Raw genomic sequence first — 56,763 nt, 5'->3', positions numbered from 1 at the left:
GGCCGAATCGACGCTGACCTGGAGGGTCAGCCGAGACCGATCCATTCGGCGCAAGCGCTCGAGTCGTGTTCCGCGAAACAGCATTCCGTTGGTGAGCAGTGTCGTCGGGAGTCGGTCGGTGCACGAGTTCACTAGATCATCGAGGTCGTTCAGAAGGAACGGCTCGCCTCCCGTGAGGATGAGTTCGCTGACGTCCGCGTCGGCGGCCTCACTCGCGATTTGCTGGAGCCGGTCGGCGCCGATCGCCCGCCGTGCCGCTTTCGGGGACGAGCGAACGCAACAGTAGTCGCAGGCGAGGTTGCAGTCGAAGTTCGTGTACACCCACACCCGCGCCCCGGGTCGTTGAGCAGGGTCGAGCTGTGCGAGCGGGTCGGGAGCTCGCCCGTGACGAACGGTCACGGTCAATTGCGCGGCAACTGCGATCTCATTGCCGGTCGCGGCACACCACGCCTCAACGAGGTCAAGGGCGGCAACACGGTGCGCGTGCCCGAATCCGACAGTCACCGTTCCGCCGGTCGGTACGCGCCCGATGCCTTCAATGAGGTCGAGCACGACGCCCATCGCGGTGTGTTCGGCAGTCGATGGACTCACGAGTGAGCTCGTGGTCACCATCTCGGGGCAATTCTCTGCTCGCTAACGGCTGCGACGAGGGACGCGTAGCCCTCGAGTCTCGGAGGTACCCAGGCCTGCAGGCCTTCCATCTCCATGATCGGTCGATGCTGGGGATTCTTCCAATCCATGGCGAGCAGATTGGCAACCCATGGATCCGCACGCTCGATCGCGAGCGATGGCATCGCTGTGAAGGTGCAGTGGCTGTATTCGGGCGACGTCCAGAACGATTCGAATGCCCCGGGCAGCAACTCGCCCCGCCCGATGGCATTCCACGTGTTGATGCCGATCGCGGCGGCATCTGCTCGATCGTCGAGTACTGCGCGCAGAGCATCGAGTTCACTTCGACCAGTGTCACCGTGTTTTCCCACGTCGCTGTCGATCCGGGTGATCCTGATGTCTCCCTCGCTGAGGCCGGCCTCGCGGAGGAAGTGAACCGGAAGGATCGCCGCCTGGGCCGAATCACGCGATCCCAGAACAAGGCGGCGGCCCTGAAGGCTCTGCAGCGACGTGAATCCGCTCCCCGTTCGGGCCACGAACACCGTCTTGAAGTTGAGATCCGTGTCCCGCGATGCGAGTGCACGGCAGGCGTCGTCGGTCTGGGCGACGGTGCGCACCCAGGCGAGATTTGTGTTCCAAGCCAGATCGAGAGTCCCGGAGATGAGAGCATCAACTTGTCTGCCGTAGTTGGAGAACAACACGAAGTCGATCGGTGTCGTCGTCTCGGCGAAGTAGTCTCGCAACCCTTCCCAGATCGGTATGACGTTGGGCGAGTAGGCAACGGAGCCGATGACGAGTGGCGTGGTCATGCTGCGGCCCCGGCCTGCTCAGCCTGTGGGGCCCCGGAAGCAGCCTTCGGTACATCGAAGAGGGGTCTGCCGGTGATCGCCCGCCCGTAGAACTCGTAGAGCACGTCGGATGTCGGGGCCATCACGTGTCCCGCTCGCGCGTCGCGGAAGTAGCGGTCGATCTGCAGGTGCTCAGAGAACGCCGCGCCGCCGCACACGCGCATCGCGACATCCGTGACACGTAGTGCAGCATCGTTTGACGAGGCCTTACTGCCGAGTACGAAAAGTGGGGTGTCTTCTTCGGGAGCGGCGACCTTTCCCGCGGCCACGTCGAGGTAGGCGCTCGCATTGGCGAGGTCAATCGACATTTTCGCGAGCTGTGCCCGGATGGTCGGCAATGATGACAGGCTCTCATCGAGGTGCTCGAGCCGCGCTCCCATCGTGTGCCGCACCGCGGCATCGACCGCAGCACGGCTGAGACCGATCGACACGGCAGAGTTGCCCAGGTTGAACCACGGAAGAACATGACCCATCATCAGATCGAACCCCCCGCCCGCCGCGCCCAAGCGGAAGCCTTCAGTCGTGTCGACGTCAACGGTCATCGGACTCGAGGAGTTCCCACGGAATCCCATGCCCTTCCATGGGCGATCGATCGAAAGGCCGGTCGTACCGGCGGGGATCGCGAAGAGGTCCACACCCTCCGCATCCGGTGTGCCCGTGGAGAGAACGTAGACGTCCGCGTGGCCGGCCGACGTGACCCAGCTCTTCTTCGCGAAAATCTGGATGCCTCCTGGCCTCGTTGTTGCTCGCGAAACGGGCGCCCAAAAGTGGGAGCGCGAACCCGCTTCGGAGAATGCCAGCGAGGCGAGCGTGCGGCCGCTCGCGAGATTCTCGAGCAGTCCCGGCATCCCAGTGGGCGGCGCCGCAGCGACCGGCATCGCGGCGCTCACGTGCATGAGGTAGATCATCGCGGTCGACCCGCATGCTCCGGCGAGGGCGCCGGCCACCAGCACAAGCTCCCGCGGTCCTCCGCCCAGCCCGCCGACCTCGGTCGGAAGCGTTAGTCCGAGCAGTCCCGATGACCGCAGCGCGGCGACCGCTTCCTCGGGAAAACGGCCCGCAGCATCCACGTCATGCGCATGCTTGCGGGCGATCTCCACAACGGGATCCAGTAGTTCGACAACGTCGATCACGGTCTGCCTTTCGTCGGTTCGTGCGGCTGGGCTGGGGGAGGTGGTGAGAACGAAAGTGCGAGAAGTCCGATGCCGATGCCGCCGGCCACCGCCATCGCCGAGGCGTCACCGCCGAGTGGCCGGACCGATAGGGCGAGCCCCACGAGTTGGACAAGGGATGCTCCCGTGAGCAGCGCGCCTGCGATCAAGCGCAACAGCCTTCGCCGGATGATGCCGCCCACGATCGAGAGAATGCCACCGGCCATGAGGACACTTGCGCCGACAGGTCCGATGTTCACGAAACGAAACTGTGTGGGGAGTGTGGTGCCGAACACGAAACCCGCAAAAAGGATCGCGGCAATACCGATCACGACCGCCCCGCGGTCGTAGGTACTCACTGTGCCGTTCACGACACCCACAACATGAGCCGCGAGGGACGTCCGGAAGACGCCGACCACGACCGGCGCAGGAGCCCGTCGACTCCGTAGCAACGCCCGGCTGCAGTTGCGAAGAGCGCTAAGTGCGCGAGCGCCATCAGATAGTACGACCAGTGCCACTCATGGGGGGCGAACAGAACCGAAAGTGTGATTGCCAGTGTTTGGCCGATACCGACGACGGCCCAGAACCTGGTCGCGAGGCCGATGAGTAGGAAGGCACCCAGCCCGCCCTCGATAAGGAGCGTGAACCATCCAAAGACAACGATGTTCGGCAGCACAACCACGTCGACGAAGGTTGAATATGGTGCAAAAACCGGATGGGAAACCGCCTGGCTGGCCCAGAAGTACAAGCCGTCGTTGTTCGCCCGGCCAAAGTCCGGTGGCACCTTCCACGCAACATTTTGGATCCACATGAGTGCGACGCCGCAGCGGAGCGCAGCGATCATAATCCTCGTGGAGCGTGCCACCACCGGGGCGTCGACCAGTGGGTTTGCCGCTGTGGACATGGATTCCTCTCGACGGGATCATTCAAGCCACATCGCGCGTCGAGCACAACGATCGATACATTACGAGACTCTGACAGATGGGGGGAGGGGGTAGCCAGGTCCGCCGTCAGTACGACACGAACCTTAGGCAAGCGACCTGACCCGTGGGACCTGCGCACGGACATTGGCAGGGATTCCGTCGACCGGTCCGCCACCCGGCCGACGCCCCGGACATTGAGGCGCATCTCACGACCGCAGTGGCCTATATCCCCACAGAGCGGTGCCTCTCTCATGGTTGCCCTTGTGCTCGGTAAACACGGTGATCCCGTGTTCAGTGTGACCGCATTAGCGTCCTTCGCTGGGCATCAAGTCGACCGCGAACGCCTCCGACGATCCGCGATCGCAGGGACCTTCCGCGACGGAAAACGGCATTCCGCATGAGTGGTCGCGCCGCACATCGGCCCATTCCGCACCAGTTGATACAGCGACCGATGTATAGTCATCGGATGCTGACTATTGCTACTCGTATTGACGTGATGAACCGGCTTGGTCGCGCAATGGCGGACCCTACGCGTTCTCGCATCCTTGTGACCCTCTTGGATGGCCCGAGCTACCCGGCCCTGCTCTCACGTGACCTTGGACTCAGCCGCTCAAACGTGTCCAACCACCTCACGTGCCTGCGAGACTGCGGCATCGTCGTGGCAGAACCTGAGGGGCGACAGACTCGTTACGAAATCGCAGACCCACACCTTGGCCGTGCGCTTACCGCGCTGGTCGACGTGACGCTGGCCGTTAGGGAGAACGCACCCTGCGTCGACCCGGCCTGCTCGATCGCCGGCTGCTGTGAGGAGACCCGATGATCATCTCGATGACCGATGCCCGCCGGGCAGTCCTCCACCGCCGGGTACGGTTCATTGTCGCCTTCACGATCACCTACAACGTGATCGAAGCTGTCGTAGCAATCTGGGCCGGCGCGCTGGCGTCATCCGCGGCACTGATCGGATTCGGCCTCGATTCGATCGTAGAAGTGGGCTCGGCTCTAGCCATTGCGTGGCAGTTCACCCGGAAAGACCCGGAGCGCTGGGAGAAGGCGACAGTCCGCGTGATCGGGATTGCGTTCTTTGCCTTAGCCGCGTATGTGATCACGGACTCCGTACTCGCGCTCACCGGGGCGCAAGACGTGGACCACAGCCCGCTCGGTATTGGCATTGCGACCCTCAGCCTGCTGGTCATGCCAATGCTGGCCTGGTTCGAATTCGGGACCGGCCGCGAACTCGGCTCAAAAAGCGTAATGGCCGATGCCAAGCAACTCATGCTGTGCATTTATCTCTCTGGAACCGTCCTCATCGGCCTGCTGCTCAACAGCCTCTTCGGCTGGGCCTGGGCCGATTCCGCTGCGGCTCTCATCGTCGCTGTGCTCGCGATCCGCGAAGGCATCGAAGCATGGCGCGGTGACGTCGAGTCACCATTCGAAGTTTTCAGCGACATGGTTGAGGATGACGTCGACAAGCCACTCGATGAGAGAACCGGCGACCCACGCGGCTAGGCCGGTAGTGGGAGACCGTCAGCCGAATAGGAGGCACCAACCTGTGGGCACCCGTACCGCGGAGTCCGTCAATTTCGAGTGCTCAGTGTGCGGCGCTGTGCAGCCCTACATCGTGGAGTTGCCCGACAAATACGTCGGTCAAGCCACAGTGACCACCCGCTACTTCGCGCGTCCCTGGCATCAAGACTTTGGCAGCGGGGCAATCGCCGTGAAGGCTGCCGCAAGCCGGACCAGTTCGAGGCGAGGTAGGAAACGACGTTCCCAGCCGTGCCTGACTGGGTTTTCACGGAAGGTGACCGCTTTCATTCGCCCGGGGGTTCGCGGCTCGAGGTGTGCGGTGGTTGCCGACCAGAGGTGTTCACCATATATTCGCCGGGCGTCGACGCCTGGATCTCATGGCGTGCAATGCGCCCGCCCGCTCGTGTCTGTCGATTTGCCCTCAAGATTCGCGCCGGGATGCCGGCTAGACGAGGGGCGTACACTCAGCATCAAGGCAGAACGGTGCCGTTTTGGGTCGGTCGGTCAGCCGGTTCGCAGCACTGGGGGAGGCGGTCGCTCGAGCGATGAGCGTCACCGGCGGCTGGATGGATCACACATTTGATCGCTGAGATTGACAACTGGAAGGTGGGACATATGATCGTCGACCCGAACGAAATCGTTCAGGAGGACGAACCTGGTCCTGCTGTCGCTGCCCCACTGGACCGCTGGCGTTCCCTGCCGGCGCGGGTGCGAGTGGACGAGCAGAGCACGTCTGTGTCGGCTTCGGACGCACCTGATCCCGAGGGTGGTAGGAACCCGGACAACGACTGGCTCCTCCGCGGCGTCTGAACCAGCGTGTACATCCGATCCGCGGGCAGGTGCTGGTTCGCTTCCTCTTGAGGACTGTGTGAGCGCCTGCCGGACACCCAGCGGAGTGGGTACGATATCGCGAATGATGGCAAGGCATCCCGAACCGCAGGTGTTCCGCTAGCGCTTGATGCCGATCGTTTCGGAGGGCACAGATGACGTGCTGTCCGCTTTTCGGGTGGGGACCCACTCACGCCGTGCGACGTCAGGCCTGGTCGCACCGAGTGGCGGGCGTTTCAGCCCGCGATATCGTTTAGCGACTGAACTAAATGACATGACAGTGAATGCGTTGTTTGGTGCGACCAGCAAGACCGGTCGTCGCGTGGTGGCGCGCGCTCTTGCCGCGGGAAACGAGGTCCGGGCTCTCGTTCGTGATCCGGGCAGGCTCGCAATGACGTCGCCGACTCTGACGGATATCCGTGGTGACGTGTTGGATTCGACTGCTGTGGATCAAGCGGTGTCGGGCTCAGATGCAGTGCTCAGCCTGTTCGGGCAGGTAAAGGGTTCACCGCCGACGCTTCAGGCCGAGGGCACCCAGATCATCGTGGACGCCATGCGGCGGCACGACGTCAAACGGATCGTCAGCCTATCCGGCGGCGGCCTATCCCCTCCTCTGGACCGACCTGGTCCCGCAGATCGCGCGATCAGGTTCGTGCTGAAGACCTTGTCTGGGCCTGTACTTGCCGACGCAGAGGAGCACCTTCGGGTGCTCAAAGCAGCCGGGCTGGAGTGGACAGTCGTGCGTGGTCCACGGTTGTCCGAGAGGCCAGGCACCGGCACCTACCGTGTGGGCTGGGTGGGCGTTGATGCCAGCACCAACATCAGTCGAGATGATCTCGCGGACTTCATCCTCACCCAGGTGGAGGATCGCACCTTCATTGGGCAAATGCCGTTCATCAGCGCATGACACCGACAGCGCCCATGCTCACGTCTGATCGGTCGATCCAGGTGGGGGAGGTGTTGGCGGCGGTCGTCCGTTTGTCGCGGTTGCTTGCGAGCCCGCGATCGACGCCGTTTGGCAGCACGGTTCTCACTCGCACCCAACTGGACGTTCTCTTCCTCCTCGCTCACGAGCCGGACGCCGTCGCTCCGGGCCAGCTCGCCGCTCCTCTGCAGGTGACCCGGGGTGCCGTCACGCAGCTCGTGGACCAACTGCGTGAGCATGACCTAGTGGAGCAGTTCGCTTCTGACCAGGACGGACGGGTGCGGCTCCTCAGGCTCACCGATGATGCGCGCTCCCAGGTCGAGGCGTTCGAGTCCCGCGCCATTCAACGCTCCGCGCCATGGTTTGACACGCTTACTGACGATGCGCTGACCGACCTTGCAAGACTGCTCGTGCAGGTGAAGGGCGGATCGCGATCTTCGTGACCGGCGCGACCGGGTCGGTCAGCTTGGTCGAGGAGGAACACCTGCTCCGGTTCGGGCAAATCGTGATTGTGGGCATCCGCGATCCGTCCGTTCCGACCGGATCCCATACCCGGCGGAGACCCGATAGTGCTACTTTCGACGCCGACCCCCCGCAATCTGAGGACGTTTGAGAGAGAGCGGACCGGTTGTCCTGATGCGACCCGCCGGCGATCACCGACGTGCCGCTGACCCTGTTCGGGGCGATCCAGGGGCCACCGCACGGGATCGGGCAGATCGCCGAAACGACCCTCCGTCAGCTCGCCTTCGACAACACGCAGGTGTGTGGCTGATCGCGCAGAGTAAGAAATCGCGCCACTCACCGAACCCGCAGTGCGCCGGTCCCGAATCGCTCAAACTCCTGGAAAAGGGGTGGTTGCGTTAGTTGAAGGCCCAGAGGGGCAGGGTCCCGATGACAAGACCAAGCATCATGAGCGTGAATGCCCAGAGAAGCGACGCTGGGACGGCTCCGGTTCCAAGCCTATTCGTGATTCGGGCCAGGAGCGTTCGGGTTGGTTGGCGCGAGAGCAGGCCAATGACTAAGAGCAGGAGACAGGGTATGCAGTAGATGACCGTATACCCAACGAGCACCAGGAGCGCTTCACCCGTGCGGGCTTGTGCGTCGAGGAGCCTCTCGATAGCGATGAAGTAGGGGAACGCGTTGGGCAGATCGGCGGCGGTGAGCAGTGCGCCAAAAGGGAATGCAGTCCATGGGGTGAACCAGGCGGGCAATTCGATGGGCTTTCGAGGTCGGGTTCGGAAGCGTCGAACGCCAGCGATGACCACCGCGACTCCCGCTGCCCCGAAGGCGACGTAGCGCAGCGCCAGCACAATGCCTCCTACAGCGCCTGCGGCAGCACTAGCACCGAGAAACAGCGCTGCACCAGCCGTGAACACGGTTGTGGCCGCGCCGAGAATGGTCACCAAAGCCGTTAGCCCGGACCGATTGGGTGCGGCGAGCAGGATAAGTGCGACGGCGACAATGGTCGCCGGATTGAACGCGTCGAGGGCCGCCAAGCCGGCAATCGCGCCGAGTAGCGCCCCATTCATTGTTGTGACGCACCAATGGGTCGAGGGATCAGGGCGTCGAGGAGCGTGTCGAGTTGTGCCGAGGTGGGGGCAGGCTCTATGCCGGCGATCATGTTGGCGGCGAGTCCGTCACCGACTAGGCGGATCACCCGCGCGCGCGTGGCGTCGCCCGTTTCCTTCTGGATCATCGCCTCCCACCGAGAGCCGGCTTCCTGTGCGGCGACAGCGACGTCATCACCCGGCGACTCAACCGCACGGTGCGCGATCACTAATGCTCGGAACAGAGCCACGTCGTCACCCGTCGGGACAGAAAGCCTGAGCCAGACCTCCGCAGCCCGGCCATCGATGGATGCCGCACGCATCGCTGCGTCGAGCTCCTCCAACGCTCCTATGGCCAAGCCCTGCACGAGCGCGGCGCGGGAGGGAAAGTAGTGGATGAGACCGCCTTTTGAGACCCCAGCAGCACTCGCGGTGTTGTTCAAAGACGGCACAATACCGCGCTCGAGAGTGAGGTTTCGGGCTGCGTTAAGAATAAGTGTCCGACGATCCATGGAGTTACCCTACATGAGAACCGACCGGTCGGTCTGACAGCGGATTCTGGCCGACAGGGGGGAGTCTACCGGCGCAGCCATAAACCCTGATCTCCTCCGACAACCGCGTTTTCGTGGCTATCGCGGCCCTTTCGGCCCTCGTCGGCCTCCGTCCGTCGCTCATTCCTAAGCGCACCGTCTTCAGCCCCGCCGCAGCGCGACGATGGGGAAAACGGGTGGGCGGCCGTTCCCCAGTCACCGACAACCCGTGGGCAGCGGTGGGTCGGCTCAGCGAGCAGGTGTGGGTGGTTTCCCGTTCCGCAGCCGAGATCGATCCCGGAGGGTGGACGCGTAAGAGGAGTGAAGGTTCATCATCATGGGATGCACATGCCGGGAGTTCAGTCCCACATTCACAGATGGGGCCGGGACCATCAAGACAGAGAGTATGGGCCTTATGAACGCGGGTGTCGGACACATGTCGCTCACGGCTCGTCACTCCGAATCAGGCTCAAAACTGAATCACTGGGTGTGAACGACCGAGGAGTTGTTAGGGCGCCTGACCAGCCCGTACAGAATCCCGTTCTTCTCCTTCTCGCTACGAAGTCGCAACCTGTGACCGGTACCATCCTCGAAGCCGAACGAGAGGAATCGTGATGATCACTGGTCGATTGCACACTCGCAGCCGAGACGATATCCGGGTGGTTGCCCTGTCGAAACGTGAATGGAGGATCAGCGATGGTCGGATTGCGACAGACGACGGTCTTTCGCTCATCGGTTTCATCGATGAGAACCACGGCGTCTACGAGGTTATGGAGTTCGTCGATCCCGTCGAATATGCCCGCTTCGGGAATCTGGAACGTGCAATCATGCATTTCGTCACTTCGCGTCCGGGATAGGCGCAGTGACGCACAGAGGCTGACTTCTTCTTCGTCGAGGCTGGCTGGCGGTCTGGGAAGACTGTCGTAAGATCACGGTCGACCTGGTCCGCACTATCCAACGCACACCACGGGGCTTCGTCGTGCAGAACAATGAGACGAAGTTGATCGGCAGCTTCGACTCGATCCCGAGCGCACTGGCACGGCTGCACGAAGTGGCCCGAAGGATTGACGGCTGGTCCGTGAGCGAGCCGTCCTGACCCCGGTGATCCCGCCCTGGCGCTGGCTACAGCGACTGCGGGTGTAAAGCCCGTCGGCGGTGAACAGCCGGCAAACTACGGCGGGTCCAGTTGGGTCGAAGGTTGCCGGCAACAGAGATTGACCGGTTGTTTTGTGCGGACCAGCAGCTACGGTCGCTCGTCGTGCCGCAACTATAACGATCGGAATCACAAACATTCACAACGCCGGTTCGTCGAGGATTATCTGCACGAGCGTCGTGATCAGAATCGGCAGGCTCGTCAGAAGGATGTATATGAGAAAGCCCGCATTGATACGGAGCTCTCAACGGTGGGACAATAATGCTTGTGAATCTTGACGATGAATTGCAGGCTGTCGACAAAATAGTGGATCGACTCACGGAACGATTCCCCAATCTGCCGCGATCGAGCGTTGAAAGAGCTGTCCGTGAGGAGCACGAGACGTTCTCCGGTCGCCCGATCCGTGACTTTGTTCCCGTGCTCGTCGAACACGGGGTCAAGGAGCGCTTGCGTAAGCAGTAGACAGCGGTTCAAATAATTTGTGTGCGCAACGACCAGTGACGCACTTGACCCCTAGCGGTCATCCCGAATATTGAACACCGGGAAGTCGGCTGCAATGGCCTCAAAGGCGGCGACCGGCCCCCACGGATCGATAGGGATGTGTGGTCGGGCGCCGGGTGCTTGCGCCAGGTAGGCCTTGAGAATTGGCGCCCGCGCATCCGCCGGAACCTCTCTGAGGATCACTGAACGCCTTCGCCCCGCGTGGATGATGGCTTTTCCACCTGCGGCCCGCACATTGCGAACCCACCGCGAGCCCTGTCCCAGCATCGATACCGCGTACTCACCGTCCTCGTAGCGGGCAACCACAAGCGGCAGGGTCAGCAGGGTCCCCGACTTCGGATTGACAGTCTCGAGAGTCACGGCGCCGTGGCCGACGATACCGAGGGAAAACACGATCGCACTGATCCGGTTCAGAAAACGGGCCCACCGGTTCGGGCGCCCACCCGCGTACATGCGCCGCAGCGACGCATCACGAATCATAATTCATCGCCCCGGGTATTGAAGCGGGTGACAGGCACGAATTCGGGCATAAGCGATAAGCCTCTCCGGTCTTCAGACCGACGCCAGCGCTGCGGGTGCGTCACCTGGGCGAGTCGACAGTACCACTGCGACTGTGCACAACCATGGCCCGGAGACAGCCGAGACGACGCGCTGAAGGTAACGGAATGCCGTCGCCTGCAAAGCAGCGCTTGTGATTCGCGGCTCAAACGCAGCGGTTTTGCTACCCGTGGAGACCGAGCGTGTCGGGTGCTTCGTTGGACGCGGTCCCGGCCCTCACCTGCCTGGCGTCGATCTCGTCTCTCCAGGTGGACGCCGCGAGAGTGCGTTTCGTGGGTAAGTTCAGATCACAATCTGTTGCGTTGACGTAATGCGCAAGAAAACAGCGGCCTAGAACACGTACTCGGAATCACACTCGTACTCTACGAATGAAACCTCCTCTGGCGAGGTCAGCTCGCTGGAGGCCGTGAGAGTCTGCCTGCGACCGTGGAGATAGGCGACCGATTCCGAGGCGTTCGGGTGTCCAGACGTGGATTCTTCCGGAACGCTGATGAGTTCGCTGCCTGGGTCGAGTCCATATGCACGACCATCTCGTGGCCGTCGTTGCTGACCGCAGGTAGTGCGTGGCTTGAGGCCGTCAGGCGCTGTGACGCCTAGAAGTTGACGACGGCATCCGGTTTCCCATACCGTGCGAGGCGCACGTGCCGCTGACCGCGAAGTTACGTGTGGGGGTGGCGTTGCTGCCGGGTGTCATCGTGCTGGTGAGGTTTGTGGCCCTGCGGGGGCGACGGCGATGACAGGGCGGTATTCGAGCCTCCACCTGACTACCCGCGGCACGACACTGCCGGAAAACCTGTCGAATCTATTCGAATTGCTGGGTGCCCTAGGGTCGAGGCATGGAACTCTCGGTAACGCCCACGCTTACTGGATCGCTCGTGACCCTTGAGCCCATCTCCCTCAATCACGTGGCTGAGCTCAGATTAGCGGCCGGTGAGAGTGACCTCTGGCGTTCGTGGTACACCGCGGTGCCGCACCCCGACGCGATGGCTGAAGAGGTTGAACGCCGACTCGGTCTCCAATCTGTGGGACACATGCTGCCCTGGGCGATCCGACTTGTGTCCACAAGGCAGGTAGTCGGAATGACGTCATTCATGAACCCGAGCGACACTGGGTTGCGGCTGGAAATCGGTTCGACTTGGCTGGCCACAAGCGTTCAGGGAACAGGGGCGAACCGGGAGGCCAAGCTGATGCAGCTCACCTATGCCTTCGACGTCCTGCACTGCATCGCAGTGGAGTTTCGCACTCACTGGCACAACCGCCAATCGAGGAAGGCGATAGCTGCATTGGGTGCGAAGGAAGATGGGGTGCTTCGCAATCACTCCATTGGCCCGGACGGTGCGCTACGAGACACTGTTGTCTTTTCAATTATTGCGAGTGAGTGGCCCGCCGTGCGCGTGGGACTCCAACACACACTGGATGCAGGACGAGGACATCAGGCAGGGCCGACAGCACGACAGTCACAGTCCGAAGGTGTTGAACCGGTGGCGAAGGGGTAAACAAACAATCGAGAAGTCGTCGCCACTGGGGACACACGTCGGAACTTCTGAATCCGCGAGCTGAGAGCAGTTCGAAGCCGGCGCGGTCCGGCGGATCAGCGCGAGTACTGCGACCTGCCGCCGCGAACCCGTGTCCTCTCAAGCGCCGACTAGTGTCCCGGCCCAGGGGAGGTCCAGTGTTGAATCACGCTTGAACGGGGGTGCAATGCGCAATTCAGAGAGTTCTTCGGGATCGACGGCGTATTCACAGCGCCCTGTTCACTCGCGTTACCACCGGCGATAGGTCCGGCGGATTCCATCGATGACTGGAGTGAAGACTGTGAACAGAATCAGAATCAGGTCCGGCGCCCTCGCGGCCCTCGCCATCAGTGCTCTTTTCGTGACGGGCGGTCTCGTGACGTCCGCATCAGCCGGTGCATCTGCAGCGACGCAGTCGACGGATGTCGATAGGTGGGTCGTCCCCGAGACCCGACAGGGGGGCGAATACTGGACGGCCGAGCGAATGAGGGCCGCAACTCCGGGCGACGTGCTGGTCGGCGACAACGTCGCATCCGCAGGCCGAAGTGACGTCGAGGTGGGGCAAGAAAAGAAGGTGGCAAAGCAATCCCGTAATCCGAAAGTCACACCGACGGCGACTCAGCAAACACCCGTCGACCACATCGGCAAGGTGTTCTTCACGCTTGGCGGGAGCGACTACGTGTGCTCGGGCAACGCAATCTCCGCGCCCAACGAGAGCACAGTTGCGACAGCCGGCCACTGCGTGAACGAGGGCCCGGGGGCATTCGCATCTCGCCTGGTCTTCGTTCCGGCCTACGAGAACGGTGCTGCACCTTTCGGACAGTGGAACGCGACGGAACTCTACGCTCCGACCCAGTGGACGTCGGGCGGCGACATCACCTATGACACTGGATTCGCGATCGTTTCTTCTCCTACGGGGGCAACCCTGAGCGACACGGTCGGTGCATCGGGCGTGGCCTTCAATGAGGGCCGAGGGCTCACATACTCCGCCTTCGGCTACCCCGCCGCAGCACCGTTCACCGGAAACACCCTGCAGTCCTGCTCCGGCGTGGCTACGGACGACCCGTATGCCCAGTCGGAATCGCAGGGCATCCCCTGCGACATGACTGGAGGATCATCCGGTGGCCCGTGGTTCATCGGCAGCGGTTCAGCCGGCTATCAGAACTCGGTCAACAGTTTCGGCTACAACAACGTCTCGAACACCATGTTCGGGCCGTACTGGGGATCCGTCATTGAGAGTGTCTATGACGCCGCGGCCGCCTGAACCTGACCCGACCCACGAATCTGAGGCCGCGCCCGTCGCCCACCAAAGTCTCACGGCGAACCCGTCGGACGCCGAGTGGGACGACGACCGGATGTGCGCGGCTCGACTGCGAGCGATTCGTCTCAATCCAGATGGCACGCGGGTTCCAGAAGACGCACCGGCGCAATCGAAACCGCCGAACACGCAGTAGAAGCACCTGCGGGGCGGGGACCGCCGGATACCTCGGTATGCGGCGGTTCGCCCTTGCCGTCGACGCTGGATGCGGTCGGCACAAGTACGACCTCACCTGGGTAGCAGTTCTGGTTCAGCGTTCTCCCATGGATGCGCGATCAGGAAGGGGATGAGGCCGTACCCCATCAATGCCATGAGAAGCAGGGGCCACGCACCGACGTGCGGTTCGGTGCTGGTGCTGGAGGTGATGACGGATCCGGCAACTAGCAGCCAGGATCCGCACGCCAGCCCGGCCGCGAACCCGCTCCACAGAAAAATCTTGCGGCGCCCGGCGGCCACGCCCTTGTGGAGTGCGAAGGATGCGACGAGGGCTGAACCGAAGCACACGGAGGCAAAGAGAACGATCGCGAACCCTGTCGGCCAGGTCGAACTGACCCCATCACTGTCCCACTGACGTGGCAGTTCGGTTGGAAGCTCCGCACGCCAGTGAAGCCAGGTCGTGACGACCACGACGAGAGGGGCGCACAGCGTGACGGCAGCGATGACATCACGCGCGCGTGCTTGGCCGAAGCTGTGTGCATCCATAGCTAGCTTCCTTCAATCAGGTGACAGATCTCCAGCTGTGACAGTCCCAATTTTCGAGCATCGGTCAGGAACTGTTCGGCGAGTTCGGTCAACCGCACGAAACCGGGTTCGATGTCCTGGCGGACCCAGGACGCAGAATCGGCACCACATGGTCGACGTTGGTGAGTCCTGGGGGAGTCGCAGTTGGATCCCTCCGCGGGGTTCCTCCCGCCCACTACCGTCCGTGGCCAGCGTCTCCCTGACCGTCTGTGGATGTGTTTGCGTCCAGAAGCGCGCTCTTGCGCCGTCCCCATCGGATAAAGAACGCCAGAGCCACGATCATCCCAGCCATGAGGAAAACCTGAACGACCACCCATACGTTCCACCATGCCAAGGAAACGAATTCCATTCCGACCACCCCTCGACTCGTGGGCATTCGATTGCCCTATCTAGCGCGAGCCTACGACCCGGTGGCTGTTCAGGGCAACGCTGTGCCGGTTGCAAGCTACGGCAAGCGTGTCCCAGGCCGTTCGTATCGTGGAAGCCGAGATTTGATGCCGGGGTTCAGGTCGCCAACGGCATGGAGAATCTGCCGGCAGCTCTCTGGGTCTCGCACCTCGACGCCGCGAGACGCGAGTTTCACTATTTGGTCTTCGAGCGACAGGCACTTCTTGATGTACTCAGTTACGAGCCTCCTGGCCTATTGAAAATCAGCCCGAGCCGTGAGGCGAGCGGGCTGGTCGTGATGAGTTCGCCGTACCACAGCCAGCCCGCAGCGACTTTGAAACGGATCGGCGCAGCTCGTCCCTTCAGAGTCGTGATCCCGAAGCCTCGACGGTTCCCAGTGCCCGGACGATTTTCTTGGAGCAACCTTTGGCGCGCTGGTGCAACGGTCGAGGGAAGTCACATTTCGGGATTGACAATCAGGAAGTCGCCGAGCTTCGTCCACCCGACCGGGATGATGTCGTCGGCGACCACGACTCTGGCGCTGCCCGTCCCTGAGCTGCCAACCCACAAGTGAGTTGCATTGACATCTGATGCGCAGCTTGATGCTGCGCCCTCCGACGGGTTGAAGATCACGAGACAGTAGCCGGGTGCCCCGGAGGCCGGATCGATGTGCTTCGTGAGGAAGTAGCTGACGCCAGCGAGTTCGCCGACGAAACGGCTGGATTCGGGATCGCTCGTCGCATCTTCGACCCCGGATGGGAGCACGTCATCCGGGCCGCTCTCAGCAGCCAAGAAGCTTCGGATCTCAGAGATCGAATCATCGGCTGCGCATCCGGTAAGGACCAGAGCCGCCATGCAGATCAGTGCGCCCGCCCGAACCCTTAGACGAACCATGCCCACGCTCCAGTCCTGTTGCGTGTCCCGACGGTACCGTGTCGCGGCGCCAAAGATGATGACATCCACGGCCGGTTCTTGGCCCGCGCGGGCCGGAGCCGCGTTCGGAGAACGAACGGTTTCTGGGACGGCTGAGGAGCTCCGACGGTGGAGCGTGCGCGTGGAGCTCTACGGTTCAGTCGCGTAGTGGTGATCCGACGACGTTGAAGCGAAACCCGCCAAAAGCGCCGGACAGAAGCGGCCGTGCGGTCGCTATGGATGCTTGGACCTCGGGCAAGGCGAGCGAAGCTTGATGCGCTTCGGCGCTGTCCCATAGTTCCACGACGAACACCGTGTCGAGGTCGTCGTCGCTGACCCCTACCTCATACGCCAGGCAGCCGATCTGTTTGAGGGTGTCGCTGCGCTGGGTCAGATGAGCAACCAGCTCATCACGTTTACCGGGGACGACACCGAGTGTTCCCGCGTTTGCGAAAGTCATGGCACAACCCTACCCAGCGCCCGAGCATGCCGATGCTCTGTCTTTTGGCAACCCCTATGGGAAGGCTGAGACAGCAGTCCCGCGGTGGCACCAACTATGCGCGGTGCTCTCCAGCTGGCAACGCTCGCGGGCCGCGGGCGCGGGCACCGTCAGTGGTTGGACAATAGGGCTTGACCGATGATTCGGGCTCCGTCGGGAAATGCGCCTGGGCTCGGCCCGGAGTAGTTGAGCCTGATGAAGGGGCCGGTGGCCTCGGCCGGGAACCAACTCGAGCCGGCCGCGATCAGGACCCCGCTGGCTTCACAGTCTGCGACCAGCCGCTCGAGGTTCGTCCCATCCGGCAGGCGCGCCCACAAATTGAGACCACCAGCCGGAACCGTGGTTATGTGGGCGTCGGGTGCATGCTCGCGCAGACTCGTCAGTAACAGATCTCGCCGGGCCCGCAGTTGCGGGCGAAGGTTGCGGAGGTGGGTCTGCCAACCGGGCTGGGTGACGACGTCGAGTACTGCGGCTTGGAGGAGTCCGCTGACGTACATCGATTCGGCGCTGCGGTCGGCGAGAATGCGTTTCCTGGCGGGACCGCGGGCAATTATTGCCGCCACGCGAAGGGACGGCGAAACGCTCTTCGTGAGGGATCGCACATAGACGACATGGCCGGTGTCATCCCGCGCGGCGACAGGATGCGGGTCGGTATCGATGCCGAAGTCATGGGCCCAATCGTCCTCGACCAAGAAGGCGCCGTGCGCCCGAACGACGTCGAGGATTTGCGTCGTGGTGGACTCTGACCACTGTGCGCCAGTCGGGTTCGCATAGGTGGGCTGCGCATAGAAGACGCGCGAACCAGTTTCCTGGAACGCGCGAGCGAGCTCGCCGGGATCGGGGCCCTCGGGTCCCGATGGAACCGGGACGACGTCGACCCCGGCTTGAGCCGCAGCCTGAATCGCGCCCCAGTACGTGGGCGATTCCAGCAGAAGAGGCGCTCCAGCGGTGACCAGGGCACGGAAGATCGTGGCCAGCCCACTTTGGCTTCCGGGCAGCACGATGACATCGCTGGATAGGGGTGGAGTGATGCCGATCGGTGTCGCGGAGCCGAGCTCCTGAGCAAACCAGGACTGCAGCTCCGGAAGGCCCGCGACGGGTGAACGCGTCAGCGCCGCCTCGCTTCGGGCCGCGCGACCCAACGCTGACCGGACCAACCGCTCCGGCAACAGCTCTCGGTCGGGATACCCGGAATGCAGAGCGATGCTTCCCTGCGGAGCGGCACGTAGCGCGGGGCTCAACCCGCCAAGGTGACTGTTCGGGGAACGCAAAGCCGTGGTCTGCCAGCTGAAGTCGAGCGGACGAGCGGTACGCACGGCGCGAACGAACGTGCCGGCACCGGGCCGGGTTTCGATCAGGCCCTGCGCCACGAGTGTGCGCAGTGCTTTCTGCACCGTAACCGGGCTCGCCCCGTATTCGGCGACGAGCATCCGGCTGGTGGGCAGCCGGGCGCCCGGCGCGCGGGCGGCGATCCACTCGCGAAGTGCGGCCACAATCCGAAGACTGCTATCGTTATCCATGTCAGATCATAGTAGCGCTATCAAGCGGATGCCCGCTCCGCTATCATCGTCCCGAAGTGGCTATGCCTGGGGGCTGCTCGGCGTCGCCGCGTTTTCCTTCACCGTTCCCTTCACTCGCGTCGCCGTCGAGAGCATGTCCCCACTGTTCATCGGCTCCGGTCGCGCCGTCATCGCTGCCGTGCTTGCCACGGCCGCCCTGATCATCACCCGGCAACACCTTCCGCGCGGCAACCAGTGGCTTCGCCTCACCGTCGTCGCGGGCGGCGTCGTCGTCGGGTTCCCCCTCCTCACCTCATTCGCCCTCACCACGGCGTCAGCCAGCCACGGCGCCGTGGTCATTGCGCTCCTTCCGGCAGCGACCGCCGTCATGGCTGTAATCCGCGGAAGGGAGCGACCACTACCGCCGTTCTGGATCACGGCCGCACTCGGGGCGCTGGTGGCTGTGGCTTTCGCGTCGCTGCAGGGTGGCGGAGGCATCCGCTTGCAGTGGTCGGACCTGCTTCTTTTCGGTGCCGTCGCGGCCGCCGCCATCGGCTATGCCGAAGGAGGCCTGCTCGCGCGGGAGATCGGATCCTGGCAAACCGTATCGTGGGCCCTCATTCTGGCCGCGCCCCTCATGGTCGCCCTGATGACAATTGCTATCGTCGATCGGCCGCCTACGGGCACGCTCACCCATTGGGCGGCGTTTGCCTACCTCGGAGTGGTGAGCATGTTCCTGGGATTCTTCGCCTGGTATCGCGGACTCGCCATCGGGCCCATGGCCCAGGTCAGCCAGGTGCAACTCACCCAACCTGTCCTCAGCATCCTCTGGGCTGCACTCATACTCCACGAAGAGCTCACTTGGCAGACCATCATCGGCGGCATCGCGGTCATCCTCTGCGCCGGCCTCGCCGTTCGAACACGTAGGGGGCGCGTCAGACTCACACGCTCCGCCGAGGATCGTGCAGTTCAATCATCATCAATCGGGGCGATGTCCAGCACCCACCTCCCCTAAGGGGAATCCTCTCCGGGTTGCACTATCTGGGTGGCCATCACGCCGTGGGCTTGATCGCTAACTGGCGTCGTTCTGTGATCGTTCTGCGGCGGGTTGAACTCACGTAGGCCGATCTCTCAGGGGTCGATCATCCGTGAGCCCACGCTAGCCATGGCGGCTCAGTTTTACCAGGCGGTCAGGCTCGGCACCGGCCAGAACGGCATGTACTCATTCCAGCCGAGAAGGAACGAGAATCCGAGGTGAATCAGCGGCGACGAAACCCCGGCCAGGAGGATATAAGCCAAAGTTCGAAGCAGCGAAAGACGGAACATCACAGGCACGGCAACCACCGTCAGCGCGGCCGGAATCGGATAGTAGATCCACCAAGGTAAGCCGAAGACAGTCGCGCCGTATTTACCGAAGAGCATTCCACCGACGACGACGACGACTGCCACCGGGAGGACGGCGAACAGCCGGCGCCTGAAAGTGGTCGTCCCCAGAATCAATCGCAGAATACCCACATAGAGCAGTAAGGTCGCGACAATCATAATGGGAAAGTGCCATTCGGTATTCACGTACCAATGATGACAGTGCTGTGTGGAGGGTTTGACATCAGCTCCCAAAGGGGCGAAGGCGGCCACTGATAGTCCCGGTCGCATGGGCCACGAGCAGGGCCAGGTTTTGTTGGTGTCCGGTATTCGAACTCTGAGCCACCAGCCGCCGCACCCACGTCGGCGACCAGCAGTCCTCTCGACACTACGGAGCCCCCGCGGAATTGTCTGCGTGGCAGCTGGACATGATCGCTTGCCTCGAAGATCTGGGCTGGGAAGCGACTGGGGGTGTGTCGAGGGGCACGGTTGGTCCACGCGTTGAGTTGCCCGACGATGACTCTGCGCAGTACGGCGTTGCGGTGGAAGGTTGTGTTGAGCACCTCGACGCGGCGAACTATCGCCGTGCGTTGGCAATCTAAGACGAGCGCTGCTCACGACGTCCGTTGGCCCTTGTCGCAGAGACCCGCACAGATCAGCGGGCCGTGAGTGCGGATTCCACCCGACCGGACACTTTGGCCCCCTTCCAATCCGGCAACCACGCCAAGACGTCCTGACACAGGCCGTCGACCGCCGATACCAGGTACTGGGGCATGGGCGAGGACACGCGGGGCACTATCGAGCTAACAGGTTCAGCTGCGCCTAGGTTGTCGGTGGGGGAATCAATGAAAAGCATCGCTTCATCAGTTACCGTGATTGTGGCCATAGCCGCCGCGCTGACGCTCACCGGATGTGCGGACGCGGTGGGCGCTGCGCCGGTTGTCACCCCGTCGCAGTCTGTGTCAACGGCGGCCGGGCCGACTGCCACGCCGCTCACCTCGGCTCCGCCGACACCGGCGTCCCTGGACCAGCTGCACCAGGAATACACGGCATCAGGATTATCTTGTGAGTGGGTTGTCACAGAAAACGTCATGTCCGGAACAATCGCATCCGGTCGTTGCACTGACAGCGAAAACGGCATCAGCACTTTCGCCACCCAGGCAGACGTCGACGCTCTTCTCAAACTCAACAGCGACAGCATCGAGCCCGGTCTCTTCCTTGTCGGGACCAGGTGGGTCGTCGGTAGCGAACATCCCCAAGACCTCGTCAAAGCCCAAACGACCATGGGCGGAGACCTATGGCCAACAGACTCCGCCTTCTTCGTTGACCAGTAACACCGATAGTCCAACAGAGCGGAAACACGGCTCCCAGCCGAATCACCACCTCGAACGGGCACTCCCCGCAATCGCTGCTTGAGGGTATCTGCGACCGCCGGTCTTGTTGGTCCGCTGGTGGCTATCTGGGTGGGGGTGCCAGCGGATTCACCGGTACCTATCAACGGATGCCCGGTAGCGGGACGTCCACGGACGCAGATTCGCCACTAATTCGTCGAAGGTCCGAAGTCTCCGGGGAATGGCGTTTGGAAACCCTCTGCGGTCACGTCCCGCGACTTGAGGAGATAGTCCCGTCAGGCGCCTGGGACTGTGGTTGCATGGCCGAATGGAAACGAGGGTATGGGCGGTTACTGCGTTGTGCGGGCTGGCACTCTTCATGGCATTGCCTCCTGCTGTGGCGATATACGCGGTTCGCGATCCAAGCTATTCATGCGTTGTGGATGAACTTCCGGCGTTGCGCGAGAGCGTAGACCCCGGAGAGCCGATCGTTGGCCGGATCACGTTGATCCCGCTGGGGCTGGAGTGCGAATTCACGTCCATGACCGGGAAGGCGATGACCGTGAAACCTGATCTGGTGTTGACCGCTATGCTCGCCACTTCCGCTGCGTTCGTTCTCGCGGCTGGCTTGGTGCTGGTCCAGGGGAGCAGCCGTCGGCGAGTCCTTCTGGATGCAGAGAGACACCGGGAAAGTCTTAGCGAAACGGTCTAGGGCTAGCTGCACCCACTGAGCGCGAAACGAACGACGGGCGGGCATACTCCTTGCGACACGGCGATTGGTCGGGCGCAGTCCGCTCAAGACCGATTAGATGGTTGGATGGATTCGAATTATCGGTTCTCAGCCGACGTTGCCGATATAGACCGTGACCAGGTGCACCGTTGGATCAGCGAACAGTCATATTGGGCGCCCGGGAGATCACGTGCCCGGCAGGATGCGGCCATAGACGGCTCACGGAACTTCGGCGTCTATGACACCGAATCGAACAAGCAAGTCGCCTACGCGCGGGTCGTCACGGATGGAGTGACTTTTGCATGGCTGTGCGATGTGTTCGTCGACCCTCGGGTTCGAGGCCGCGGCATTGGCTCTGTCCTCATCGCGGGAGTCTTGGAGGAGGTCGAGCCGCTTGGTCTGCGGCGCATCGCTCTCTCGACCAACGATGCGCACGGCTTGTATTCCAAATCAGGGTTCACCGCTTTGGGTATCCCCGAGACGTGGATGGAACGAATCGGCAACCCCAGCGCCTAGTCACCAGCAGACCTCGAATCAAGAATTCGCGTATTCCCGCCTCATGGAGGCATATAAGTACTGCGAGCTCCGCAGCGGCCCGCTCGATCCCGGCTTGGACGAGCGCCGTCGCTGCCTACTCGCGTGCCGCTGCTGCTGACCTGCTGACCTGCTGACCTGCTGACCTGCTGACCTGCTGACCTGCTGACCTGCTGACGGTGAGTCTCCACCGAAAATATCATCCGGTCGACGCCGCGAACCTTAGTCATCCACAAAGATCTTCTCCATCAATTCACTTTGCATGAGCGCAACCCCCTCGAATCCAGCACGTGTGTGCCTGCTTCCACCTCAGAGAACGTGTATGCGTACACTGTCCGATCGGCCCATGCGTAGTCGCTTGCAAAACCCAATGGATCGATGCGATCGTGTGGAATAACAGGTGGGGGAGGGTCGACGGTGAAACTTTGGATTATTGGTGTGGCAGGCGCACTCGGCTTGAGCATATTCGCCCTGCTCGGGGTCTATGTTTACGTCGATATAGGTTGGGCCCGCGGTGAACAGTGGGCCAGCCTGAATGGTCCTGAACCGATCTGGCCGGCGGTTGTGGGCTTCGGAGCCATGTACCTCATCCCGATCAGCGCTCTGGTTATGATCCTCCTCGTCGGTGTCGCAATCGCGCGCTCGTATCTGCCTGGATCATCTGCCGATAGTGAACGATCTCCGATCGATGGCGGCCTGGCTAACACCGGACACGGCCCGGTTTCGAGCCCATGAACGGGCGCGAACGTCAGGGCGAGGCCATCCCCGTGCGAACGGGAGAGACGACTCCGCGGTCGCGCCCCACCGAGAGACACAGCCCGCGCCGTTTCCTCTTCGATCGATGCAGAAGCGCTGGTGGTGAGCCGGTCGATGAGCGCGAGTATATCGTCCGGCGAAATGTTTCCACACGCAGTGGTTTGTCGGCCTTTGCCCGGGAGCTTAACACCCAGAAGCGTTTGCGTTCTATCGCCACGACCTGGGGTCGGCTCGGATGCCAACGCGCCGCGGGTGAACATCAGCGGCACGCTGACGGCACATTTCGGCCCCGGCGCACACCACGGCAGGAACAGTCAGCCAACGCGAGTTGGTCACGCATCCAACGGGGTGTCGGCTAGCCCGGCATAGGGCCGGCGGTTCGAAGATTCGACGGGTCTGTCTTGTGGTGAATGCCAAGTCGCTGGGCACTGACGGCTGCTCGCCCTGTCCAAGATGTGTCACGTCGACTGGTGACCACAAACTCACCACGCTTTAACCGTACGCTGCTACTGTAAACGCATGGTTACGACCACGCAGAACGACGCCCATCATGCCGCCCTGGCCAGTGAGCCGCGCCGTCGTGCACTGGCTCTCCTGACCGAGTCTGCAGTGCCCCTCGACGTCGGCACGGTTGCCACGGCGCTGGGACTGCACATCACCACGGCGCGCTTTCACCTGGAGCACCTCGAGACGGCCGGGCTCGTGCTACGCCACATTGCCAGAGCCGGGCGGCGGGGACGCCCGCACGTGCTTTTCAGCGCGATCGCGGCGCCGCTACCGACCGAAACCGCCCAGCAGCAGCTCACGGAGGCCCTCGCCGCAGTGATCGCCGAGGACGACGACGGAGGCCGTGCTCGAGCCGTGCGGGCCGGCGAACGCTGGTCGGCGCAGTACGCGGCCGTGGCGGATGCCGTGATCCCCGCGGAGCCAGGTGCCGGCAAGCCCGGCCCTCGCGAGCAGGCCACTGACGGGTCGGCCACCCGCGTACCGGTTCCCGTTGCGCCGGCCACCCAAGCATTCGGCACCGATACGCCTGCCGCCGACGTGGTTCCGCCGCTGCTGCGTGTGCTCACAGAGATCGGCTTCGCGCCCGAGTTGCAGGCTGGCAAGGGATCCATCGTGCTGACCGGGTGCCCGTTCCGGGCGGAAGCGAAGGAGAATCCCGCCGTGGTGTGCTCAGTGCATCTGGGCCTTATGAAGGGCCTCGCGCGGTCGCTCGGCCACGACGGCGACGACATCCGTTTGAGGCCATTCGTGCAACCGCACCTATGCATTGTGGAGTTGCCGTCGGACTGGACCGATGCGCCGGAAACCATCCCTGGCTGAGCCGAAACTCGGCCGAGCCGCATCGAGTGTGAGCAGAACCTAGCTCGAGGCCCGGTAGGCCGACATGTCGACCTGGTTGTTTACGTCGACGTAGACGTCACCGTCCACTATCGTGACCTGGTAGACCGGAACCGGTTCGGACGCCGGCAGAGTTCGGGCCCGACCGGTGGAGAGTTCGAACCGGCCGCCGTGAGCCCAACACTCCAGTTCGTCGCCTTCCACGAAGCCGTCCGACAGGGAAATGTCGGCGTGCGAGCACATGTCGCCGAGCGCGAAGCAATTGCCGACACTGTCTATTACCAGGGCTATCGCCACGCCGTCGACCATTACCCTGATTGCCTCGCCGAGCCCAAGCTCGGATTTCGCGCACACCCTGGTTGCCACTTGATCCTCTTTTCCACCGCTCGATTCCGACTCCGGCATTCACCACCGGGCGATCGTCTTGGTTAAAAGGATACATATCATCTAAAGTAATTCCTGAGGGTCATCCGACCCGGCCAGAAGGAGAAAACCATGACCGTCGAACCGATCAGCCTGTCCTCCAGCCGCCCCGGTGCCGTCGATGCCGAGGCAACCATTACGGCTCCAGACGGACATGCCTGCGCTTGCGGTCACGAAGACACTGGCAACATCGTCTTAGATTCCCGCCCGATCCCGCATGCAATCCGGCACGCGGCAATTTTCGGTGCCCTCGGCTCCATCAAGCCTGGTTTCGCCCTCGATCTGGTCGCGTCACACAATCCGTTGCCACTGCTCGGCCAGCTCGAGAGCAACCGCCCCGGCGAGTTCCTCATCTCCTACCTCGAGAACGGTCCTGAAACCTGGACCATTCGCCTCACGCGCGCTAGCTAAGCCCAGCGTCAGCCCGACCTGATTTCGTCGATGAACACCCTTAGTCCACTTCGCCGCGCCGGCAGCGCCGCGCGCGGCACCGGGGCGACGGTGCGGCCTAACGTCTCCGGGCGACTTCTCTTTCTGCTACTGGGCGGCATCGCACTGCTCGCCGGTCTCAACGGCGCCCTGCAGCTGCTCGGCCTGGCCGCCCCGGTCGACAGCAGGCGCTTGACCGAGGTGCACGGCCCGCTGATGGTCTTCGGCTTCGTCGGCACCGTTGTGGTGCTCGAGCGAGCCGTGGCCGTGCGACGTGGTTGGGCCTACCTCTCGCCCGGCCTACTCGGTACCGGCGGCATCGCACTCATCTCTCCGCTGCCCGTGATCGTGGGTCAGTGCGCCCTGATCGGCGGCTGTGTCATGTTACTGGCCATTTACGCCGAGATTTGGCGCAAGCAGGCGGCGATCTCCACTGGTGTCCAGGTGCTCGGCGCGCTGGCTGGTCTGATGGCCACGGTCTTCTGGCTGCGCGGAATCGGCATCCCGCAGATCGCACCGCTGCTCATTCTTTATCTCGTGCTCACCATCGCCGGAGAGCGCCTCGAGCTCTCCCGCATTTCGCCCACTGTCGACCATCGGGCCGAATCGTGGATGCTCGGCATCGGCCTGGCCCTCTGCTTCGGCGCCGTCGTGGCCCTGATCTGGCCGGTCGCCGGCCACCCCCTGCTGGGCGCCGGGATGCTCGCGCTGGTGGTCTGGTTGTTCAATCACGACATCGCCACCCGAATGGTGCGTTCCACCGGATTGCCCCGTTTCATGGCTAGCTGTCTGCTGGCCGGATACGGCTGGCTGGTTGTTGTCGGCGGCATCTGGTTGCTGCAGGGCCCGGTGTACTCCGGCCCCGGCTACGACGCCATGATGCACGCGGTATTCCTTGGATTCGTGGTGTCGATGATCATGGCGCACGCGCCCACCATCCTGCCGGCAGTACTGCGGCGACCGCTGCCGTACCGTCCGATCATGTACCTACCGGCGGTGCTGCTACACCTCTCGCTGCTGGCCCGGGTGTTATTCGGCGATGCCTACGGCTTGCCGGCGCTGGTGCAGTGGGGTGGGGTGTTCAACATCGTCGCGGTGCTCCTGTTCGTCGTGATCGCTGTCGTTTCGGTGCTGCTCGGCAACACCGCACAACCGGCCCGGAGCGTGCCGCGCGGGCCCGCCACGCCGAAGAAATCCACTGTGCCAACCGATCCCACCACCGCGTCATCATCGCTCCTGAAAGGGTCGCAGCCGTGAAAATAAGACGCAGGAACATAATCTCAGGCATCCTGGTGCCCGCCTGGTTAGCCGCCACGGTGGTCGCCATTTTCCTGCACCGCATAACGCCCGCGGCCGGTTGGCTGATGGTGCACATCCTTCTGCTCGGTGCCGTGAGCACCGCTATCCTGATTTGGAGCCAGCACTTCGCTGACACCCTGCTGCGACGCAAGGCCTTCGGCAACAAGCTGTCGCTCGGGCTCCGCCTGACCGTGCACACAGTGGGCGCCCTGACTGTGATGACGGGCATGGTCCTCGACACCTTCCCACTCGTGCTGGTCGGCGGCATCGCGGTGGGTCTGAACGCGCTGGCCCACGCCGTCGTAATCGTGTCGCAGTCGCACGGAGCGATGCCCGGCCGGTTCGCCCCGCTCGTGCGCTACTACGTGGCCAGCGCGGTTGCGCTGGCGGCCGGCGTAGTCCTGGGCATCCTGATGGCCCGGCTCGACGGAGGCGGTGAGGCCTACGAACGCCTCTTCATCGGCCACCTGGCCCTCAACCTGCTCGGCTGGGTGGGGCTTACCGTGATCGGCACGAGTGCACTCCTGTGGCCCACGGTGCTGCACACCCGGATCGAGGGTGCCACCGTAGCCGCCGGTCATACCCTGTCGGTGCTCCTCGGAGGCCTCGTCCTCGTCATGGTTGGTTGCGCGGCTGACCTGCGACTGATCGCATCGCTCGGCATCCTCATCTATTTGGCCGGCCTTGGCCGGGTGCTCTGGGAGGCGGTCGGCCAGCTCCGTCATGCGCCCGCCCTCACGTTCGCCGCTTGGAGCCTCGGCGCCTCGCAGGTCTGGTTCGCGCTTTGCACCCTCGGCTTCGGGCTGCAGGTAGCCCTCGCCCCTAGTTGGACCATCGCGGCCTCCGGCGTCGAAACCCTGGTGCCCTACTTCACTGCCGGCTTCGCCGCTCAGGTTGTGCTCGGTGCCCTCTCCCACCTGATCCCGGTGGTGCTCGGCGGCGGTCCAGCCGCGATCAAGGCCACTGCGGCCGAGCTCGACCGGGGCGGTCTATTCCGGGTTCTGGTCGTCAACGGTGCTCTCGTCCTGTCGCTGCTTCCGGTCTCGAGCATCCTCAAGGTGATCCTCTCGATGCTGATCGTGGTCACCCTCACCAGCTTCCTGGTGTATTTCACCCGCGCACTGTTCACCAACAGGCGGGTGCGTGCCCTCCCGCTGGTGCGCATCGCTCCGGGGGAGCGTGCACTACCTGCCGCTAGGCCGCGCCAGACCGGGCGGATGCTCGCGGCCGCGGGCGTTTTGCTACTCACGATGACCGTCGGCATCGTCGCCGACCCGACATCGCTTGGCCTCGCCACGGGAACCCCGGCCGGGACATCCGGTGCCGCGAGCACCGGGCACACCACCACGGTCGCCGTGGACATGGTGGACACCCGGTTCGTGCCTGACCGCATCGAAGTTCCCGTGGGCGACGAGCTCGTGATCACCCTCACCAATAGTGACGACATGGCGCACAACTTGGTGCTCGAATCCGGTGTGGTGTCCGGGTCGATCGCCGCGGGAGCGAGTGAAAGTGTGGCCCTTGGTGTGATCGGTGCGAGCATCGAAGGCTGGTGTTCGATCGCCGGCCACCGATTGCTCGGTATGGAGATCAGTATCGTCGCTGTCGGTGGAGCATCGGGCGATTCCGCCACGGCCGGCGACAGCGACAGCACGGCGATGCACGACAGGGAAGGCATGTCCACCGACGACTCCGACCGAGGGCTGGTCGCCGGCGAGACCTCCGCTGCGGAGGACCTCGACCCGATGGCCGAGCCCGGCACCGATTTTGAGGCAAGGGATGCGACGTTGCCGCCCGCCACATCCGCCACCGTGCACGAACGCACCCTGGTCGTGCGGGATGTTCAGACCGAAGTGGCCCCGGGCGTCACCCAGACGCTATGGACCTTCGACGGTGCCGTGCCCGGCCCCACCCTGCGCGGAAAGGTGGGTGACGTGTTCGAGATCACCTTGGTGAACAAGGGAACAATGGGTCATTCCATCGACTTCCACGCCGGTTCCATTGCGCCGGACGACGTGATGCGCACCATTCAGCCCGGCGAAAGCCTTGTCTACACGTTCACCGCTACCCGGTCCGGCATCTGGTTGTATCACTGCTCCACAATGCCCATGTCAATGCATATCGCCAACGGGATGTTCGGCGCCGTCATCATCGACCCTCCCGGCCTGGCCGAGGTCGATCGCGAGTACCTCGTCGTACAGTCCGAACTGTACCTCGGTGCCAGGGGTGGCGAGGCGGACGCGGCCAAGGTTGAGTCGCAGACGCCGGACCTGGTGGTCTTCAACGGTTACGCCAACCAGTACGCCGCCCGCCCACTCCAGGCCAAAGTGGGCGAGCGTGTGCGGATCTGGGTGCTGGATGCCGGGCCGAACGTGGGCAGCGCCTTCCACGTCGTCGGCGGTCAGTTCCACACCGTCTTCAAAGAAGGCGACTACTCGCTGACAGAAGGCGGCAGCACCGGAACCGGCGGTGCTCAGGTACTCGACCTTGCCGTGGCGCAGGGCGGCTTTGTGGAGCTTGACTTCACCGAGGCTGGTCACTACCCCTTCGTCAGCCACATCATGTCGGATGCCGAGAAGGGTGCCCGCGGCGTCCTCGAGGTACTGCCCTAGGCAGCGATGGAGTCGTTGTCCTGAACGCCGAAGATTTTCCCGTCCGCGCGTACAGGCCTCGGGCCGCGCGTACAGGCCTCGGGCCGCGCCGCCCAGACCGAGATCCTCGGGCAGTGCCGTCACCACGGTGATCTGAACCCCAGCACCGTTGCTGCGGTGCAGAAAGTAGGCGGTGGCGACGCCACTGATTCCGGCGCGAACGACGGTCACGCCGGTGAGTTCGGTCTGCAGTTGTTCTAGCTCTCATTTCCTTCATGTCACTGGGGAGATCAGGGGGAGCCTTCATCGTCGTCAAGCAAAAATGCGATTAGAAAGCACGATAGTCCTTTATACCCACTAGCCTTGACACGATGCTGTACCCCATTCGGGGAATTGTCAGGCAACAGGAAAGGGGCCCATCCGTGGTCCGAATACGATCCAAGGTAAAACATGTGCGATCGGAGTTGATGGTCTCCAAGGGGTGGGTTCAGGGCGTTGCCCTGGTCATGGTCTTCGGGTTCGCCGTCATGGGATTCCTCGCCCTGAGGACATACACCGACTCGATGCCGCAGCCCCAGCAGGTGGTCGACTCGCAGGGCGAGGTCGTCTTCACCGGCGCAGAGATCACCGACGGCCAGCAGATCTTCGCCGGTCGCGGGTTGCAGCAGTACGGCTCGATTATGGGCCACGGAGGATATCTGGGCCCGGACTACACGGCAGACTATCTGCGCCGGTCCTCCGAATTTGTGCTCGAGGCCCTAACCGCCTCCGGAGTGCAGGACCCCCAGGGTGAACTCGTCGAGATGATGCGCACCAATCGCTACGACGCCACCTCGGGCGATCTGGTCTTCACCGACCTACAGATTGAAGCGTTCGACGAGATCACTCAGCATTACGCTGACTACTTCGGAGCTCCGACGACGCAGTACGGGCTGATCCCCTACGCGATCACCGACGAGGCCGAGGTGCATGAGCTCACGGCGTTCTTCGCCTGGACCGCCTGGGCCTCCGCCGCTGAACGGCCGGGACACGACTACTCGTACTCGAATAACTGGCCCGCCGAACCGCTTGTGGACAACGCGCCGACCGCTGACATCATTGTGTGGAGCGCACTGTCACTCATCTCGCTGCTCGTCGCCCTCGGCGCACTTTTCGGCCTGTATGGCCGGTGGAGCAAAAAGATGGGCTGGCAGCACGGGGAAGAGACCCCGGCGTTGTCGTTCCGGCAGCCGGGAGAGGTGAAGGTGACCCCGGCACAGTCCGCCACGGCCTGGTTCTTCTTCGTTGTCGCTTTGATGTTTCTCGCCCAGGCGTTCCTGGGAGCGGCAATCGAGCACTACCGGGTGGACCTCACCAGCTTCTTCGGAATTGACTTGGCCCAGGTCCTGCCGTTCAACCTTGCCCGCACTTGGCACGTGCAGCTCTCGCTGCTCTGGACGGCCGCATCGTTCTTGGCCGCGGGCATCTTTCTCGCGCCGTATATATCCGGCCGGGAGCCCAAGCGCCAGCACTGGCTCGCTTACGCGCTGCTCGGAGCTCTCGCCGTCGTGATCGCCGGCTCCTTCGTCGGTGAGGCGATGAGCGTGTTCGGCGTCGAAGCGGCCAAGGACTCGATCTTCTGGGGCATGCAGTGGGAGTACATCGATCTGCCCAAGGTCTGGCAGGGCATGCTCGTCGTGGGCCTGACCCTGTGGATCGTCATTATTTACCGCGGCATCCGGGCTCGGCTCAAGTCTGAACACCGCTTCAACCTGCCATGGCTGTTCTTCTACTCTGGTCTGGCGATTCCAGCGTTCTACGCGGTCGGGATGCTGGCCGGCACCGAGGTACATCTGAGCGTGGCTGAATTCTGGCGCTTCTGGGTGGTGCACCTTTGGGTCGAGGACTTCCTGGAGTTGTTCACGACGGTCATGGTCGCGTACATCTTCGTGATGCTCGGCGTGGTCAAGCACAAGATCGCCATGCAGATCATCCTCCTTGACGTCATCCTCTATTCCGCCGGCGGGATCCTTGGCACCATGCACCACCTGTACTTCTCAGGAACCCCCGTGGAGCACATGGCGCTTGGGGCGTTCTTTTCCGCTCTCGAGGTGATCCCGCTGACCTTCCTGACCATCGAGGCGTGGAGTTTCTTGCAGCTCGGTGCCCGACAGGAGTCCCGCAGCTCGGCCCCGTTCCCGCACCGCTGGGCGGTCATGTTTCTGGTGGCTGTCGGGTTCTGGAACTTCCTGGGTGCGGGCGTCTTCGGCTTCCTGATCAACCTGCCGATCATCTCCTATTACGAGATCGGCACAGCCCTAACGGCCAACCACGCCCACGCGGCCATGATGGGGGTCTACGGGATGCTCGGGGTCGGACTGGCGCTGTTCGCCCTTCGCTACCTGATTCCACCTGAGCGCTGGCCGGATCGGCTCGCAAAGCTATCGTTCTGGTGCCTGAATCTCGGCTTGGCCTGGATGACCTTCGCGACTCTGCTGCCGCTCGGCGTCATCCAGCTGTGGCACTCCATCAACGACGGCTACTTTGAGGCGCGCAGCCTGAACTTCATCACTGAACCTGGTAACGCCGTGCTTGAGTGGTTGCGCCTGCCCGGTGACGTTCTCTTCATCGTCGGTGGTGTCATGCCGTTCGTCTGGATCGCCTGGCTCGGTGTGCGCTACCGCATCAAGGGCAGCACCCAAGATGTGCCTATGGAGGCCCTGTTCGTTGAGGCCCAACTATCGGCACCCGTCACCGCGTCCAACACAGAGCCGACTCTGGGGTATGCCTCGGATGCTCGGTCGAGCATTCAGGCGGCACCGGAGCCCGACCGGGACCGCCCGGCGAACGGCCTCTAATGCAGGAAGTCAATTCGGAGGTCTGGTTCGCGCTCGTCTATGGCGGCTTTCTGCTGATCGTGGCGCACGTCCTGGATCTACTCGCGCGGCGAACCGCCACCACTACGACCGCCGCGCGAGCGGGGGCTTTCAGCTACCACGAAGACCACGACGCGTGGAAATGCTCGGAAGACCAGTGGTTGTGGCCGATCTCCTTTGACCCGGACAACCGGGTCACGCGATATCAGGCCAGCCCCACGGTCTGCAACCCCTGCCCGGTGAAAGACATTTGCACCACGTCTGACACCGGCCGCCAGGTCTCCCGCAACATCGATCCGTGGCCGAGCTCGGAAGCTGAGCGATTTCATCGTGGTATCGCCTGTGCCGTCGTGGTACTCGGTCTGGCGTGGCCACTGGCCACGATGCTGCAGCGGCGAACCGGCGTCGAGCTCGTGATCCTTGCGGCCGCGGCCATCATCATCGCAGCGGGCAGTTGGCCGCTCTGGTCGCACCTGTGGCGCAGCCCGGCCGGGTTTCCCGAGCACCTGCGACACGAGAGTCTCGACGAGAGCATCGCCACGAGAGAGGCCGCTCGCCAGTCGGAAGGCGCCCGCGGCTACGGCGCCATCAGAAAGACCGGACATCGGCTTGCGCCGGAGCCCGTTGAACCGAAAGGAAATTCAGTGTCTTCATCGTTTTCTGCCCGCTGGGCCGAACTGGAAATGGAAGCCGGGCCTGGCCGCATCGGTGCGGATCCCGACTGGAACCGCGAGGAGAACCGCTGATGGCGATCATAATATTTGCCCTCGTTGTGGTGGGCCTGTTCCTGATTTGGCTGGCGGCCTCGTTCAAGGTGCTGCAGGAATACGAACGCGGGGTGTCGTTCAGATTCGGGCGGCTCCGCCCGATCCGCCAGCCGGGTGTGCAGATCGTGTTCCTCGGCATCGACAGCATGGTGCGGGTCGACCTGCGGATCGTGACCCTCACCATCCCGCCACAGGACGTCATCACCAAGGACAACGTGCCGGCCCGGGTGAACGCCGTCGTGCTGTTTCAGGTGACCGACCCGGTCCTGTCGGTGATGGGCGTGGAGAACCACGCCATGGCCACGTCGCAGATGGCGCAGACCACGCTGCGATCGGTGGTGGGCCGCGCCGACCTGGACACCCTGCTGGCGCATCGTGCGGACCTCAACGAGGATCTGGCCCGGAACATAAACGCCCAGACCGAACCGTGGGGCGTCCGGGTAAAGGTCGTCGAGATCAAGGATGTGGAGATTCCGCAGGCGATGCAACGAGCCATGGCCCGAGAGGCTGAGGCCGAGCGTGATCGCCGTGCAAAGATCATCAACGCGCACGGCGAACTGCAGGCTTCGGAGGAGCTCGGCCAGGCCGCCGAGATCCTCAGCCGCAACCCGGCATCGCTGCAACTGCGTTACCTGCAGACCCTGCTCGAGCTCGGAGCGGACCACAACTCCACCGTGGTCTTTCCGCTGCCGATGGACATCATCGGGCCGTTCCTCAACAAGATGTCCGCTTCGGTTCCCGCAACCATGCCGGTCGGGAGCCCCTCGTGAGCGGCCTCCTGCTCGAGAAGAACCGCCCGGCCTCACCAGCGCATCGCACCCGGTGCATCCGCCTGATGCTCGTGGGATCGTTCATCGGCCTGTTCGCGCCGATCTTCGGCTTTCTCGTGGGCACCATTGTGCGCACTGATGCCATCGTCGGCGGCTTGGAACCGCTGCTTTTCTGGATGATGCTCGGCATGTTCGTGGGGATGGCCGGGGTCGGCGTGGCCCTGATCGGTGCCCTGCAGTGGGTTGGCGGCAAGCACAACCTACCCTGACCTGCTCCGACAAACCCGCATGAAAAATGCCCGGCCGAGAGATCGGCCGGGCATGGTTCTGTTGGCGTCAGTCGGTCAGTGAGTTTCGACCCGCTCGACCGGCATCGTTGGCTCATAGGCACAGCTGGGGTCGGCCGCGAGCGGGTCGCCGGTGACGGCGTAGGCGTGCGACCGTGACCCACCGCAGACCGTGCGGAACTCGCAGCGGCCGCACCGGTCGCCGAACTTGTCTGGCGAGCGTAGGTCCTGCAGCAGCTCGGCGTCCCGGTAGATCTCCGAGAACGGCTGGTCGCGAACGCAGCCCACCGAGACCGGCAGGAAACCGCTCGGGTAGACCAGGCCGACATGGTCGACGAAGGCGAAGCCGCGGCCGGAATTGACGTCAATCGGAGCCCGGGCGGCGCGCCGTTTCGGCTCGTCTCCGGTAAGGAGCTCGGCAGTGTCCCGCCGCAGCTCGGCTCGCAGTGGGCCCACCGGGAAGACAACGTCGAGGTCGGCCACGCCGGCCCGCTGGATCGCGATGCGACGGTAGTGCGGCGCCTCGGTTGCCTTGATGGCCACGAGGTCGGACACGTCGTGCATCCAGTGCAGCACCTCTTCGACCTCATCGGCACCAAGCGCCTGCAGTAGCTTGCCGCGCCCGGTCGGTACTAGGAAGAAGATGCTCCAGAGCGTTGTGCCGAGCTCGAGCACGGTCTTGAGAATGGAGGGCAGCTCGCGCACGTTGGCGGCGGTGACCGTGGTGTTGATTTGCAGCCGGTAGCCGACCTCGCGCACCATCCGGGCCGCGTCCATGGTGTCGTCGAATACGCCGTTCACGCCACGGAACGCATCGTGGGTGCCGGCGGTCGCCCCATCCAGCGAGAGCGAGATGGCCTTCGCACCGGCATCGTGAAGCTCGACCAGCACCTCGCGGGTCAGCTTCGGAGTCACCGAGGGGGAGAGGGCCATGCTCAGCCCAAGCCCCGTGCCGTGGGCGACGAGCTCGGGCAGGTCGGGCCGTTCGAAGGGGTCGCCGCCGGTAAGCACGATGAGTGGACGCGGCGAACCAAACGCCGCCAGGTCGTCGAGCAGCTCCTTGCCCTGTTTGGTGCTGAGCTCGAACGGGTTTCGGCTGCGGATAGCGTCGGCGCGACAGTGGGTGCAGACCAGTTGACAAGCTCGGGTGACCTCCCAGATGACGATGAAGGGACGCTCGGCGGCGTCGTGGTGAAGCAATCGCACCGGGCGCTTGCGGGGGGATTCGGTCATGCGGGGTTCCTCGCTCAGACGTCCGCGTCCGGCTGATTCCGGTGGGTCGCGCCTGTGGTTTCGATCTGCTTTGGGATTTCCGTTCAACGTGTGCTCGGGTCATTGGGGACAACTCTAATTGTTAGCACAGTTATCCTTTTTAAGCGTCATGGGAGTCCCGTGGATATTCTTCGGCAGCTGACCAGGAGCGCCACGGCCTGACCTATCTTCCACGTCACTCACCGTGCCGAGATCCAGCCCTGCCCCCTGGCAGGTCGAGCATAAAGATGCCAATGGCCGCCCCGCATTCTCTACAGTGCCGACACTGTAGCCGCCCGGCGCACCCGCAGGGGCATCCCTGCCCCCGACAGTCCGCCGAATGTCCTGACAGTGACCGAGCTGTAGTGCACCTCCTCCTCGACCTGGTCAGCCCCGCGGTAAATGGGCCGGTTCCCAGGTGGCGCGGGCGTTCCTGCGCCGGCCGAGACGGTCTTGGTCCGACGATTTTGAAGGTCGAGGAATGGGGGTCCGAGCAGGGGGGTTCAGTGTTGTGGAACGCCGCCCGTCATGGCGCCACCCCGCGACCGGGATCTACTCTCATGCCCAAGAGTCCAGAATGCGGTCGGTGGCGCGGCAGTCATGTATGAACGGGCCGTGAGCCGAGGGTGGCCCCCAGGTAGTCGGCCAGGATCTGGGCGTGATTGACCTTGGGATCCTTGGCGCCGTAGAGCAGGGTCGAGGTGCCGCCCAGCGCCGCGAGCTCGCGCAGCTCGGTCACGGCCTGCATGGTAACCGGGTTGCCGTCGAGTTCGGCGCGATAGCGGATGGCGAACTCGGCTTGGCGCTTCGGGTCGTGCTTCCACCACGTGCGAAGGGCCGGGGACGGGGCGATCTCCTTTAGCCAGACGTCCAAATTGGCCCGCTCTTTCGTGACACCGCGCGGCCATAGTCGGTCAACAAGGATGCGGCATCCATCGCCGTCGGCAGCGTCGTCGTAGATGCGCTTGATTCGGAGGTTCACGATTCAGCGCTTCGCGGTGGTGGTGAGCCCGAGGAACTCAAGCGCGGAATGGGCGTGTGTGGCGGCGGAATCAGCCGTGATCGGATCTAGAAGCCCGAGCAGGCGCCGCCGGTAGTCCTCGCCCAGCAGCAAAGAATAGAGCGCTTCACCCCGATCTGCGGCCCCTTCGCCGTGTTCGAGTTCGATGTGCTCGGCTAGCCGGGCGACGTGCCGCATGTCCCCGTTGTCGTGCAGCGTGCGGGCAAGATCGGGAAAGCGCAGGGACTCGGCAATGACCAGGCGGTGCAGGCCGATCATCCGTGCGGAGTGCAGCGCGAGGACGATGCGTGTGGCCAGCGTCTCCAGGCTGTCGGGATCGAGTGCAGCGCCGCTGACGGTCGCGGCCAGGCGGCGGTGCATTTCGGTGAAGACGCCGTCTTTGTTGCCGAAGTAGCTGTAGATCGTGCGTTTTGTCACTCGAGCGGACACGGCGATCCGGTCCACCGTCGCATTGCCGTAGCCGTGTTCAAGGAAGATCGGCAAGGCGGCATCAAGAATCTGTTCCTGTCGCTCGATGCGACCGGCCTCGGTCGGGCGGCCACGCTTTCGTTCGAGGCCTGGGTGCGCGGTTTCCACTGTGTCCTTCGGTTCGTCGGTGACGCTGTACAACGAGGGTACCCGTCGATGTAGAATGATACTCTGTCGTTTCATTAATTCTATTCGACGCCTCAACCGCGACCTCACGAAGGCCGAGAAGGGAATTTCGCTATGGCTACGCGACAGCGAACTACCGTGATGCCCCCAAACTCCGGTGCCCACCGGGGCAAGCCCTTTACTGCAGAGACGGAGTACCCCGTGGGGACCGGTGCAGAGACCGACACCGTCGCAGGGGAGCGCGCCGTCGATTTCTACCGGCAGATGGTGTTCATCCGTCGCTTCGAGGAGCGAGCGGCCCGCGCCTACACCCAGGCCTTGATCGGCGGCTATTGCCACCTCAATCTGGGCGAGGAAGCCGCTGTCGTTGGCTTGATGGCGGCTTTGCGACCCACCGACTACCTCTTCACCAACTATCGCGAACACGGCTACGCGCTGACCCGGGGAATCGAACCCGAACGCGTGATGGCTGAGCTCTTCGGCCGGTCGGACGGCGTCTCCAAAGGTTGGGGCGGCTCCATGCACATGTTTGACCTTGAGAAGCGAATGCTCGGCGGCTACGGAATCGTCGGAGGCCAGATCCCGTTGGCCACCGGAGCGGCTCTCGCCATCGACTACCGCGGCGTGGACGAGATCGTCATGTGCACGATGGGCGATGGCACCACGAACATCGGCGCCTTCCACGAGTCACTCAACATCGCGGCGCTCTGGAGCCTCCCCATCGTCTACGTCGTCATCAACAACCGATTGGGGATGGCTACGACGGTCGACAAGTCCTCGGCCGAACCCGAACTGTACAAGCGCGCATCCTCTTATCGGATGGAGGCCGAACGGGTGGACGGCATTGACCCCGTCGCCGTGTTCGAGGGCGCTCAGCGGGCCGCGGCGGTGGCACGCGCTGGCAAGCCGTTCCTGCTCGAAGTCATGACCGAACGGCTGCGCGGGCACTCCGTGGTCGACCCCGGCAAGTACCGGGGCGCCGAGGCGATCGCGCTGACCAAGGAACGCGACCCACTGGTCACGTTTGCCGCCCATCTGGTCGACAACGGACTGCTGACCGAGACGGAGATCACCGTCATCAACGACGATGCGATCAACAGAGCCACCGCTGCCGCGGCCTTCGCCGAGGCGAGTCCGTTCCCGCACGTCTCGACCCTGTTCGACTACACCTACGCCACGCCCGTGGCCAACGATTCCCACAGGTTGCCCGGGCAGCCCCTCTTTGAGCCGGCACCATTCCTGCAATCGGAGGTCACCCGATGAGCGTCATGACCTATCGGCAGGCACTGCGTGACGCGCTGCGATCCGAGATGCACCGCAATGCCGATGTTTTCTTGATGGGTGAGGAGATCGGCCTGTTCGACGGTGCCTACAAGATCACCGCCGGGCTGCTCGATGAATTTGGCGAGAAGCGGGTACGCGACACCGCGATCGCCGAGGAGGGCTTCACCGGCGCCGCGATCGGTGCCGCGATGCTGGGGCTCCGCCCGGTCGTGGAGATCATGACGATCAACTTCAGCCTCCTTGCGCTCGATCAGATCGTCAACCACGCCGCAAAGATCTACGGCATGTTCGGCGGGCAGGCGCGCGTTCCCCTGGTCATCCGCACCCCGGGCGGCGGTGGCCAACAGCTCGGTGCCACCCACTCGCAGAACATCGAATTGTTCTACGCCTTCGTGCCCGGGATGAAGGTCGTTGCCCCGAGCACCCCTGCCGACGCCAAGGCGATGATGCTGGCGGCCATTCGCGACGACGATCCGGTGCTCTTCTTGGAGAATCTATCGCTGTACAACACCACGGGCGAGGTTCCCGACGAGGACATCCCGGCCGAGATCGGCAAGGCCGCCGTCACCAGACGTGGTGCCGACATCACCCTGATCGGCTACTCGCGCATGGCATACGTGGCTGCCCGTGTCGCTGAGGAACTCGCTGAGTCCGATGGACTCGACATCGAGGTCATCGACCTCCGGAGCTTGCGCCCTCTCGACCGGAAGACCGTGGTGGAGTCCGTGAAGAAGACCCACGCGGCCGTCGTACTCGAGGACGACTGGCTCACCTACGGAATCGGCGCCGAGATCGCTGCGACGATCTCCGACGGTGGCTTCGACTACTTGGACGCACCGGTTCGCCGGGTTGCCATGGCCGAGGTGCCGATGCCGTACTCGAAACCGCTGGAGACTGCCGCTTTGCCGTCTGCGGACGACGTCATCGGCGCCATCCGGCAGACCCTCGACGCCGTCGGCCGGCGCACATTGATGGAGAACAAGTCATGATCGAAATCACAATGCCACGCCTCTCCGACACCATGACGGAAGGCGCGATTGCGATGTGGCACAAACAGCCCGGCGACAGGGTCGAGGTGGGCGACATCCTCGTGGAGATCGAGACTGACAAGGCCACCATGGAGTACGAGGCCTTCGACGCCGGAACGTTGGCGAAGCAGCTCGTACCCCCGGGAGAGCAGGTCGCGATCGGCGCACCCATCGCGCTACTGGATGACGGTAGCCCGACGACCGCGGTTGAGCCGATGACGCCTATTTCGGCACCTACTGCTACAGCCGTGCCTGTCGCTGACGTGGCTGCTGCCTCGGTGCCTGGCGCAGCGCCGACAGTCCAGGGGGCGGCGCCCGATGCCACGGCCCCGGCCGAGAAGGCAAGCGATACCTCCACGGAGGGCCCGCGACTGTTCGCGTCCCCGCTCGTGCGCAAGCTCGCTCGCGAGCACCACCTCGACCTGAGTCACGTGCACGGCACCGGCCCCGGTGGTCGGATTGTCCGTGTGGACACGCTCAACGTGCTGGCCACACAGGCTGAGCGTGCCACCATACCAGCCGGTGCCGTCGTGGCCGCACCTGTGTTCGAGCCCAAAGATACCGTGGCCACCACTATCGATAGGCGCTGCTCGGAGGGTGTTCCACTCAGCAGCCTGCGTCGTCTCATCGCTCGCCGCCTCAGCGAGAGCGCCCGCACCATTCCGCATTTCTCCGTCACCGCGACCGCGGACGCCGAGAATCTCGTGCTGTTGCGCAGGGACCTCAACGCTCAGTTGGTCGCGGCCGGTCGACCGAAGGTCAGCGTCAACGACTTGCTCATCCGGGCGAGCGCACTGGCGTTGCGGGAGCATCCGCTGATTAACGCCTCGTACATCGACGACGCGAGCGGTGAGATGCTCGTGCACCACCGCGTCAACGTGGGTCTGGCCGTCGCCGGGGCTGCAGGCTTAGTGGTGCCGGTGATCGAGGATGCGGACCAGAAATCGGTTAGCCAGCTCGGCACTGAGGCCAAAGCGCTGGTCGGGCTGGCCAATGCCAAGAAGCTCACGCCAGCCCAGATGTCAGGTGGCACGTTCACGCTCAGCAACCTCGGCATGTTCGGCGTCGACCAGTTCACGGCCATCATCAATCCACCCGAAGGGGCGATCCTGGCCGTCGGCGGCTTGTCCCACGAGGCCGTTGTCGTGGATGACGCGATCCTGCCTCGGCACCGGATGCGCTACACACTCTCCGCCGACCACCGGATCATCGACGGGGCCTTGGCCGCCCAGTTCCTTCAGACGTTGACCCGCCTGATTGAGAATCCGTGGACCATCATGGCCTGAGGACCCGGTGGCGATCCCGCAGTTCTGCACTCAAACCAACAGAAACAGAAGATAGGAAGTACAGCCATGGCACGCACAGACAATGGAAAAGTCGCGCTCATCACCGGTGGGGGGCAGGGGATCGGGCGTGGAGTCGCCGAGCGACTCCACGCTGACGGCTTCAAGGTCGCAATCGCCGACCTCAACCGAGAGACCGCGAGCGCCGTCGCCGAGTCGCTGGGCGGAAAGGCCGGCGGCGCAATCGCCGTGCACGTCAATGTTGCCGACAAGGACAGCGTGTTCGCCGCTGTGGAACAGACCGTGACCGAACTCGGCGGCTTCGACGTGATCATCAACAACGCCGGCATCGCCCCGACCTCGCCCCTTGAGGAGATCACCGAGGAGAGCATCGCCACGATCTTCTCCATCAACTACAACAGCGTGATCTGGGGAATTCAGGCCGCCACCAAGACGTTCACGGAACTCGGACACGGTGGAAAGATCATCAGTGCCGCATCCCAGGCCGGTCACATCGGCAACCCAGGGCTGGCATTGTACTCGTCGACGAAGTTCGCGATCAGGGGACTGTCCCAGACGGCAGCTCGCGACCTCGCCCCGCTGGGCATCACGGTCAACACCTTCGCCCCCGGCATCGTCAGGACACCCCTGATGGAGAACCTGGCGAAAAAGTTGGCCGCCGACAACAACAAACCTGAGGCGTGGGGGTGGGAACAGTTCACCAAGGGCATCGCCTTGGACCGCCTCGCCGAGGTGGCCGACGTCGCGGGCGTCGTCTCGTTCCTGGCTGGACCCGACTCCAATTACGTCACCGGACAGTCGATTTTGGTCGACGGCGGAATGGTATTCAACTAAACCCCTTGGTGTGCTCGATGTGGAGCTGGGCGGCCTGCTCATCCCGGTAGGTCTCTGCTGGGAACGTGGGGCGTCGGTACTACGTCGTTCACAGTCCAGCCGGCATCGGTGAGGCGCATGCCATGATTCACCTCGTCATCAGTGGTGAGTCATGGCACCTTCGGGGACCTCGAGTCAGACTTGACACGCATTTACTGGACGTTGCTCACCGAGCCGATTTGACCGGACTCCGCACACGGTTAGGGCGGGACTTGACCAGCAGCACCGCACCGAGACCCAGCCACCACAGCATCGCCAGCGGAATCAGGGCCACCGAACCAAGCCAGAGTATTTCGGGCACGTCGATACCTGCCGCCTTGAGGAATGGGCCAACGACGAGCGCCACCACCCGGAGCCCGGTGACGCCTCCCATGATGCAGAGCCAAACGGGCAGGGCGCGGGAGCGTGCACCGGCGACACTGATGCCCACGGTCCAGACACTGAGCATGAGGAGGCTCGCTTGGGCGAAACCGTGGGTTCCCAACGTCTGAATGGTGAGGTAAGCCGATTCACCCCATCTGCTGTTCATTCCGTCAATGTAGAGCAACGGCCCCACCGAGGCGCGTATGACTCCGTGCATGAACAGGAACGCAGCCGACATGATTCCAAGTGCGCTCAGGGTTCGGCGGGTGATGCTGCTTGTACGTGGTGCAAGCGCATCTGAGACTGCGAAACTCGCCACGACGAATGCGATTGCCATGGTGAAGAGCACGACCCCGGCAAGGGGGTAGAACTGTGGATACTGGCTCAGGTAATCGAGGCTCACGGCGGGGTTGTCCGTGTCATCGAAGCCTAGAGCAGGTGGCACGAGCTCGAGCGTGAACCATGTTATGCCTCCGACTCCAGCGATGACGGACGCCATTCCACCGGCACGCAAACCCGCCCGATTGGTGTTCCCGGCCACGGTCTCCGCCAACTCCAGCCTGCTGTTGTTGTCGCTGGTTGCTCGCATCGTGCTCTCCTCTGGCGGCTCCGCGATGAGTTGTGGCGGACAGGGTATATCGATGCACAAAGGATACTCGCCAGGGCGACCGGGAGGAATGCATTGCACGGTCCCGGCGTCGGTCGTCCGCAAGGCTCGCGTGAGACATGCTTGCCGATCGGGTCTGAGGCCTGCACGTGAGGTCTACATGGGCATCGTGAAGGCCGTCGATGAACTCCAAGCTGCCTTATCCGCGGATCTTGTTGCACTTAAAGTCGACTTCCGAGATATCGGGCAAGGAGGCTTCAAGGTCCCGGTCCCGTTCGTCTTCGTCGGCTCGGGTGTGCCGTCCCTGCCTGCCGTCCTCGCTGAGTCGGCCAGCGACGAGGAGGCCTCCACCGTGTCCGGCATGGCCGTTTCTCCTAGCTTTCGGCGCCTCTCACTGCAGCCCGAGTGGCGGCCTGTCGGACCAGACCAGGGTCGCCGGCAGTTCGAGGAACTCCCCGTACCGCTCGACCGCCTCGGAAAACGCGTGCCGCACGGTGTCGTCAAGCGGGACGAACGGCTGGGCGGTGACGACCACCCGGTCCCGCCGCACGATTCTCCGCCACGTGCCGACGACCTGGTCGCCGGCCACGATCGTCGGGAGAAAGACTCCGTTCTTCCCCGGCACGACGAGCCGCGCGATGTCGGCGGGCAGCGGCTGGGACCGGTCCTGATAGCCGAGAAGGTACTCATCGAAACCGGGCAGCGCGTGCACGGGGACGGAGATGGGGTCGGCGGAGCGGACCGCCTGTTCTGCAGGCCCGGTGATGAAATAGCTCTGATCTGCGCAATGAATCTCGATGAGTTCCGCGCGAACTGCGTCGAGCGCCGTCCGAGCGTCGGTGAGCGTCACCTTCGCCCACCAGGCGAAGTCTCGGATGGTCGCCGGCGCGTGACCGTCGAGGTACCTCATGAGGAAGCGTTTCAGGGCGTCTGGGCGGGGAAGGCTCTCACCGGCATCCGGCGCCCATTCGTCGATCAGGACAAGCGCCTGCTGGCCCGCGAGCGGCGGGCCCCACACCACGACCGCGGTGATCGCCAGGTGCAAGATGAGGTGGTAACCGCGCTGCCCGGTGATCGGGATGCCCGCCTCCTCAAGCTCGCGCTGAAACTCCGCCCGGCCGAGCCGCTGGCCCCCAGAGAGCACGGCAAGGGCAACCTCCCGAGCCCGGTCAAGCGTGCGCTGATCGAGGCCGAGCTCGTGTCTGCGGGTGCCGAATTGCGCGAGCATCCGGGGCCCGGATATCCGCAGCATCCACCGCAGGTCGTGCGGGTCCAGGAAGTGGAGGGTGCCGCGCATGGACCAGGAGCGCACAACATCGCCGTTCTCCAGCGCGGCCTCGACCGCCGCGCGAGTGTCACCGGAACGCAGGCCGAGAGCCCAGACTGCCTGCGGAAGATCCTGGGCCTGCACGGCGAGCAGATGACGAACGACCGCGGCCGCGTTGTCTGCAGTCGAATCGGTGGTCCGATGGATGCGCTGGTTCGCCAGCCGCATCGCCAGTAGCTCTCGTTGGTCCACACTCCCACCCATCCGGACAGTATGCCGCCGGTCTGGCCTCCGTTCAACGTCTTCGCGACTGTGTCGTGCGCTACTCGGTGACAGCCTGTCCCGTTGGCGTTGTCTGGCCTAGTGACGCCAGGCTTGGTATCCGCCGTCACGATCGGTGATTCGTCGCAGGCCGAGTTGTCGGGGGGAGCTCGCCGCGATCGACGTCGCCGCTTTGGCGGCCCGATACGGGTCGAATCGAGCACATGGTGTGGGCTTGAGGATGCCCCTTCCAGACTCGGGTCGTGTGCGCTCGTTCGCGCACCTCTGGAGGGTCACGCGGAACGGTTCTGCTTCCCGTCAAGCCAGAGAGTGTCGGATGCATCGCTGTGTGCAGTGCCGGTGCCCACATGCCTGGCGTCGATTTTTTCACCGTTCTGTATAACGTGCACCAACGCCATGGCGTGACCGCGGCCCAGGTCGAAGTCCGCCTTAAGCCAATCGACGATTACCCCGGCTTTCGTTGAGGGATCGCTGAATCCCTGCTTCTCGGCGAGCGCGATGAACTCGCGCGGGGTCAATCCGGTCTTGTCTTCGATGTTGTCAAGGTATGCCTGGAATGACATTTCAACTCCTCTCGATTTGTCGCAGCGAGGCGAGTGCTGCGGAGAACCGCAAGGCCAGGTTGGGGGCATCATCAGGATGACGATGGAGCGCCGTTTGCAGTTCATCATTCCCCAAGTGCACAGTCAATCATCGGTACCGTCATCGTTGCTCGCTGTCGGGCCAAGAATTCTTCGGGGCCGATCTCGGCGGTGACCATGCCCATCCAGCAGGCCCTGAATACAGACGATCGACGCGTTGAGGGCGAACGGCAGCGGACGGCGTCCGCCCGGACCTCATAGATTACGGATGATTTTGCCAGCTCGAAGTGAGGATTCGTTCAGTGTGTTCGTGCAGACTCTATGTTTTCGTCCGCGTGGTTGTCGCTCGCCGCGAGTCCACCGATCAAGATGCGTCGAGGATCTCGACTATCCGCCCGCATCGCCTTTGGAAGTCATGCGCTTTGCTTTACTCCGTTCGCCCCTGTCCCCACGCCGCGAGAGCGGTGCCCACCGAAAGAGCACCCGCGCCAGGTCGCTCATCCTCGGCACCGGATCGGCGCTCGCCCTCACCGGCCTGATCGTCGGGGTCGGCGCTGTGGCGCAGGCCTCTGTGAGCAGCTCAGCCAGCATCGCCGCCACAACGGAGCTTTCCGAGAGCACCGGACTTCGGCACGAGCAGCTCAGCGTCTATGCCGTCATCGCCACCAAGACCGCCCATGAGCATGCGAAGAGCACTCTCAACGAAGCTGGAGAGGTGATCGGCATCATGGCGAACAAGGTGGATTCAACCCCGCTGGCGACGTCCGTCGCCGCATTGTCCGACTACAAGACTTTGGAAACGGATGCCGTCATCGAGCTGACCGAACAGACTCAGGCGGCGTCAGAGGCGGCCCGGTCGGCCGTGGCCGAGGTCGACCGGATAGCCTCCGAGGAGGCGGCCGTTGCCGCTGCCGAGTCCTCCCGGCTGGCGGCTGAGGCTGCGGCTGAGGCTGAGGAATCCGCCCGGGCGGACGCAGCCGAGTCTGCGCGTGCCGCGGACGCAGCTCCCACTGCGCAAGGGGCTGCCGGCGGCAACTCGCCTGGAGAAGCCCAAGCAACTGCGAGGGCGATGGCCGCGTCGAATTATGGTTGGGGCGAATCGGAGTTTTCCTGCCTCGTTCAGCTGTGGGACAAGGAATCCGGCTGGTCGTATACGGCCTACAACCCCAGCGGAGCCACCGGGATCCCTCAGGCTCTGCCTGGAAGCAAGATGGCCACCGCCGGATCCGACTGGGCCACGAACGCGACCACTCAGATCGCCTGGGGGCTCGGCTATATCGAGGGCGGATACGGCAGCCCGTGCGGAGCGTGGGCGCACTCCGTTTCCAACAACTGGTACTGACTTGGACACCAGCCCGGGCAGGGTCGGCATACCTGCCTCAATCGACGTCCGTCAAGGCGTTCCCGGGCGTCGTTGAGCCCGATCTCACCCCACCGAGCGCCGGGCACTTCTGAGCGCCCTCGGCAGCGGTGCCCGGAGCGGTTCCCTCTGGACACTCGGCAGCGGATGCCGTAGGAGTGCTCGGTGGGGGCACCACACCTGCAGGTGGAACGACATGCCAGCCAGTGGAATCTCGTTCCAATGCATCGGGGCTCAGTCGGCAGGTTTGAAGCGGTAACCCATGCCAGCCTCGGTGAGTAGATGACGAGGGTGCGCCGGATCGGTCTCAAGCTTTTTGCGCAGCTGCGCCAGGTACAGGCGCAGGTATCCGGAATCATTGGTGTGGTGCGGGCCCCAGATATCGGTCAGAAGTGTTTGACGGGTGACCAACCGGCCTGGGTTTCGAACCAAAACCTCGAGGATCCGCCACTCCGTCGGTGTGAGGCGTACCGACTCCCGTGCCCCGGAGGTCGTGCGCATCACGTTCCGCGCCGACAGGTCGACCGTGATGGCGCCGAAGGAAATCACCGGTTCGTCGTCGGTCGCGGGAGCTCGACGGGTCAGCGCCCGGATCCGGGCCAGGAGCTCATCGATCGAGAAGGGTTTCGTGACATAGTCGTCGGCGCCGGCGTCGAGTGCATCGACCTTGTCTGCGGCACCGGATCGACCGGAGACCACGAGGATGGGGATCTGCGACCAGCCCCGCAGACCGGCGATCACACCGAGCCCGTCGAGGTGAGGCATGCCGAGGTCGAGGATGACGAGATCAGGATGGTGTTCGATGGCGGCGTTGAGAGCGGCGGTACCGTCCTCTGCAGTGATGATGCCGTAGCCGCGCGCGGTAAGGGTGATCCGGAGTGCGCGCAGTATCTGGGGATCGTCGTCGGCGATCAGGATCTTCACGATGACTCCGCGGTGTGAGGCGATCCGCCGGCGGCGGCGTCCGGAAACTCCGGGAGGGAAATCACCATGGTCAGACCGCCTCCTGGAGTGTCTTCGGCGTCGAGCGTGCCACCCATGCCTTCGGTGAAACCCTTGGAGAGGGCGAGTCCCAGACCGAGTCCGGTCAGGTTGTCGGTGTCGCCGAGGCGTTGGAACGGCACGAAGACGTCGTCCCGGCGATCCGGTGGGATCCCGGGTCCGCGGTCCATCACCCGGAGCTGCACGGTACCGGCGAACTCGCTGGCCGCGACGCGAACCGGTGTTCCCGGCGGCGCGAAACGGATGGCGTTGGCCAGCACGTTCACCAGCACCCGCTGGAGCAGAATTGCGTCGGCCAGAACGACGGTCAGATCGGCGGGCAGGTCGAGTTCGACAGCCGACGGGCCGAGCCCCAGCTCGTCCAGGGCGGGCAGTATGACGTCCGGCAGGTCGACCGGCCCGAGCGACACGGCGAGGGCTCCGGCCTGCAACCGGCTGACGTCGAGCAGATTGGTGACGAGGGACGAAAGCGACTCGAGGCTTTCCTCCGCCGTGGCGAAGAGCTCATTCCGATCCCGGTCTGACAGGGTCACGTCGGTGGATCGCAGGCCGCTGATCGCAGCGGTCGCGGCCGAGAGGGGGCGACGCAGGTCATGGCCGACGGCGGCGAGGAGGGCGCTGCGCATGCGGTCAGCCTGGGCCAGGGGGCCGATTTTCCGGGCCGTCTGGGCAAGATCGCCGTGTTCGAGCGCCGCGTCGATCTGGGCGGCGATCACGCTGAGCAGGCGTCGCTCGGATGCCGCACGTTCCGGACCGCGCAATTCGAGGGTGGCTCGACTGCCGACGGGAATGGTCGTGACCGGGTCGGTCGGGCGCGGCTCTCCGGTCTCGGCGACGACATCGACGCCGTCGAGAAGGCGCACCGCGGTAAACGAGAATGCTTCCCGGGTGCGAGTGACCAGCGCTTGCAGTGCGTCCTCCCCGCGGAGGACGCTTCCGGCGATGGTGGCGAGAAGTTCCGATTCGGCGGATGCCCGCTGCGCCGACCGAGTGCGACGCGCGGCCTGGTCAACGATATAGCTGACCAGACCGGCATTGACGAGATAGAGCGCAAGGGCGAAGGAGTGCAGCGGCTCTGCGATCGTGATTGTGTGCAGGGGTTCGACGAAAAAGAAGTCGAGAGTCAGGCCCGACAGGAGGGCGGCGAAGAGTGCCGGCCACAGCCCGCCGGTCAGGGCTACCAAAACCACCAGCAGCTGATAGCTCAGGACATCGCTGGTGATCGACTCGGAGGATCGGAGGGAGACCAGCAGCCATGTCAGCAAGGGACCACCCAGCAGGGCGACGGCGAACCCCGCCAGGCGCCGCCGGGGGCTCAGCGCGCCGCCCAGACGCGGGAGAGCGACCCTGCCGCCGGCGGCAGAGTGCGTGACCACATGCACATCGATATCGCCGGATTCGCGCACCACGGTCGAACCGATACCCGGGCCGCTGAGCGCAGCACGCAAACGGGTGCGCCGACTGACTCCGACAACGAGCTGGGTGGCGTTTGCGGCGCGGGCAAAGTCGACCAGCGCCCGCGGAATGTCGTCTCCGACGAGCTGGTGGTAGCTGCCGCCGAGCTTGTCGACCAGTGCTCGCTGGGCCCCGAGGGCGCCCGGATGCGGCGAGCGCAAGCCATCCTGGCTGATCACGTGCACGGCGATGAGCTCGCCGCCTGCCGCGCGTCCGGCGATGCGGGCACCCCGACGGATCAGAGTCTCACCCTCCGGTCCTCCGGTCAGGGCGACGACGACGCGTTCCCTGGCCTCCCACTTGCTGTCGATCCCGTGCTCGGCCCGGTAGCTCTGTAGCGCAGTATCGACCTCGTCGGCCAACCACAGCAGCGTCAGCTCGCGCAGTGCCGTGAGATTGCCGAGCCGGAAATAGTTCGACAGGGCGGCATCGATTCTGGCCGCCGGATACACCTGACCGTCGGCAAGCCGGTCCCGAAGCGCCTGCGGGGCCAAATCGACGACCTCAACCTGGTCCGCTCCGCGCAGGACCGTGTCGGGCACGGTCTCACGCTGGGTGACACCGGTGATCTGTTGCACGACATCGCCCAGCGACTCGATGTGCTGGATGTTGACCGTCGAGATCACATCAATGCCGGCGACGAGTAGCGTCTGGACGTCCTGCCAACGCTTCTCGTATTCCAGACCGGGGGCATTGGAATGCGCCAGCTCGTCGACCAGCGCGATGGCGGGCTTCCGGGCCAGTACGGCGCCGAGGTCCAGGTCCGTCAATTCGACGCCCCGATGCGTGATTGTGATGCGGGGAATGAGCTCCAGTCCATCCAGCATCTCTGCCGTGGCGGCACGGCCATGCGTCTCGACAACCGCGACGACGACATCCTTGCCGGTATCCCGCAGGTGCCGGCCCTCTTCCAACATTGCGAATGTCTTGCCGACTCCGGGAGCCGCGCCGAGCAGAACTCGCAGTCGACCGCGTTTCACCACTTAACCTTCCTTGCCCGCCAGGGCGAGATTGAGTTCCAAAACGTTGACCGTGGGCTCACCCAGAAAGCCCAGGTCCCGTCCCTGAATCTTAGACTCGACGAGTGCACTGACGTCCGCAGCCGGTAGCCCGCGGGCATCCGCAACTCGCACGGCCTGAAGGAGCGCGTTTGCGGCGCTGATATGAGGGTCGAGTCCCGAGGCGGATGTGGTGAGCGCATCCGCAGGTATTGCCGCGGGCAAGACGCCGTTGAAGGCGGCGATGCTCGATTTTCGCTGCTCAATCGCAGTGAGCAGGTCCGGATTCTCCGGGCCGAGGTTGCTGCCGCCGGATGCCCCGGCGTCGTAGCCGTCGCCGGCCGCGGAGGGACGCCCCTGAAACCAGCGCGGCAGTGGAGTGCCGTTGCCGTCCGTGAATGCCTGACCGATCAGGGTCGATCCAACGTTTCCGGTGGGGGAGGACACGAGTGAGCCGTTGGCCTGGCCAGGGAAGACCGTTTGACCGATCAGGGTGATCGCCAGCGGGTACAGCACGCCGAGGACCGCCGTGAACACGATCAGGGCGCGCAGCGCGACAAGGTACTGCCGGGCCGCCGTGTGGGGTTTTGTCATGGTGAGTAATCCGTTTCCGTTGGGTCGAGGTTCGTGAAGGTCGGGCCTGGACCCTAGAACCCTGGGATCAGGGCGACGACCAGGTCGACGATTTTGATGCCGATGAATGGTGCGATCACGCCGCCAACCCCGTAGATGAGCAGATTTCGACTGAGGATGCTCGAAGCGGGTCCGGGGCGGTACCTCACGCCGCGCAGCGCGAGCGGGATCAGTAGGACGATGATGATGGCGTTGAAGATGATGGCGGAGAGGATCGCCGACGCCGGAGAGTGCAGCTGCATCACGTTCAGCACGGCCAGTCCGGGGAAGACGCCCGCGAACATGGCCGGAATGATCGCGAAATACTTGGCCAGGTCGTTCGCGATCGAGAAGGTGGTCAGCGCCCCGCGGGTGATCAGTAGCTGTTTGCCGATCCGCACGATGTCGATCAGCTTGGTCGGGTCCGAGTCCAGGTCCACCATGTTGCCGGCCTCCTTGGCTGCCGACGTGCCGGTGTTCATTGCCACGCCGACATCGGCCTGCGCGAGCGCTGGAGCGTCGTTGGTGCCGTCCCCGGTCATGGCGACGAGGTTGCCGCCCTCCTGCTCCCGGCGGATGAGGGCGAGTTTCTCCACGGGGGTGGCCTCGGCGAGGAAGTCGTCGACGCCAGCCTCGGCGGCGATCGTCTTCGCCGTGAGCGGGTTGTCCCCGGTGACCATAATCGTGCGGATGCCCATGGAACGCAGTTCCGCGAAGCGCTCCGCCAAACCGGCTTTCACGATGTCCTTGAGATAGACGACACCCAGGATTCGGCGTGCTCCGGACTCCCTTCCAGCGGCCACCACCAGGGGCGTGCCACCGAGCTCGGAGATCCGGGCGACGCAGTCGTCCAGTTCCCGAAGAACGGCATCGTCGATTGAACCGCGTTCCTGCACCCACTTCGTGACTGCGGAGCCGGCCCCCTTCCTGATCGAGGAACCGTCCGGTTGGTCGAGGCCGCTCATCCGGGTCTGGGCCGTGAACGGGATGACCTCGCCAATCTCGGTGTCGCCGTGTCGAAAGCCGAGACCGTGGGCCAGGTCGACGATGGACTTGCCCTCCGGCGTAGGGTCGCCCAGCGAGGAGCGGGCGGCCGCGTCCATGAGCTCGGCAGCGTCAACTCCGGTCACGGCGGTGAACTCCCGGGCCTGGCGGTTGCCGTAGGTGATGGTGCCCGTCTTGTCCAGGAGCAGGATTGTGACGTCCCCGGCCGCTTCGACAGCACGACCGGACAGCGCGAGCACGTTGTGCTGCACCAACCGATCCATCCCGGCGATGCCGATCGCCGACAGCAGAGCGCCGATGGTGGTTGGGATCAGGCACACCAGCAAGGCGACGAGAACAGGCACGCTCACGGCAGCGCCCGAATATCCGGCAATGGGGTTGAGAGTGAGGGTGACGACGACAAAGACGATCGACAACCCGGCCAACAGGATGTTCAGAGCGAGCTCATTCGGGGTCTTCTGGCGTGAGGCACCCTCGACCAGAGCGATCATCTTGTCTACGAAAGTTTCGCCCGGCTTGCTGGTGATCCGCATCACGATGCGGTCCGACAAGACCCGGGTTCCACCGGTGACGGCGCTGCGGTCACCGCCGGATTCACGCACCACAGGGGCGGATTCGCCGGTGATCGCGGATTCGTCTATGGAGGCGATGCCCCAGACGATGTCCCCGTCGCCCGGCACCAGCTCACCCGCGACGACGATGACTGTGTCACCGGGGAGGAGGTCAGCTGAGGAGACCGGGTGTGCGGGAGACTGCTCGGCTGAGGGGTCTGTGGCCGGATCGTAGCTGTCCAGCCGAGTCGCCGAGGTGCTCGTGCGCGTTTGGCGCAGGCTGTCCGCCTGGGCCTTGCCGCGACCCTCGGCCACGGATTCGGCCAAGTTGGCGAAGACCACAGTCAGCCACAGCCAGGCGGCGATCGCCGCGGTGAAAGTCGGCGGAACCGCAGAGCCACCCGAACGGGCCGGGCCGCCGAGAAACGGCTCGCAGATCGCCAGCAGGGTGGTCAGGGCGGCGCCGACCTCGACGATGAGCATGACCGGGTTGCGCCACATCTGGCGCGGATCCAGCTTGCGCAAGGCACCCGGCAGCGCCGCGACCAGCTGGCGGACGCTGATCGCGCCAGCTCGGCCTGTGCTGGTCGGGCCGTCCCGGCGGGTGCGACGGGTGAAGGGAGTCCCGGCCGGAGCCGGTGTTTCGGTGAGCGTCATGATTATTGCAGCCCTTCCGCCAGGGGACCCAGCGCGAGTACGGGGAAATAGGTGAGTGCCGTGATGATGATGGTGATGCCGACGAGCAGACCCACGAAGAGCGGCCTGTTCGTGGGCAGGGTCCCCGTCGTAGCCGGAACACTGTCCTGCGCGGCCAGCGCACCGGCCAGAGCCAGGACGAACACGATCGGGAGGAACCGGCCGATCAGCATCGCCACCCCGAGCGCCGTGTTCAGCCAGGGTGTGTCCGCGGTCAGGCCGGCGAAGGCCGACCCGTTGTTGTTGGATGCGGAGGTGAACGCGTAGAGGACCTCGGTCAGGCCATGCAGGCCGGGGTTCAGGATCGACGTGCTCTCGACATCCGTTCGGATTGCCGGCACGGCGAAACTGAGCGCGGTTCCCGTGAGTACCAAGGTGGGCGTCACGAGGATGTACAGGCTGGCGAGTTTGATCTCGCGCGGGCCGATCTTCTTGCCCAGATACTCGGGGGTGCGGCCCACCAGCAGTCCGGCGATGAACACCGTGATCACGGCCAGGATGAGCATGCCGTACAGACCAGACCCGACCCCGCCGGGGGCCACCTCACCGAGCATCATGTTGAGGAGGGGCAGCATGCCGCCGAGTGAGGTGTAGGAGTCGTGCATCGAGTTGACGGCGCCCGTCGACGTCATGGTGCTTGTCGTAGCGAAGAACGTCGACGCCAGCACGCCGAACCGCTGTTCCTTTCCCTCCAGCGCGCCGCCAGCCGCCACAGGGGCGGAACCGGCACCGCCGGCCTCGAGCAGCGTCAGGGCCGTCAGGGACACCACGAAGATGCCGGCCATGGCGGCCAGGATCGCGGCACCCTGCCCCCTGTCGCCGACCACGGTTCCGAAGGTGCGGGGCAGGCTGAAGGGGATCATCAGCATGAGAACGATCTGAAACAGGTTCGTCCAGGCCGTCGGGTTCTCAAACGGATGCGCGGAGTTCGCGTTGAAGAAGCCACCACCGTTCGTGCCGAGAATCTTGATCGCCTCCTGGGAGGCGGTCGGCCCGCCGGGGATGGACTGCACCGCTCCCGTCAACGTGGTCACCTCGGTCGCGCCGCTGACGTTCTGGATCACCCCGCCCGCGATCAGCACGATCGCGGCGACGGCCGACAGCGGGAGCAACACTCGCAGCGCGCCCCGCGTCAGGTCCACCCAGAAGTTGCCGATGGTGCCGCTCCTGCGCGCGGCGAACGCTCGCACCAGTGCCATCGCGACGGCGATGCCGACGGCGGCGGAGACGAAGTTCTGCACGGACAGGCCCACCAGCTGCACCGCATAGCCCAGGGTCACGTCCGGTGAGTACGACTGCCAGTTGGTGTTGGTCACGAACGAGGCGGCCGTGTTGAAGGAGAGCCCCTCCGGAACGGCCGGGAACCCGAGGGAGTACGGCAGCACCGATTGGGCGCGCTGCAGGGCGTAGACGAGCAGCACGCCGACCGCGGAGAACGCGAGCACACCGCGCAGGTAGGACTGCCAGGTCTGCTGGGAACGGGCGTCCACCCCGATCAGCCGGTAGACGCCGCGCTCAATACGCAGGTGGTTCACGGAGAGGAAGACGGAAGCCATGTAGTCGCCCAGCGGGCGGTGCACCACGACGAGGACAAGCACGACGGTCAGAACCGGCGCAATGGCGAACCAGGCGTTCATCGGAACAGCTCCGGTTTCACGAGGGCGAAGACAAGATAGGCGATCGCGGCCACGGCCAGAACGCCCGCAGCGATATCGAAGAAGATCACAGCTTCTCGACTCCCCAGGCGACAACGCCGATGAACGAGAACACCGCGAGAACACCGAGGACGTATACGAGGTCCAGCACAGAAACTCCATCTGTTACCGTCCGCACCGCCGGACGGGGTGCGGGTGCCGCAGGGCACGACCCGAGTAGATACCCTGGCCGGCCCGGTGGGCCGGGCCCTAACGATTCCCCTACGGGTCGACGGGAGAACCTAACGGTTTACGCCGACTGTGGCCCACGAACAGAACCGCACCTGACCCCGGCAGGGCGCGGCGGCAGAATCGGGCGCAGGTGGAGCGCGGACGAAGCGGGCGCGACGCAACGCGGCAGTATGCGGATATCGTCGTGCCGCTCATGGCCCCGCGGGAGTTCTGGGCGATCGGCCCGTTCAACACCGACGTCCATCAGCTCTCCGACGACAGGACCGTCGCCCTGTTGCAGACGGCGTGCCCGTGACCGATGCCACGCAGTCGTTGGGGGACGTGACCACGTGACGAAGAGTCCACCTGACTGCGTTTCGACGGATGCCCGTCGATCCATTCCGGTCTCGAACCGGCAGAATGGTGGGGTGTACCTTCTGGTGAGCCGAACGGGAAACGGGGACGTCCTCGTTCTGCCACTCGACCCGGACGGCCGGGCCGCCGGGGCGGGGCGCCGCCTGTCGAAACGGGATTTCCCGGCCTATGTACATGGCCGGGAACCGGAACAGCCCCGTTGGGTGTGGGAGGACACCTCCCGCATTTACCCGTTGCTGCTGGCTGCCGGTGTGCGAGTGCACCGGGGTTACGATCTGCGCCTGTGCCATGCCATCCTGCGCCAATCGTCGTTGACCCGGTCGAGCACCCTGGCCCGGGCCGAGGAGAGTTCGTGGGACCGTGCGCCGGCCTACGACCCCGATACCACCACTGCCGGGGTGACCCTCTTCGACCTGATCGACGTCATCGACGACGAGACCGGAGTCGTGCTGGAGTTCCAACGCCAGCTCGCCGCGATCCGGGACTGCGCGGAGCCCGGCCGGCTCCGGCTCCTGCTCGCCGCTGAATCGGCCGGGGCGCTCATCGCGGCCGAGATGCAGTACACGGGACTGCCGTGGCGCACCGACGTTCACGACGCCCTACTGACCCGGGAGCTCGGTCCCCGGGTGGGACCGGGCATCCGGCCAGAACGCCTGGAGAACCTCGCCGACAGTATCCGTGCCGTCCTGGGGGAACCTGGGTTGAACCCTGACTCACAACCGGACCTGATGAGGGCCCTGCGCCACGTCGGCCTGCGGGTCTCCTCCACGCGCGCTTGGGAGCTCAAGGAGCTCGAGCACCCCGTTATCGCCCCGCTGCTCGCGTATAAGAAGCTGGCCCGGCTACTCAGCGCCAACGGCTGGTACTGGATGGACACCTGGATCGTCGACGGTCGGTTCCACCCCGAGTACATACCCGGCGGTGTGGTCACCGGCCGGTGGGCCACCCGGGGCGGAGGGGCCCTGCAACTACCCAAACAGGTGCGCGGTGCCGTCGTCGCCGATGCGGGCTGGAAGCTCGTCGTGGCTGATGCCGCGCAGCTCGAGCCGCGCATCCTCGCTGCTCTCTCAGCAGACACATCCATGGCAGCCGCGGGCCGCGGCACCGATCTCTATGCCGGAATCGTGGCCGGCGGCGTCGTGGAGACCCGTGAGCATGCCAAGGTCGCCATGCTCGGTGCGATGTATGGGGCTACCAGTGGTGAGAGCGGTCGGCTACTGCCTCGCCTCGCGAAGGCGTTCCCGCGCGCTCTCGCGCTCACCGAGACGGCTGCGCGAGCCGGGGAGCGTGGTGAGAGCGTGACAACCCGGCTCGGGCGCTCGTCCCCGCGGCCCGGTGAGACCTGGCTGGCCATGCAGGCGCAGGCGTACGATCCCGGGGCGACGGAAGCCGACGAGCGCCGAGCCCGCAGCCAGGCGCGCGATTGGGGCCGTTTCACCCGCAATTTTATTGTGCAGGGTAGCGCCGCGGAGTGGGCGCTCTGCTGGATGGCGGAGATCCGCCGGGAATTGCGGCTGCTGCCTTTCGCCGGCCAGGATTCCTCAGGCCCCGAATTCGCCCACGCCCCCCACCTCGTCTTCTTTCTCCACGACGAGGTGATGGTGCACACACCCGCGGCGCTGGCCGGCGCGGTTGAAGACGTGCTGCGGCGTGCCGCGGATACGGCCGGCCGGCACCTCTTCGGAGACTTCCCCGTGGACTTTCTACTCACAGTCGCTACTGTTGACAGCTACGCGCAGGCGAAGTAGCGGCGGCACCGGCCCCCGCCGACAGGACTCAGGCCGCGTTGGCCGGTCGCCGCCCGCGCTTCGGCCGTTCGTCGCTCAACCCGCGGCGGAATGAGTCGTCCTGGTCGGCGGCAAGCAGTTCGGCGGCTGCGCTGAGCCAGGCCAGCGCCGCCTCAGCCAGGGCCCCACGGGCAGCGGCCGCGAGGGCGTCCTGGCCGCTGCTGCCCACCGATGATAGGTCGGCGGCGTCCGCCCGTTCATGCCACCATTCCTGGTACCGGGCGACAATGCGCGGCACGTCGATGCCCGGTGGATGCGGGCGGGGGAGTGAGGAGGCGATGAGTACCCGGTCGACCAGATCGTTCCACTCATCGCCCGGGGCGCTCTCGGTTTGGCACAGCCAGTCGACAGCCTCGGCTTGGCCGATTGCCGTGGCCCGATAGAGCGGCAGTCCGTCATCGGTGGCACCGGCCGACTCGACGGCCTGCTGCTTCACCAGCCGCTCCAGGGTGCCGTAGATTTGGCCCACGTTGACGGACCGGCGACCGGCCGTGCGGGATTCCAGTTCGCCGTGCAGCTGAAAGCCATAGGCCGGGCCGATCGTGAGTATCGCCAACAGGCAGCATCGCACAGACATGGAGCCTCCGAAGGTGAGGTGATAACCATACTGAGTATAGCGAGCGCATGGCCCTGCGCCCTGACAGCAGCCTTGTGAAGGCACGGCCCTCTAGGGCATAATTCAGGGGTTCGACAAGTTCACAGTCCGCTGCATTGTTTCGTTTAGAGGTCGTTGGGGAAGACGCACCTCAGAGAACGGGAGAAACGATGGTGGCTTCACACGCTCGGCAGGCAGCGACTGCGCAGGGCTTCATTTACGTGCATTCTTCACCGCGAGCGCTGAGCCCCCATGTGGAGTGGGCGGTGGGTCATGTCCTCGGCGAACCCGTGAATTTCGATTGGTCTGAGCAGCCGGTTCTGGGTGGCGCGCAACGGGCCGAGTACTACTGGGAGGGTGCCCGCGGTACGGGAGCGGTGCTCGCATCCGCGCTCCGCGGCTGGGACCATCTCCGCTTCGAAGTCACCGAGGACGCGGGCTTCGGCACCGATGGCGGTCGATGGTTGCACACACCCGGGCTGGGCATCTTCTTCGCCCAGACGGACACCGCCGGCAACGTCGTGATCCCGGAGGACCGGTTGAGGCATGCCATGGAACTCGC

The 56,763-nt window shown here is 64.2% G+C and carries 56 protein-coding genes (2 of these 56 running past the window's edge); 29 read left to right on the top strand and 27 right to left on the bottom strand.

All coding sequences use genetic code 11. The features are described 5' to 3' along the window. The 5 genes in view from E3O65_RS11555 to E3O65_RS11535 are tightly spaced (at most 14 nt apart) and all read right to left on the bottom strand, a layout consistent with a single transcriptional unit that may run on beyond the window. On the bottom strand, window positions 1-591 hold the 5' portion of the coding sequence (locus E3O65_RS11555) for an Rv1681 family radical SAM protein (protein WP_198411640.1). The gene continues 435 nt to the left of window position 1, outside the view; 591 of the gene's 1,026 nt are visible here — the first part of the coding sequence; the start codon lies at window positions 589-591; its stop codon lies off the left edge, out of view. Between the two features lie 14 nt (window positions 592-605). Beyond that, window positions 606-1,418, bottom strand: coding sequence for an Rv1680 family SBP-like protein (locus tag E3O65_RS11550; protein WP_134363857.1), 813 nt, complete (start codon window positions 1,416-1,418; stop codon window positions 606-608). Next, entirely contained in the window at window positions 1,415-2,590 is a 1,176-nt protein-coding gene (gene fadE16 / locus E3O65_RS11545) for an Rv1679 family acyl-CoA dehydrogenase (protein ID WP_198411641.1), read from the bottom strand. The genes E3O65_RS11550 and fadE16 overlap by 4 nt, the downstream gene beginning before the upstream one ends. Continuing rightward, window positions 2,587-2,967: an Rv1678 family membrane protein gene (locus tag E3O65_RS11540; protein WP_134363856.1), complete on the bottom strand. Its 381-nt coding sequence runs from the start codon at window positions 2,965-2,967 to the stop codon at window positions 2,587-2,589. Before E3O65_RS11540 ends, fadE16 begins: the two co-directional genes overlap by 4 nt. An 8-nt stretch (window positions 2,968-2,975) precedes the next feature. Beyond that, a complete protein-coding gene (locus E3O65_RS11535) occupies window positions 2,976-3,452 on the bottom strand; it encodes a DoxX family protein (protein ID WP_198411642.1) in 477 nt (158 codons plus the stop codon). Between the two features lie 545 nt (window positions 3,453-3,997). On the opposite strand from E3O65_RS11535, the gene cmtR reads away from it, so the two are divergent. The 4 genes from cmtR (at window position 3,998) to E3O65_RS11515 (ending at window position 7,251) form a co-directional block, all read left to right on the top strand. Then, window positions 3,998-4,351: a Cd(II)/Pb(II)-sensing metalloregulatory transcriptional regulator CmtR gene (gene cmtR, locus E3O65_RS11530; protein ID WP_134363854.1), complete on the top strand. Its 354-nt coding sequence runs from the start codon at window positions 3,998-4,000 to the stop codon at window positions 4,349-4,351. Next, window positions 4,348-5,037, top strand: a complete 690-nt coding sequence (locus tag E3O65_RS11525) for a cation efflux transmembrane domain-containing protein (RefSeq protein ID WP_134363853.1) — start codon at window positions 4,348-4,350, stop codon at window positions 5,035-5,037. Before cmtR ends, E3O65_RS11525 begins: the two co-directional genes overlap by 4 nt. Before the next feature lie 1,120 nt (window positions 5,038-6,157). After that, a complete protein-coding gene (locus E3O65_RS11520) occupies window positions 6,158-6,790 on the top strand; it encodes an NAD(P)-dependent oxidoreductase (RefSeq protein ID WP_134363852.1) in 633 nt (210 codons plus the stop codon). Then, on the top strand, window positions 6,787-7,251 hold the full coding sequence (locus tag E3O65_RS11515) for a MarR family winged helix-turn-helix transcriptional regulator (protein ID WP_134363851.1): 465 nt from the start codon (window positions 6,787-6,789) through the stop codon (window positions 7,249-7,251). The genes E3O65_RS11520 and E3O65_RS11515 overlap by 4 nt, the downstream gene beginning before the upstream one ends. A gap of 417 nt (window positions 7,252-7,668) precedes the next feature. On the opposite strand, the gene E3O65_RS11510 is transcribed toward E3O65_RS11515, so the two are convergent. Together E3O65_RS11510 and E3O65_RS11505 are read right to left on the bottom strand one after the other, a co-directional pair. Next, the gene (locus E3O65_RS11510) at window positions 7,669-8,337 is read right to left on the bottom strand and encodes a GAP family protein (RefSeq protein ID WP_134363850.1); all 669 of its coding nucleotides are present in this window, start codon (window positions 8,335-8,337) and stop codon (window positions 7,669-7,671) included. Beyond that, complete coding sequence (locus E3O65_RS11505; RefSeq protein WP_134363849.1) at window positions 8,334-8,867, bottom strand: TetR/AcrR family transcriptional regulator; 534 nt, start codon at window positions 8,865-8,867, stop codon at window positions 8,334-8,336. The genes E3O65_RS11510 and E3O65_RS11505 overlap by 4 nt, the downstream gene beginning before the upstream one ends. A 629-nt stretch (window positions 8,868-9,496) precedes the next feature. Between E3O65_RS11505 and E3O65_RS11500 the strand changes: the two genes are divergently transcribed. Together E3O65_RS11500 and E3O65_RS17610 are read left to right on the top strand one after the other, a co-directional pair. Then, a complete protein-coding gene (locus E3O65_RS11500; protein ID WP_134363848.1) occupies window positions 9,497-9,742 on the top strand; it encodes a hypothetical protein in 246 nt (81 codons plus the stop codon). Window positions 9,743-10,299: 557 nt separating this feature from the next. Beyond that, window positions 10,300-10,500 (top strand): three-helix bundle dimerization domain-containing protein, encoded by a 201-nt coding sequence (locus E3O65_RS17610; RefSeq protein WP_422386418.1) that lies wholly within the window; start codon window positions 10,300-10,302, stop codon window positions 10,498-10,500. A gap of 51 nt (window positions 10,501-10,551) precedes the next feature. Here E3O65_RS17610 and E3O65_RS11495 read toward each other — a convergent pair whose 3' ends face one another. Further along, window positions 10,552-11,019 (bottom strand): nitroreductase/quinone reductase family protein, encoded by a 468-nt coding sequence (locus E3O65_RS11495; RefSeq protein ID WP_198411643.1) that lies wholly within the window; start codon window positions 11,017-11,019, stop codon window positions 10,552-10,554. A 914-nt stretch (window positions 11,020-11,933) separates the two neighbouring features. Between E3O65_RS11495 and E3O65_RS11490 the strand changes: the two genes are divergently transcribed. Together E3O65_RS11490 and E3O65_RS11485 are read left to right on the top strand one after the other, a co-directional pair. After that, window positions 11,934-12,593, top strand: a complete 660-nt coding sequence (locus tag E3O65_RS11490) for a GNAT family N-acetyltransferase (RefSeq protein ID WP_134363847.1) — start codon at window positions 11,934-11,936, stop codon at window positions 12,591-12,593. Between the two features lie 319 nt (window positions 12,594-12,912). Next, a complete protein-coding gene (locus tag E3O65_RS11485; RefSeq protein ID WP_241985581.1) occupies window positions 12,913-13,875 on the top strand; it encodes a trypsin-like serine peptidase in 963 nt (320 codons plus the stop codon). Between the two features lie 282 nt (window positions 13,876-14,157). Here the strand turns inward: E3O65_RS11485 and E3O65_RS11480 are convergent, their stop codons facing one another. The 4 genes from E3O65_RS11480 to E3O65_RS11465 form a co-directional block, all read right to left on the bottom strand. Beyond that, window positions 14,158-14,631 carry a hypothetical protein gene (locus E3O65_RS11480; protein ID WP_134363845.1) on the bottom strand — a complete coding sequence of 158 codons (474 nt, stop codon included), beginning with the start codon at window positions 14,629-14,631 and terminating at the stop codon, window positions 14,158-14,160. 882 nt (window positions 14,632-15,513) lie between these two features. Then, on the bottom strand, window positions 15,514-16,020 hold the full coding sequence (locus E3O65_RS11475) for a hypothetical protein (RefSeq protein WP_134363844.1): 507 nt from the start codon (window positions 16,018-16,020) through the stop codon (window positions 15,514-15,516). A 106-nt stretch (window positions 16,021-16,126) separates the two neighbouring features. After that, entirely contained in the window at window positions 16,127-16,429 is a 303-nt protein-coding gene (locus E3O65_RS11470; RefSeq protein WP_134363843.1) for a putative quinol monooxygenase, read from the bottom strand. A 149-nt stretch (window positions 16,430-16,578) separates the two neighbouring features. Continuing rightward, window positions 16,579-17,988, bottom strand: coding sequence for an aminotransferase-like domain-containing protein (locus E3O65_RS11465; RefSeq protein ID WP_134363842.1), 1,410 nt, complete (start codon window positions 17,986-17,988; stop codon window positions 16,579-16,581). Here E3O65_RS11465 and E3O65_RS11460 point away from each other — a divergent pair. After that, entirely contained in the window at window positions 17,987-18,982 is a 996-nt protein-coding gene (locus tag E3O65_RS11460) for a DMT family transporter (protein WP_134363841.1), read from the top strand. The two genes, E3O65_RS11465 and E3O65_RS11460, sit on opposite strands and share 2 nt — an antisense overlap. Before the next feature lie 164 nt (window positions 18,983-19,146). Here E3O65_RS11460 and E3O65_RS11455 read toward each other — a convergent pair whose 3' ends face one another. After that, the gene (locus E3O65_RS11455; protein ID WP_134363840.1) at window positions 19,147-19,536 is read right to left on the bottom strand and encodes a hypothetical protein; all 390 of its coding nucleotides are present in this window, start codon (window positions 19,534-19,536) and stop codon (window positions 19,147-19,149) included. 638 nt (window positions 19,537-20,174) lie between these two features. Between E3O65_RS11455 and E3O65_RS11450 the strand changes: the two genes are divergently transcribed. The 5 genes from E3O65_RS11450 to E3O65_RS11430 all read left to right on the top strand — a co-directional run bounded on the left by E3O65_RS11450 (window position 20,175) and on the right by E3O65_RS11430 (window position 24,006). Continuing rightward, window positions 20,175-20,663, top strand: coding sequence for a hypothetical protein (locus tag E3O65_RS11450; protein ID WP_134363839.1), 489 nt, complete (start codon window positions 20,175-20,177; stop codon window positions 20,661-20,663). 325 nt (window positions 20,664-20,988) lie between these two features. Then, window positions 20,989-21,372 carry a hypothetical protein gene (locus E3O65_RS11445; protein WP_134425994.1) on the top strand — a complete coding sequence of 128 codons (384 nt, stop codon included), beginning with the start codon at window positions 20,989-20,991 and terminating at the stop codon, window positions 21,370-21,372. A gap of 105 nt (window positions 21,373-21,477) precedes the next feature. Next, window positions 21,478-21,906: a GNAT family N-acetyltransferase gene (locus E3O65_RS11440; protein WP_134363837.1), complete on the top strand. Its 429-nt coding sequence runs from the start codon at window positions 21,478-21,480 to the stop codon at window positions 21,904-21,906. A gap of 435 nt (window positions 21,907-22,341) precedes the next feature. Next, window positions 22,342-22,659 carry a hypothetical protein gene (locus tag E3O65_RS11435; protein WP_134363836.1) on the top strand — a complete coding sequence of 106 codons (318 nt, stop codon included), beginning with the start codon at window positions 22,342-22,344 and terminating at the stop codon, window positions 22,657-22,659. A gap of 540 nt (window positions 22,660-23,199) precedes the next feature. Further along, the gene (locus E3O65_RS11430; RefSeq protein ID WP_134363835.1) at window positions 23,200-24,006 is read left to right on the top strand and encodes a helix-turn-helix transcriptional regulator; all 807 of its coding nucleotides are present in this window, start codon (window positions 23,200-23,202) and stop codon (window positions 24,004-24,006) included. A 39-nt stretch (window positions 24,007-24,045) separates the two neighbouring features. On the opposite strand, the gene E3O65_RS11425 is transcribed toward E3O65_RS11430, so the two are convergent. Next, a complete protein-coding gene (locus E3O65_RS11425; RefSeq protein ID WP_277870389.1) occupies window positions 24,046-24,390 on the bottom strand; it encodes a non-heme iron oxygenase ferredoxin subunit in 345 nt (114 codons plus the stop codon). A 129-nt stretch (window positions 24,391-24,519) separates the two neighbouring features. Between E3O65_RS11425 and E3O65_RS11420 the strand changes: the two genes are divergently transcribed. From E3O65_RS11420 to E3O65_RS11390, 7 genes are all read left to right on the top strand, one after another. Further along, entirely contained in the window at window positions 24,520-24,858 is a 339-nt protein-coding gene (locus E3O65_RS11420; RefSeq protein ID WP_134363833.1) for a DUF2249 domain-containing protein, read from the top strand. Between the two features lie 30 nt (window positions 24,859-24,888). Beyond that, window positions 24,889-26,133 (top strand): hypothetical protein, encoded by a 1,245-nt coding sequence (locus tag E3O65_RS11415; RefSeq protein WP_174722298.1) that lies wholly within the window; start codon window positions 24,889-24,891, stop codon window positions 26,131-26,133. A gap of 35 nt (window positions 26,134-26,168) precedes the next feature. Continuing rightward, window positions 26,169-28,787, top strand: a complete 2,619-nt coding sequence (locus E3O65_RS11410) for a multicopper oxidase domain-containing protein (RefSeq protein WP_241985582.1) — start codon at window positions 26,169-26,171, stop codon at window positions 28,785-28,787. A 431-nt stretch (window positions 28,788-29,218) separates the two neighbouring features. Further along, window positions 29,219-31,603 (top strand): nitric-oxide reductase large subunit, encoded by a 2,385-nt coding sequence (locus tag E3O65_RS11405; protein ID WP_241985583.1) that lies wholly within the window; start codon window positions 29,219-29,221, stop codon window positions 31,601-31,603. Further along, window positions 31,603-32,367 carry a hypothetical protein gene (locus tag E3O65_RS11400; protein ID WP_134363830.1) on the top strand — a complete coding sequence of 255 codons (765 nt, stop codon included), beginning with the start codon at window positions 31,603-31,605 and terminating at the stop codon, window positions 32,365-32,367. The genes E3O65_RS11405 and E3O65_RS11400 overlap by 1 nt, the downstream gene beginning before the upstream one ends. Then, window positions 32,367-33,158, top strand: a complete 792-nt coding sequence (locus tag E3O65_RS11395) for a slipin family protein (protein WP_134363829.1) — start codon at window positions 32,367-32,369, stop codon at window positions 33,156-33,158. Before E3O65_RS11400 ends, E3O65_RS11395 begins: the two co-directional genes overlap by 1 nt. Continuing rightward, the gene (locus tag E3O65_RS11390; RefSeq protein WP_134363828.1) at window positions 33,155-33,427 is read left to right on the top strand and encodes a hypothetical protein; all 273 of its coding nucleotides are present in this window, start codon (window positions 33,155-33,157) and stop codon (window positions 33,425-33,427) included. The genes E3O65_RS11395 and E3O65_RS11390 overlap by 4 nt, the downstream gene beginning before the upstream one ends. Window positions 33,428-33,502: 75 nt before the next feature. Here E3O65_RS11390 and E3O65_RS11385 read toward each other — a convergent pair whose 3' ends face one another. From E3O65_RS11385 to E3O65_RS11375, 3 genes are all read right to left on the bottom strand, one after another. Next, window positions 33,503-34,678, bottom strand: a complete 1,176-nt coding sequence (locus E3O65_RS11385; protein WP_134363827.1) for a TIGR04053 family radical SAM/SPASM domain-containing protein — start codon at window positions 34,676-34,678, stop codon at window positions 33,503-33,505. 616 nt (window positions 34,679-35,294) lie between these two features. Then, on the bottom strand, window positions 35,295-35,678 hold the full coding sequence (locus E3O65_RS11380; RefSeq protein WP_134363826.1) for a DUF488 domain-containing protein: 384 nt from the start codon (window positions 35,676-35,678) through the stop codon (window positions 35,295-35,297). Window positions 35,679-35,681: 3 nt separating this feature from the next. Next, window positions 35,682-36,368, bottom strand: coding sequence for a TetR/AcrR family transcriptional regulator (locus E3O65_RS11375; RefSeq protein WP_134363825.1), 687 nt, complete (start codon window positions 36,366-36,368; stop codon window positions 35,682-35,684). 144 nt (window positions 36,369-36,512) lie between these two features. On the opposite strand from E3O65_RS11375, the gene pdhA reads away from it, so the two are divergent. From pdhA to E3O65_RS11355, 4 genes are all read left to right on the top strand, one after another. Beyond that, window positions 36,513-37,574, top strand: coding sequence for a pyruvate dehydrogenase (acetyl-transferring) E1 component subunit alpha (pdhA, locus tag E3O65_RS11370; RefSeq protein WP_241985584.1), 1,062 nt, complete (start codon window positions 36,513-36,515; stop codon window positions 37,572-37,574). Continuing rightward, entirely contained in the window at window positions 37,571-38,584 is a 1,014-nt protein-coding gene (locus E3O65_RS11365) for an alpha-ketoacid dehydrogenase subunit beta (RefSeq protein ID WP_134363824.1), read from the top strand. The genes pdhA and E3O65_RS11365 overlap by 4 nt, the downstream gene beginning before the upstream one ends. Continuing rightward, window positions 38,581-39,909, top strand: coding sequence for a dihydrolipoamide acetyltransferase family protein (locus E3O65_RS11360; protein WP_134363823.1), 1,329 nt, complete (start codon window positions 38,581-38,583; stop codon window positions 39,907-39,909). Before E3O65_RS11365 ends, E3O65_RS11360 begins: the two co-directional genes overlap by 4 nt. Window positions 39,910-39,975: 66 nt before the next feature. Beyond that, window positions 39,976-40,761 carry a (S)-acetoin forming diacetyl reductase gene (locus E3O65_RS11355; protein WP_134363822.1) on the top strand — a complete coding sequence of 262 codons (786 nt, stop codon included), beginning with the start codon at window positions 39,976-39,978 and terminating at the stop codon, window positions 40,759-40,761. 205 nt (window positions 40,762-40,966) lie between these two features. Here E3O65_RS11355 and E3O65_RS11350 read toward each other — a convergent pair whose 3' ends face one another. From E3O65_RS11350 to E3O65_RS11335, 3 genes are all read right to left on the bottom strand, one after another. Beyond that, window positions 40,967-41,752 (bottom strand): hypothetical protein, encoded by a 786-nt coding sequence (locus tag E3O65_RS11350; RefSeq protein WP_134363821.1) that lies wholly within the window; start codon window positions 41,750-41,752, stop codon window positions 40,967-40,969. A 409-nt stretch (window positions 41,753-42,161) separates the two neighbouring features. Beyond that, window positions 42,162-43,301: a winged helix DNA-binding domain-containing protein gene (locus E3O65_RS11345; protein ID WP_134363820.1), complete on the bottom strand. Its 1,140-nt coding sequence runs from the start codon at window positions 43,299-43,301 to the stop codon at window positions 42,162-42,164. A 290-nt stretch (window positions 43,302-43,591) separates the two neighbouring features. Next, window positions 43,592-43,882, bottom strand: a complete 291-nt coding sequence (locus tag E3O65_RS11335; RefSeq protein ID WP_134363819.1) for a DUF4287 domain-containing protein — start codon at window positions 43,880-43,882, stop codon at window positions 43,592-43,594. A 433-nt stretch (window positions 43,883-44,315) separates the two neighbouring features. Between E3O65_RS11335 and E3O65_RS11330 the strand changes: the two genes are divergently transcribed. Continuing rightward, window positions 44,316-45,242: an aggregation-promoting factor C-terminal-like domain-containing protein gene (locus tag E3O65_RS11330; RefSeq protein ID WP_134363818.1), complete on the top strand. Its 927-nt coding sequence runs from the start codon at window positions 44,316-44,318 to the stop codon at window positions 45,240-45,242. Window positions 45,243-45,494: 252 nt separating this feature from the next. Here E3O65_RS11330 and E3O65_RS11325 read toward each other — a convergent pair whose 3' ends face one another. From E3O65_RS11325 to E3O65_RS11300, 6 genes are read right to left on the bottom strand one after another with little or no spacing between them, the layout of a single operon-like run. Beyond that, window positions 45,495-46,184: a response regulator gene (locus tag E3O65_RS11325; RefSeq protein WP_134363817.1), complete on the bottom strand. Its 690-nt coding sequence runs from the start codon at window positions 46,182-46,184 to the stop codon at window positions 45,495-45,497. Next, on the bottom strand, window positions 46,181-48,697 hold the full coding sequence (locus tag E3O65_RS11320) for a DUF4118 domain-containing protein (protein WP_134364106.1): 2,517 nt from the start codon (window positions 48,695-48,697) through the stop codon (window positions 46,181-46,183). The genes E3O65_RS11325 and E3O65_RS11320 overlap by 4 nt, the downstream gene beginning before the upstream one ends. Window positions 48,698-48,700: 3 nt before the next feature. Then, window positions 48,701-49,309 (bottom strand): potassium-transporting ATPase subunit KdpC, encoded by a 609-nt coding sequence (gene kdpC, locus E3O65_RS11315; RefSeq protein ID WP_134363816.1) that lies wholly within the window; start codon window positions 49,307-49,309, stop codon window positions 48,701-48,703. Between the two features lie 53 nt (window positions 49,310-49,362). Beyond that, window positions 49,363-51,540: a potassium-transporting ATPase subunit KdpB gene (gene kdpB / locus E3O65_RS11310; RefSeq protein ID WP_134363815.1), complete on the bottom strand. Its 2,178-nt coding sequence runs from the start codon at window positions 51,538-51,540 to the stop codon at window positions 49,363-49,365. Window positions 51,541-51,542: 2 nt separating this feature from the next. After that, window positions 51,543-53,216, bottom strand: a complete 1,674-nt coding sequence (gene kdpA / locus E3O65_RS11305) for a potassium-transporting ATPase subunit KdpA (RefSeq protein WP_134363814.1) — start codon at window positions 53,214-53,216, stop codon at window positions 51,543-51,545. Continuing rightward, entirely contained in the window at window positions 53,213-53,305 is a 93-nt protein-coding gene (locus E3O65_RS11300) for a potassium-transporting ATPase subunit F (protein WP_134363813.1), read from the bottom strand. The genes kdpA and E3O65_RS11300 overlap by 4 nt, the downstream gene beginning before the upstream one ends. A gap of 290 nt (window positions 53,306-53,595) precedes the next feature. Between E3O65_RS11300 and E3O65_RS17215 the strand changes: the two genes are divergently transcribed. Both E3O65_RS17215 and E3O65_RS11295 read left to right on the top strand, forming a co-directional pair. Beyond that, on the top strand, window positions 53,596-53,760 hold the full coding sequence (locus E3O65_RS17215; RefSeq protein WP_241985585.1) for a hypothetical protein: 165 nt from the start codon (window positions 53,596-53,598) through the stop codon (window positions 53,758-53,760). Between the two features lie 112 nt (window positions 53,761-53,872). After that, window positions 53,873-55,567, top strand: coding sequence for a bifunctional 3'-5' exonuclease/DNA polymerase (locus E3O65_RS11295; protein ID WP_241985586.1), 1,695 nt, complete (start codon window positions 53,873-53,875; stop codon window positions 55,565-55,567). Between the two features lie 28 nt (window positions 55,568-55,595). On the opposite strand, the gene E3O65_RS11290 is transcribed toward E3O65_RS11295, so the two are convergent. Next, window positions 55,596-56,162 (bottom strand): PadR family transcriptional regulator, encoded by a 567-nt coding sequence (locus E3O65_RS11290; RefSeq protein ID WP_166785730.1) that lies wholly within the window; start codon window positions 56,160-56,162, stop codon window positions 55,596-55,598. Window positions 56,163-56,371: 209 nt separating this feature from the next. Between E3O65_RS11290 and E3O65_RS11285 the strand changes: the two genes are divergently transcribed. Continuing rightward, window positions 56,372-56,763, top strand: partial view of a DUF3145 domain-containing protein gene (locus E3O65_RS11285; RefSeq protein ID WP_134363810.1) — the 5' portion only. 130 nt of this gene lie beyond the right edge of the window; only the first 392 of its 522 coding nucleotides appear in the window; the start codon lies at window positions 56,372-56,374; the stop codon falls past the right edge of the window.

It is taken from the genome of Cryobacterium breve (assembly GCF_004402375.1).
In the GTDB taxonomy this organism is placed as follows: domain Bacteria; phylum Actinomycetota; class Actinomycetes; order Actinomycetales; family Microbacteriaceae; genus Cryobacterium; species Cryobacterium breve.
Note: the sequence above shows the minus strand (reverse complement) of the source record. Positions and strands in the feature narration are given on the sequence as shown.

What these genes read in the sequence shown, in the direction of transcription:
- E3O65_RS17610 (WP_422386418.1), top strand. Translation starts at nt 10,300, where the DNA reads ATGCTTGTGAATCTTGACGATGAATTGCAGGCTGTCGACAAAATAGTG.
- E3O65_RS11385 (WP_134363827.1), bottom strand. Translation starts at nt 34,678, where the DNA reads ATGACCGAATCCCCCCGCAAGCGCCCGGTGCGATTGCTTCACCACGAC.
- E3O65_RS11335 (WP_134363819.1), bottom strand. Translation starts at nt 43,882, where the DNA reads ATGTCATTCCAGGCATACCTTGACAACATCGAAGACAAGACCGGATTG.
- E3O65_RS11420 (WP_134363833.1), top strand. Translation starts at nt 24,520, where the DNA reads ATGACCGTCGAACCGATCAGCCTGTCCTCCAGCCGCCCCGGTGCCGTC.
- E3O65_RS11490 (WP_134363847.1), top strand. Translation starts at nt 11,934, where the DNA reads ATGGAACTCTCGGTAACGCCCACGCTTACTGGATCGCTCGTGACCCTT.
- E3O65_RS11450 (WP_134363839.1), top strand. Translation starts at nt 20,175, where the DNA reads ATGAAAAGCATCGCTTCATCAGTTACCGTGATTGTGGCCATAGCCGCC.
- E3O65_RS11510 (WP_134363850.1), bottom strand. Translation starts at nt 8,337, where the DNA reads ATGAATGGGGCGCTACTCGGCGCGATTGCCGGCTTGGCGGCCCTCGAC.
- E3O65_RS11360 (WP_134363823.1), top strand. Translation starts at nt 38,581, where the DNA reads ATGATCGAAATCACAATGCCACGCCTCTCCGACACCATGACGGAAGGC.
- E3O65_RS11520 (WP_134363852.1), top strand. Translation starts at nt 6,158, where the DNA reads ATGACAGTGAATGCGTTGTTTGGTGCGACCAGCAAGACCGGTCGTCGC.
- kdpB (WP_134363815.1), bottom strand. Translation starts at nt 51,540, where the DNA reads ATGACGCTCACCGAAACACCGGCTCCGGCCGGGACTCCCTTCACCCGT.
- E3O65_RS11550 (WP_134363857.1), bottom strand. Translation starts at nt 1,418, where the DNA reads ATGACCACGCCACTCGTCATCGGCTCCGTTGCCTACTCGCCCAACGTC.
- E3O65_RS11430 (WP_134363835.1), top strand. Translation starts at nt 23,200, where the DNA reads ATGGTTACGACCACGCAGAACGACGCCCATCATGCCGCCCTGGCCAGT.
- kdpA (WP_134363814.1), bottom strand. Translation starts at nt 53,216, where the DNA reads ATGAACGCCTGGTTCGCCATTGCGCCGGTTCTGACCGTCGTGCTTGTC.
- E3O65_RS11480 (WP_134363845.1), bottom strand. Translation starts at nt 14,631, where the DNA reads ATGGATGCACACAGCTTCGGCCAAGCACGCGCGCGTGATGTCATCGCT.
- E3O65_RS11465 (WP_134363842.1), bottom strand. Translation starts at nt 17,988, where the DNA reads ATGGATAACGATAGCAGTCTTCGGATTGTGGCCGCACTTCGCGAGTGG.
- E3O65_RS11345 (WP_134363820.1), bottom strand. Translation starts at nt 43,301, where the DNA reads ATGGGTGGGAGTGTGGACCAACGAGAGCTACTGGCGATGCGGCTGGCG.
- E3O65_RS11375 (WP_134363825.1), bottom strand. Translation starts at nt 36,368, where the DNA reads ATGAAACGACAGAGTATCATTCTACATCGACGGGTACCCTCGTTGTAC.
- E3O65_RS11330 (WP_134363818.1), top strand. Translation starts at nt 44,316, where the DNA reads ATGCGCTTTGCTTTACTCCGTTCGCCCCTGTCCCCACGCCGCGAGAGC.
- E3O65_RS11460 (WP_134363841.1), top strand. Translation starts at nt 17,987, where the DNA reads ATGTCAGATCATAGTAGCGCTATCAAGCGGATGCCCGCTCCGCTATCA.
- E3O65_RS11440 (WP_134363837.1), top strand. Translation starts at nt 21,478, where the DNA reads ATGGATTCGAATTATCGGTTCTCAGCCGACGTTGCCGATATAGACCGT.
- E3O65_RS11505 (WP_134363849.1), bottom strand. Translation starts at nt 8,867, where the DNA reads ATGGATCGTCGGACACTTATTCTTAACGCAGCCCGAAACCTCACTCTC.
- E3O65_RS11470 (WP_134363843.1), bottom strand. Translation starts at nt 16,429, where the DNA reads ATGACTTTCGCAAACGCGGGAACACTCGGTGTCGTCCCCGGTAAACGT.
- kdpC (WP_134363816.1), bottom strand. Translation starts at nt 49,309, where the DNA reads ATGACAAAACCCCACACGGCGGCCCGGCAGTACCTTGTCGCGCTGCGC.
- E3O65_RS11395 (WP_134363829.1), top strand. Translation starts at nt 32,367, where the DNA reads ATGGCGATCATAATATTTGCCCTCGTTGTGGTGGGCCTGTTCCTGATT.
- E3O65_RS11525 (WP_134363853.1), top strand. Translation starts at nt 4,348, where the DNA reads ATGATCATCTCGATGACCGATGCCCGCCGGGCAGTCCTCCACCGCCGG.
- E3O65_RS11415 (WP_174722298.1), top strand. Translation starts at nt 24,889, where the DNA reads ATGAACACCCTTAGTCCACTTCGCCGCGCCGGCAGCGCCGCGCGCGGC.
- E3O65_RS11355 (WP_134363822.1), top strand. Translation starts at nt 39,976, where the DNA reads ATGGCACGCACAGACAATGGAAAAGTCGCGCTCATCACCGGTGGGGGG.
- E3O65_RS11400 (WP_134363830.1), top strand. Translation starts at nt 31,603, where the DNA reads ATGCAGGAAGTCAATTCGGAGGTCTGGTTCGCGCTCGTCTATGGCGGC.
- E3O65_RS11365 (WP_134363824.1), top strand. Translation starts at nt 37,571, where the DNA reads ATGAGCGTCATGACCTATCGGCAGGCACTGCGTGACGCGCTGCGATCC.
- E3O65_RS11445 (WP_134425994.1), top strand. Translation starts at nt 20,989, where the DNA reads ATGGAAACGAGGGTATGGGCGGTTACTGCGTTGTGCGGGCTGGCACTC.
- E3O65_RS11350 (WP_134363821.1), bottom strand. Translation starts at nt 41,752, where the DNA reads ATGCGAGCAACCAGCGACAACAACAGCAGGCTGGAGTTGGCGGAGACC.
- cmtR (WP_134363854.1), top strand. Translation starts at nt 3,998, where the DNA reads ATGCTGACTATTGCTACTCGTATTGACGTGATGAACCGGCTTGGTCGC.
- E3O65_RS11535 (WP_198411642.1), bottom strand. Translation starts at nt 3,452, where the DNA reads ATGATCGCTGCGCTCCGCTGCGGCGTCGCACTCATGTGGATCCAAAAT.
- E3O65_RS11495 (WP_198411643.1), bottom strand. Translation starts at nt 11,019, where the DNA reads ATGATTCGTGATGCGTCGCTGCGGCGCATGTACGCGGGTGGGCGCCCG.
- E3O65_RS11515 (WP_134363851.1), top strand. Translation starts at nt 6,787, where the DNA reads ATGACACCGACAGCGCCCATGCTCACGTCTGATCGGTCGATCCAGGTG.